Here is a 51,501-nt window from a genome sequence, read left to right as displayed (position 1 = left end):
ACATCGGTGCGGCACGCGCGGCGTTCTTCCCGAAGATCTCGCTGACGGCCGCGTTCGGCACCGCGAGCCCGACGCTCGGCGGCCTGTTCAAGGCCGGCACGGCGGCATGGTCGTTCGCGCCGAGCATTGCGTTGCCGATCTTCGAAGGCGGCTCGAACATCGCGAACCTCGATCTTGCGCACGTGCAGAAGCGCATCGAGATCGCGAACTACGAGAAGGCGATCCAGTCGGCGTTCCGCGACGTGGCGGACGGGTTGGCCGCACGCGGCACGTACGACCAGCAGATCGCGGCGCTGGAGCGCAACGAGCATGCGCAGCAGCGACGTTTCGACCTGTCGGACCTGCGTTACAAGAACGGTGTCGACAGCTACCTGTCGGTGCTGACCGCGCAGACGGACCTGTATTCGGCGCAGCAGTCGCTGATCAATGCGCGCCTGGCACGCTGGACCAACCTGGTCAACCTGTACCGTTCGCTGGGCGGCGGGTGGATCGAGCGGGCCGGCGAAACGCCGCGCGCGCCGGATGCACCGGTCGACTACGACAAGGCGGCCGCTCCGGCGCCTGCGTCGGCAACGGCGACGAACGGGTAAGCGCAAGGAGGGGCAGGCGCGGTTTCGATCGTGCTTGTCCTTCGAACCGGCTGGTTGCGGAATCGAAAACGCCACGGACGAAAGTCCGTGGCGTTTTCTTTTGCGTAGTCGATTCGTGCGGCGCGAAAACGGTTGGGGTGACGATGCGCGTATCGGATTCTGGTGCCGCTTATAGCGTCGGACCAGCCATCCTGCTTGGCGACTCGGCATCATCGCGCCGCGCCCGCGGGCGACCCGCTTTCACGCGCCACCGCCTGTTCCGCCGTTCGACCGTCCAGCTGTCCGCCTGTCCGAACGCCCAGCTGTCCGACCGATCACCGCGCAGCTTCCCGCACCCGCAAAACAAAACGCCACGGCATGCCGTGGCGTTTTTCGTTACCGCTTCTCCGCGCCGTCGTCCGGCGCGAGGCGATCAGTGGTGCACGTCGGCGGGACGGCCGTCGAAGTCGTGTCCGGCGCGACGGATGTCGCAGCGTGCGTCCTTCTCGCCTTTCACGCCGTTGAACACGATGTTCAGGATCACGGCCGTCGCCGAGGCGAGCAGGATGCCGCTGTGCAGGATCGGCGCGAGCGCGGGCGGCAGCTTCGAGAAGAAGTGCGGCGACACGACCGGCACGAGACCCATGCCGACGCTCACGGCGACGATGAACAGGTTGTGCGAGTTGTTCACGAAGTCGACCTTCGACAGCACCTTGATGCCGTTCGCCGCCACCATCCCGAACATCACGATGCCCGCACCGCCGAGCACGAACGGCGGCACCGAGGCGACGACCTGCGCCATCTTCGGGAACAGGCCGAGCAGCACGAGGATCACGCCGCCGGTGGCGCACACGAAACGGCTCTTCACGCCCGTCACGCCGATCAGGCCGACGTTCTGCGAGAACGACGTATGCGGGAACGAGTTGAAGATGCCGCCGATCAGCGTGCCGAGACCGTCGACACGCAAGCCGCGCACGAGGCGCTCCTGGTTGACCGGGCGATCGACCATGTCGCCGACCGCGAGGAACATGCCGGTCGATTCGATGAACGTGACGAACATCACCGTGACCATCGTCACGATCGACAGCGGGTCGAAGTGCGGCAGGCCGAAGTGGAACGGCATCACGAAGCCGACCCACGGTGCGTGCGCGACGCCATCGGTATTCACGCGGCCGATCGCGAAGGCGATCGCGAAGCCGGCGACGATGCCGAGCAGCACCGAGATGTTCGCGATGAAGCCGCGGCCGTACTTGTTGATCAGCAGGATCAGCGTGAGCACGAGCAGCGACAGGCCGAGATAGACGGGGCTGCCGTATTCGGGGTTGCCGACGCCGCCGGCCGCCCAGTTGATGCCCACCTCCATCAGCGACAGCCCGATCACCGCGATCACGGTGCCGACGACGACGGGCGGGAAGAACCGCAACAGCTTGCCGATCATCGGCGCGAGCACGATGCCGATGATGCCGGCCGCGATGGTCGAGCCGAAGATGTCGAGGATGCCGAGGCCGGGGTTGGTGCCGATCGCGATCATCGGGCCGACTGCCGCGAACGTGCAGCCCATGATGACGGGCAGGCGGATCCCGAAGATCCACAGGCCAAGCGTCTGGATCAGCGTGGCGACGCCGCACGAAAACAGATCGGCGCTGATCAGGAACGCGATCTGGTCTTTCGGCAGCTTGAGCGCGGCGCCGACGATAAGCGGCACGGCGACAGCGCCGGCGTACATGACGAGGACGTGCTGCAGGCCAAGCGTTACCAGCTTGCCGGTCGGCAGCACCTCATCGCACGGATGGACCGTGTTCGATTGCATCTGTCTCACTCCATGATCTTGTTTTCGGGGTGATACGAAATTATTCGGAATGAATCCATGCAACAAGAGTGCTGGGTTCTATTCCGTTCTTTGCTGGTTCGATATGCCATTTCGGCATGGAACAGGGTGTCGATCATCGGGAAACAGCCGCAGGAGTGAGGTTCCCCGGTTTTATAGCCCTTCAAAATAGCGCTGGCCCCCGTGTCAAATATAGGCCGCTTTATGGTGTGTATCGGGCGGCCGGCATAGTGGCAAAAAGTGCCTGGGAAAAATCGTGCCGGGTTAACCCGCGAACGGCCGCTTTTGCCCGCAAGGTGCAGCCGGGTGGAACCCGGCCGGCGACCGCGTGTTCGGCCTGCCGCGGTAGCGGCAAAAAACGGGGCGCGCATCACGATCCCGTTATCATCGACATCCGTTCATTCGAATTCGCCCTCACGTCATGCGCCTGCTCGGAATCGACCTCGGCACCGGCTCCGTCAAACTCGTCACGCTCGATGCCGACGGCGTCGAGCGGGCGGTCGCGAGCGAACCTTATGCGCTGTCGTCGCCGCAGCCCGGCTGGGCGGAGATCGCGCCGGATACGTGGTGGCAGGCGCTCGTGCGCGCGGCCGCGCGGCTGCCGGCCGACGAGCGTGCGCAGGTCGCGGCGATCGGGTTCTCGGGGCAGATGCACGGCGTCGTGCTGATCGACGCGGCCGGGCAGCCGGTGCGGCCCGCGCTGCTGTGGCCCGACACACGCGCGGTGCGCGAAGCGGAGGCGGGCGATTGGCACACGGACGGCTTGCCCGTCGCACCCAACCCCGTTGCACCGGGCATGGCCGGCCCGCTGTTGCGCTGGCTGGCCACGCATGAACCCGAAGCGCTGCGCGCCGCGCGCTGGGCCGTGCAGCCGAAAGACTGGTTGCGCATCGCGCTGGGCGGCGACGTCGCCGCCGACCCGAGCGACGCGTGCGCGACCGCGCTCGCGACACCCGACGGTGCATGGGATCTCGCGTTGATCGACGCGCTCGGCCTGCCTGCCGACCGGTTCGCACCGGTCCTTCCGTCGAGCGCGCGCTGCGGCACGCTCGGCGCGCAGGCTGCCGCAGCGCTTGGCCTGCCGGCCGGTGTGCCGCTGGCGACGGGTGCGGCCGACACCGCATGCGCGGCGCTCGGTAGCGGGCTTGCCGCCGCCGGCGACGCGCTGCTGACGACCGGCAGCGGCGGCCAGATCGTCGTGCTCGCGGATGCGCTGCCGCCCGCGCGACGCGGGCTGCATCGCTATCGTGCGGCGGCCGGCGGCTATTACACGATGGCCGCGATGCAGAACGTCGGGCTCGCGCTCGAAGCCGTGCGCGGCTGGCTCGGCTACGCGCAGTGGGCCGATGCGTATGACGACGCGTTCGCCCACGCGGCGTCGGAACGCCTGTGCTTCCTGCCGTACCTGACGGGCGAGCGTTCGCCGTGGATGAACCCCGATGCGCGCGGCGGCTGGCTCGGCCTCGGGCTCGGCGACACGCGCGGCGCGATGATGCGCGCTGCGTTCGAAGGCGTCGCGTTCGCGTTGCGCGCCGGGCTCGATGCGATCCGCGACGCCGAGCGCGGCGATCCGGTCGCGATGCTGCGTCTCGCGGGCGGCGGCTCGGTCGATCCGCGCTGGCGCCAACTGCTGGCCGATGCGCTGGGCGCGTCGCTCCACGCGATCGACTGCCCGAACGCCGCGACGCGCGGCGCCGCGCTGCTCGCGGGCGTCGCGATCGGGCACTGGCGGGAGGACGCGCTGCACGCGCTGGCGCCGTCCGCGTCGCCGGTTGCCGCGCCGCGCGGCGATCGCGCGCTGGCCGCGCGCCACGCACGCTTCGTCGATCTGTATGCGCGAACGGATGCATGGTTCACGACGGGCGTTTAAACTCGAACACTTGTTCTTTTGCGCCAGCGATGACGCATCGTGGCAAGCCGGCGACCGTTTCCCGCACGCGATGCGCGGCCGGACCGGCCATCATGACGAGCACGAGATTCTTTTGCCGTGCCGTGCGCGATGCCGCGCGGCACGGCTTCAACCGCTTTGCCTGGAACCCGGTGAAGCATGGAACCGGCGCCGGTGCTCATGCACCCACGCCGGCCGACATGAGCGCTGATGCGCCGACCCGGGCCGACCTCACACACAGACAGGAGTCACACGATGAAGACGAAAGCAGCGATTGCATGGAAGGCGGGCGCGCCGCTGACGATCGAGGAAGTCGATCTGGAAGGGCCGCGCGCCGGCGAAGTGCTGATCGAGGTGAAGGCGACGGGCATCTGTCACACCGACTACTACACGCTGTCGGGCGCCGATCCGGAAGGGATCTTCCCGGCGATCCTCGGCCATGAAGGCGCGGGTGTCGTGGTCGACGTCGGCCCCGGCGTCGGCACCCTGCGCAAGGGCGACCACGTGATCCCGCTCTACACGCCGGAATGCCGCGAGTGCAAGTTCTGCCTGTCGCGCAAGACCAACCTGTGCCAGAAGATCCGCGCGACGCAGGGCAAGGGGCTGATGCCCGACGCGACGTCGCGCTTCTCGCTCGACGGCAAGCCGCTGTTCCACTACATGGGCACGTCCACGTTCTCGAACTACATCGTCGTGCCGGAGATCGCGGTGGCGAAGGTGCGCGAGGACGCGCCGTTCGACAAGATCTGCTACATCGGCTGCGGCGTGACGACGGGCGTCGGCGCGGTCGTGTACTCGGCGAAGGTCGAGGCGGGCGCGAACGTCGTCGTGTTCGGCCTCGGCGGCATCGGCCTGAACGTGATCCAGGGCGCGAAGATGGTCGGCGCGGACAAGATCATCGGCGTCGACATCAACCCGAAGCGCGTCGAGCTCGCGAAGAAGTTCGGGATGACGCACTTCATCAACCCGAACGAAGTCGAGAACGTGGTCGACCACATCGTGCAGCTGACCGACGGCGGCGCGGACTACTCGTTCGAATGCGTGGGCAACGTGAAGCTGATGCGCCAGGCGCTCGAGTGCACGCACAAGGGCTGGGGCCAGTCGTTCATCATCGGCGTGGCGGCAGCCGGCGAGGAAATCAGCACGCGTCCGTTCCAGCTCGTGACCGGCCGCGAGTGGAAGGGTTCGGCGTTCGGCGGCGCGCGCGGCCGCACCGACGTGCCGAAGATCGTCGACTGGTACATGGAAGGCAAGATCAACATCGACGACCTCATCACGCACACGCTGCCGCTCGAGCGGATCAACGAAGGCTTCGACCTGATGAAGGCCGGCGAGTCGATCCGCTCGGTCGTGCTGTACTGACCGGGAGCGCACCGCGATGCTCGAACTCGTTTCCTCGCACGCATGCCACGGCGGCGAGCAGCGTTTCTACCGTCACGATTCGGCGGCCATCGGCCTGCCGATGAAGTTCTCGGTGTACCTGCCGCCGCAGGCCGCGCACGGCCGCGTGCCGGCGCTGTTCTATCTCGCGGGGCTCACGTGCACCGACGAGACGTTCGCGATCAAGGCCGGCGCGCAGCAATACGCGGCGCAGCACGGCCTCGCGCTCGTGATGCCCGACACGAGCCCGCGCGGCGCGGGCGTGCCGGGCGAGACCGATGCGTGGGACTTCGGCGTCGGCGCGGGCTTCTACGTCGATGCGACCGAGGCGCCGTGGTCCGCGCATTACCGGATGGAGTCGTACGTGACGGGCGAGCTGCGCGAGCTGGTCGCGGCCGAGCTGCCGATCGACGGCGCGCGGTTGGGGATCTTCGGCCACTCGATGGGCGGGCACGGTGCGCTGACGCTCGCGTTGCGCCATCCGGGCCTGTACCGGTCGGTGTCGGCGTTCGCGCCGATCGCCGCGCCGACGCGCTGCCCGTGGGGCGAGAAGGCGTTCTCGGGTTATCTGGGCGCCGATCGTGAAGCATGGAAGGCACACGACGCGAGCGAACTCGTCGCGCGCGCCGATGCGCCTAAGTTCGCGGACGGTATCCTCGTCGATCAGGGCCTCGCCGACCAGTTCCTCGCGAACCAGCTGAACCCCGACGTGTTCGAAGCCGCGTGCGCGAAGGCCGGCCAGCCGCTGACGCTGCGCCGCCATCCGGGCTACGACCACGGCTACTACTTCATCTCGACGTTCATCGCTGATCACCTCGCGCATCACGCGCGCGTGCTCGCACGATGAGCGGGAAGGGGGGCCGCTAACGCACACCGCGGCACACGCCGCACCGCGCGATCGCGGGCGCATGAAAAAAACGCCGGCGCTGCCCTCGGGCACGCCGGCGTTTTTTATTTCCTTCGGGCGGCGATCCGCCAGGCGGTGCTCAGTGGCGCCGCAACAGGCTCGCGCCGTACACGAGTGCCGACAGCGCGGTGATCCAGAAGCTCGTCGGCCAGTCGGTGTGATACGCGAGCACGATGCCGAGCCACGCTTCGAACAGCGCGAACAGCGCGGCGAGCAGCACGCCGGTCGACAGCCGCGTCGTCACGTTCTGCGCGGCGGCAGCCGGCCCGACCAGCAGCGTGAACACCAGCAGCACGCCGACGATCTGCGTCGCCGCGGCCACCGCGAGCGCGCACACCGCGAGGAACAGCATCGACACCGTGCGCAGCGACACGCCCTTGGCTTCGGCCAGTTCGGGCTGCAGCGACGCGAACAGCAGCGGCCGTGCGATCAGCGCGAGCGCGAGCAGGCTCACCGCGCCGATGCCGGCGAGCACCGCGAGCGTGTCGTGGCTCACCGCGAGCACGTTGCCGAACAGCAGCGCGGTGACCTGCGTCGCGAACGACGTATAGAAATGCAGGAACAGCAGGCCGAAGCCGAGTGCGCCGGACAGGATCACGCCGATCGCGACGTCGCGGCCCGCGAGCTTCTCGCCGAGCGCGCCCATCCCGATCCCGGCCGCGAGCGTGAAGCCGACCATCCCCCAGATCGGCGAGATGCCGAGCAGCACCGCGCCCGTCGCGCCGGTGAAGCCGACGTGCGACAGCGCATGGCCGGCGAAGGTCTGCCCGCGCAGCACCAGGAAATAGCCGACGATGCCCGCGAGCACCGCGACGATTCCCGACGCCGCGAAGGCGTTGATCATGAAGTCGTATTCAAACATCGTGCGAATGCCCGGGATGAGCGTGTCCGTGGTGGTGATGGCCGTGGCCGCCGCCACCGCCGTGCGAGTGACCGTCGTCGTCCTCGTGTTCGTGATCGTGCTTCTCGATCTCGACGTCGCCCGACATCACGAAGATCTTGCCGTTCACGCGCATCACGTCGATCGGCGAACCGTAGAGCCGTGACAGCACAGGCTTCGTGATCACCTCGTCGACGGTGCCGAGCGCGGCCACGCCGTTGCCGAGATACAGCACGCGGTCGAGTGCGTTCAGCAGCGGATTCAGTTCGTGCGCGGAGAACAGCACGGTGATGCCGAGCTCGCGCTGCACGTTGCGCACGAGTTCGACGACGCCGCGCTGGTGGTTCGGGTCGAGGCTGATCAGCGGCTCGTCGAGCAGCAGCAGCTTCGGGTTGCCGAGCAGGCATTGCGCGAGCAGCAGGCGCTGCCGCTCGCCGCCGGACAGTTCCGACAGCGGCCGGCGCGCGAGCGTCGGGCCGCCGACGAGGTCGAGCACGCGGTCGACGTCGCGGCGCGTCGCCGCGTTCGTGTGCGGCAGCCCCCAGCGGTGGCCGTCGGCGGCCATCGCGACGAAGTCGTAGCCGCGCATCCGGCGGTTCGCGAGGCCGCTTCGGATCTGCGGCATGTAGCCGATCGACGCGTTGCCGCGCACGACCGGCACGCCGCCGACGGACAGCGTGCCGGCCGACACGGGCACGAGGCCGAGCACCGCGCGCATCAGCGTCGTCTTGCCCGCGCCGTTCGGCCCGAGCACGCCGACGAATTCGCCGGGTTCGATCGAGAAGCTGACGTCGCGCAGGATCGTGCGTCCGCCCAGCTCGAGCGTGACGCGATCGACGGCGAGTGCGTGAGGAGTGACGGTCATTTCGTTACGGAGTGTTTATTTCTTGCCGGCGGCCAGCGCGGTCGAGAGCGCATCGAGCTGGCCGGCCATCCATTGCTGGAAGGTCTTGCCGGCCGGCTGCGTCTCGGTGACGCTGACGGTCGGCACGCCGCCGTCGCGCGCGATCTTCAGCATGCGCTTGGTCATCGGTTCTTCGGCCTGGCTGTTGTAGATCAGCACGCGCACCTGCTTCTTGCGCAGGTCGTTCTCGAACGCGGCGACGTCCTGTGCGCTCGCCTCGGTGTCGTTCATCGTCGCGAGCTGGAAGCGCTGGTTGCGCATGTCGAGGCCGATCGCGTCGGACATATAGCCGAACACGGGCTCGGTGGCCGTCACCGGCACGCCCTTGTACTGCGCGCGCAGCGCGGCGACCTTGTCGTCGACGGGCTTCAGCGACGCGACGAACTTCTGCAGGTTCGCGTCGTATTCGGCTTTGTTCGCCGGGTCGGCACGGCCGAGCTCGGCCGCGATCGCGCGCGCGGCGGCCGGCATCGTCGCCGGGTCGTACCACAGGTGCGGGTTGTCGCCGGCCTTCTTGCCGACCAGATCGGCGACGACGATCGTCGCGCGCTTCGCCTGCTTCGACGCGCCGAGCAGCTTGCTCATCCACGGATCGTAGTTGGCGCCGTTGTAGATCACCACCTGCGCGTGCTGGAGCGCGCGGGCCGTCTTCGGGCTCGCTTCGAACAGGTGCGGATCCTGGTCCGGATTGCTGAGGATGCTCGTCACCGCGACGTGGCTGCCGCCGATTTGCGACGCGACGTCGCCGTAGAAATTCTCGGCGGCCACGACGTTGACGGTCGCGGCCTGCGCGAACACGGGCGCCGCGAGCGACAGCGCGGCGACGGCGAGCCAGCGGACAGGCGACAGGGCGCGCCGCGGCGCGCGCTTCAGGGCAATGGACATGGAACTCCTCGTTGGAAGGGGCGGCGCGTGCGCCGCGCGAGATGCGTCAGCGTTGCACGGGCTTGTGCTTGCAGTGTCCGCACAGGCCGCTCAGCTCGACGACCTGGTGGTGGACTTCGAAACCGTGCGCGGGCTCGCTCGCGGACAATTGCTTCGCGAGGTCGCCGCCGGGAATCTCGACGGTGTCGCCGCACGAGTCGCAGATCAGGAACTGGCCTTCGTGCGGGACGCCGATCTCGCAGCACGCGAAGAACGCGTTCTTCGATTCGATCCGGTGGATGAAGCCGTGCTCGACGAGGAAATCCAGTGCGCGGTAGACGGTCGTGGGCGGCACGCGGCCGCGCTGCGGCTCGAGCTCGGCGAGCAGGTCGTACGCGCCGATCGGGCGCTGCGCGGCCAGCACGCGTTCGTAGACCTGGCGGCGCAGCGGCGTCCACGCGAGCCCGTGCTCGGCGGCGAATGCGTCGGCCCGGGACAGCCGGGCGTCAATGGACGATGAGGTAGCCATGGCGTGAAGCAGCGCGATGAAACAAAGTACGGCGATGATATAACGTATCGCCGCGCCGTGCAGCGCGAAATCCCGTTTCCGTCCTCGCTCCGTCCCCTTCATCGCCGATCCGGCTGCGCCGCACCGTGCGCGCTAGCCCTTGCCGGGCGTGCGCGGCGGGTCCCCGCGGTGCGCCGTTGTGCCGCAGCGCGTCATAGAAAGCCGTCACCTCGCCTTGACAGCGCGAATCGCGTATCCGATCATTCGATCACTAACAGAGCAATTGATCGGTTCGCGAGCGTTCGCTCACCTCGCAGCCGTCGACACGCAGAACGAACCGGAGACAGCCAGTGAGACTGGAAGACAAGGTCGCGATCCTGACGGGCGCCGCAAGCGGCATCGGCGAAGCGGTCGCGCAACGCTATCTGGACGAGGGCGCACGCTGCGTGCTCGTCGACCTGAAGCCGGCAGGCGGCTCGCTCGCGCGGCTCATCGAGGCGAACCCCGGCCGCGCGGTGGCCGTCACCGCGGACGTCACGCGCCGCGACGACATCGAGCGGATCGTCACCACGGCGGTCGAGCGCTTCGGCGGCGTCGACATCCTGTTCAACAACGCGGCGCTGTTCGACATGCGGCCGATCCTCGACGAATCGTGGGACGTGTTCGACCGGCTGTTCTCGGTCAACGTGAAAGGGCTGTTCTTCCTGATGCAGGCCGTCGCGCAGCGGATGGTCGAGCAGGGCCGTGGCGGCAAGATCGTCAACATGTCGTCGCAGGCCGGGCGTCGTGGCGAGGCGCTCGTTTCGCACTACTGCGCGACCAAGGCCGCGGTGATCAGCTACACGCAGTCGGCCGCGCTCGCGCTCGCGCCGCACCGGATCAACGTGAACGGCATCGCGCCGGGCGTCGTCGACACGCCGATGTGGGAGCAGGTCGATGCGCTGTTCGCGCGCTACGAGAACCGGCCGCTCGGCGAGAAGAAGCGGCTGGTGGGCGAAGCCGTGCCGCTCGGCCGCATGGGCGTGCCGGGCGACCTGACGGGCGCCGCGCTGTTCCTCGCGTCGTCCGACGCCGATTACATCACCGCCCAGACGCTGAACGTCGACGGCGGCAACTGGATGAGCTGAAGTGATGCCGCTCGCACGCGCCACCCGCCGGCCGGCCTGCGATGAGGCGGCCGCCCCGAACGTCGCGGCCGCCGTCGAACGAGGAGGGTTAGCCTGATGGCCGAGATCGTCGTCGCCGGCGAACTGCTCGCCGAATTCGTCGCCGCCGAGCGCGGCCAGGGTTTCGATACGCCGGGCCTGTTCGAGGGGCCGTTCCCGAGCGGCGCGCCGGCGATCTTCGCCGACCAGGCCGCGCGGCTCGGCGCGAGCGTCGCGTATGCGGGCTGCGTCGGTCGCGACGCATTCGGCGACGCGATCGTCGCGCGGCTCGAACGCGACGGTGTCGACGTCGCGCGCATCCGTCGCGTCGCGCGCCCGACCGGCACCGCGTTCGTCGCGTATCGCGACGATGGTTCGCGCAGCTTCGTGTTCACGCTGTCCACCAGTGCGGCCGCGTGCGTCGATGCGTCCGATGTCGATACCGCGATGTTCGACGGCTGCCGCTACTTCCACGTGATGGGTTCGTCGCTGACGAGCGAATCGGCGATCGCGGCCGTGCAGCGCGGCGTGATCGAGGCCGCGCGCGCCGGCGCCAAGGTGTCGTTCGATCCGAACGTGCGGCCCGAGATGCTGAGCTTTCGCCCGATGCGCGCGGCGCTCGACGAGATGCTCGCCGCGTGCCACCTGTTCCTGCCGAGCGAAGCCGACCTGCCGTTCTTCTGCGGGCCGCAGCCGGCCGAGCGCGCGATCGCGGGCCTGCTCGCGACCCATCCGCTGCTCGAGCGCGTCGTGCTGAAACGCGGCGCGCAAGGCAGCGTCGCGTTCGATCGCGCGCACCGTGCGCAAGCGCCGGCGTTCCAGGTTGACGAAGTCGATCCGACCGGCGCCGGCGACTGCTTCGGCGGCACGCTGGTCGCGAGCCTCGTCGCCGGCGTGCCGATCGAGGTTGCGCTGCGTCGCGCGAACGCGGCCGGGGCAATCGCGGTCACGCGGCGCGGCCCGATGGAGGGCAACAGCAGCGCGGCCGAAATCGACCGTTTCCTGACCGAACGAGGTATCGCATGTCCGGCCTGACGACCTTCGCCGAACGTTCGCGCACCGCGCACGCGGACGCCGTGCTGCGGATGATCTTCGACGCGAACCGCGCGGATGCGCAGCGCGGCATCTATTCGATCTGCAGCGCGCACCGGCTCGTGCTGGAGGCCGCGTGCGAAGCGGCGCGCGCGGACGGTTCGCCGCTGCTGATCGAGGCGACCTGCAACCAGGTCAACCATCTCGGTGGCTATACGGGCATGACGCCTGCCGATTTCCGCCGCGACGTCGACGCGATCGCGCAGCGTTGCGGGCTGCCGCCGTCGGCGCTCGTGCTCGGCGGAGACCATCTCGGCCCGAATCCGTGGCGGCATCGCCGCGCGGCCGACGCGATGCGCGAAGCGTGTGCGATGGTCGCCGCGTACGTCGAAGCCGGCTTCGAAAAGATCCACCTCGATGCGAGCATGGCGTGCGCGGACGATCCGGCGCGGCTCGACGATCGCACGATCGCCGCGCGCGCGGCCGAGCTGTGCCGCGCGGCGGAAGACGCGGCGGCGCGCGCCGGCCTCGCGCCCGTCTACGTGATCGGCACCGAGGTGCCGACGCCGGGCGGCGAGGTCAGCGGCAGCGGTGACGACGGCGACGCCGCGATCGCGCAGATCGCGGTCACGCGCAGCGACAGCATCGCGGCGACGCTCGACGCGCACCGCCACGCGTTCGCGGCGGCCGGGCTCGACGATGCGTGGACGCGCGTCGTCGCGATCGTCGCGCAGCCGGGGGTCGACTTCGACGATCGCCACGTGCTCGACTACGACAGTGCCAAGGCCGCGTCGCTCGGCGCGAGTATCCTGCAGACGCCGGGCCTCGTGTTCGAGGCGCATTCGACCGATTACCAGACCGAGGGGGCGCTCGCCGCGCTCGTGCGCGACCACTTCGCGGTGCTGAAGGTCGGCCCCGCGCTGACGTTCGCGCTGCGCGAGGCGCTGTTCGCGCTGACCTTCATCGAGGACGCATTGATCGACGACGTCGCGCAGCGCTCGCGGTTGCGCGACGTCGTCGACGCCGCGATGCGCGCGCAGCCCGAGCACTGGGCGCCGTATTACCGCGGCGACGAGACCGAGCAGCGGCTCGCGCGCCAGTTCAGCTACAGCGACCGGATCCGCTACTACTGGCTGCAGCCGGCCGTCGCGGCCGCGGTCGAGCAACTGTTCGACAACCTCGCGCGGCAGCCGGTGCCGGAAACGCTCGTCGCCCAGTGGTTGCCGGACGTGTACGCGGCCTGCCGCGCGGGCGGCCTCGCGAAAGAGCCGCGTGCGTGGGTGCGCCACCGGATACGCGACGTGATCGCGCACTATGCGCGCGCGTGCGGAATGCAGCGGCCGGCGTGACGGGCCGCGAAGGAAACGCAGTACCGACGACACTTCGAACAAACACAGGAGACATGCCATGCAACGAAAGATGCTCGACGCCGCCGCACGCTGCTTCGCCGGAGCCGCGCTCGCGACGGCGGCCTGCGCCGCGTCCGCCGGCACGCTGACGATCGCGACGCTGAACAATCCCGACATGATCGAGCTGAAGAAGCTGTCGCCGGCCTTCGAGAAGGCGAACCCGGACATCAAGCTGAACTGGGTGATCCTCGAGGAGAACGTGCTGCGCCAGCGCGCGACGACCGACATCACGACCGGCAGCGGCCAGTTCGACGTGATGGCGATCGGCACCTACGAGACGCCGCAGTGGGGCAAGCGCGGCTGGCTCGCGCCGATGACGGGCCTGCCCGCCGACTACGACCTGAACGACATCGTGAAGACCGCGCGCGACAGCTTGTCGTACAACGGCCAGCTGTACGCGCTGCCGTTCTACGTCGAGAGCTCGATGACGTTCTACCGCAAGGACCTGTTCGCGGCGAAGGGGCTGAAGATGCCCGACCAGCCGACCTACGACCAGATCGCGGAATTCGCGGACAAGCTCACCGACAAGGCGAAGGGCACCTACGGGATCTGCCTGCGCGGCAAGGCGGGGTGGGGCGAGAACATGGCGTACGTGTCGACGGTCGTGAACACGTACGGCGGGCGCTGGTTCGACGAGAACTGGAACGCGCAGCTGACGTCGCCCGAGTGGAAGAAGGCGATCAATTTCTACGTGAACCTGCTGAAGAAGAACGGCCCGCCGGGCGCGAGCTCGAACGGCTTCAACGAGAACCTGACCCTCACCGCATCGGGCAAGTGCGCGATGTGGATCGATGCGACGGTCGCGGCCGGCATGCTCTATAACAAGCAGCAGTCGCAGGTGGCCGACAAGATCGGCTTCGCGGCCGCGCCGGTTGCCGCGACGCCGAAGGGTTCGCACTGGCTGTGGGCCTGGGCGCTGGCTGTGCCGAAGACGTCGAAGCAGCAGGACGCCGCGCGCAAGTTCATCGCGTGGGCGACGTCGAAGCAGTACATCGAGATGGTTGGCAAGGATGAAGGCTGGGCGTCGGTGCCGCCGGGCACGCGCACGTCGACCTATCAGCGCCCCGAGTACAAGGCCGCCGCGCCGTTCTCGGACTTCGTGCTGAAGGCGATCGAGACGGCCGACCCGAACGATCCGTCGCTGAAGAAGGTGCCGTACACGGGCGTGCAGTACGTCGGGATTCCTGAATTCCAGTCGTTCGGCACGGTGGTCGGCCAGTCGATCGCGGGTGCGGTCGCGGGCCAGATGTCGGTCGACCAGGCGCTCGCCGCCGGGCAGGCCGCCGCCGACCGCGCGGTGCGGCAGGCCGGCTACAAGAAGTAACGCGGCCCGCACCGTGCGCGGTGGCGCACGGTGCGCGTCGTCGAAGCTGACAGGCGGGCAGGCCTTCGCGCCCGCGCATCAACCGGAGGGACTCCGATCATGCGTCACCTGCGTCTTCCCCTGAGCCACGCTCACGCGCCGTCGGTCGGCGACGCGTCGTCGCCGCCCGGCGCGCCGCGCCGCGCGCGCGGCGGCGCGAGCTGGCTCGTCTCGCCGTCCGTCGCGGTGCTGCTGCTGTGGATGTCGATTCCGCTCGCGATGACGATCTGGTATTCGTTCTCGCGCTACAACCTGCTGAACCCGGACGTGAAGGGCTTCGCCGGGCTCGACAACTACCGCTTCCTCGCGACCGATCCGTCGTTCCTGCCCGCGATCTGGCACACGCTCGTGCTGATCGGCGCGGTGCTCGCGATCACGGTGATCGGCGGCGTGCTGATGTCGGTGCTGTTCGACCGCAAGTTCTACGGGCAGGGCGTTGCACGCCTGCTCGCGATCGCGCCGTTCTTCGTGATGCCGACGGTGTCCGCGCTGATCTGGAAGAACATGATCCTGCACCCGGTGTACGGGCTCGTCGCGAACGCGATGCGCGCGCTCGGCATGACGCCGATCGACTGGTTCGCCGATTACCCGCTCACCGCCGTGATCATCATCGTCGCGTGGCAGTGGCTGCCGTTCGCGTTCCTGATCCTGTTCACCGCGATCCAGTCGCTCGACCAGGAGCAGAAGGAAGCGGCGCGCATCGACGGCGCGGGCCCGATCGCGATGTTCTTCTACATCACGCTGCCGCACCTGAAGCGCGCGATCGCCGTGGTCGTGATGATGGAGACGATCTTCCTGCTGTCGATCTTCGCGGAGATCTACACGACGACCGGCGGCGGCCCCGGCAATGCGACGACCAACCTGTCCTACCTGATCTACGCGCTCGGCCTGCAGCAGTTCGACGTCGGCCTCGCGTCCGCGGGCGGCATCATCGCCGTGGTGGTTGCGAACGTCGTGTCGTTCTTCCTCGTGCGGATGCTCGCGCGCAACCTGAAGGGGGAATACGAGAAATGAGCGACCTGACTTTGGAAAGCCGGCGCGTGCCGGCCGTGTTCGACCTCGTGCGGCGCGCGCTGCCCGGCACGCTCGCGTGGCTGATCGCGCTGCTGCTGTTCTTCCCGATCTTCTGGATGGCGATCACCGCGTTCAAGACCGAGCAGCAGGCGTATGCGTCGTCGCTGTTCTTCATCCCGACGCTCGACAGCTTCCGCGAGGTGTTCGCGCGCAGCAACTACTTCGCGTTCGCGTGGAACTCGGTGCTGATCTCGGCGGGCGTCACGGTGATCTCGCTGCTGTTCGCGGTGCCGGCCGCGTACGCGATGGCGTTCTTCCCGAACCATCGCACGCAGAAGGTGCTGCTGTGGATGCTGTCGACCAAGATGATGCCGTCGGTCGGCGTGCTCGTGCCGATCTACCTGCTGTGGAAGAACGCGGGGCTGCTCGATACCGTGTCGGGCCTCGTGATCGTCTACACGCTGATCAACCTGCCGATCGCGGTGTGGATGACCTTCACGTACTTCAACGAGATCCCGAAGGACATCCTCGAGGCCGGGCGCATCGACGGCGCGTCGACGTGGCAGGAGATCGTCTACCTGCTGATGCCGATGGCGCTGCCGGGGCTCGCGTCCACCGCGCTGCTGCTCGTGATCCTGTCGTGGAACGAGGCATTCTGGAGCATCAACCTGTCGAGCTCGAATGCGGCGCCGCTGACCGTGTTCATCGCGTCGTACTCGAGCCCCGAGGGGCTGTTCTGGGCGAAGCTGTCCGCGGCGTCGCTGCTCGCGGTCGCGCCGATCCTGATCGTCGGCTGGCTGTCGCAGAAGCAGCTCGTGCGCGGGCTCACGTTCGGAGCCGTCAAATGACCGCGATGAACGTCCTGATCTGCGATTGCGACGGTGTGCTGATCGACAGCGAGGCGGTGGCGGCCGACGTGCTCGTGCGCGAACTCGATGCCCGCTGGCCGGGCGCGGATGCGCGGCCGGCCGTGATGCCGCTGCTCGGGCTGCGCATCGAGCGCGTGCTGGCCGGCGCATGCGACGCGCTCGGCCGCACGCTGTCGAACGACGACGTCGTCGAGATCCGCGCCGCGGTCGAGGCGGCGGCCGTCAACGCGCCGATGGTCGACGGCATCGATGCGGCGCTGGCCGCGATCGAACTGACGACGGCCTGCGCGAGCAACAGCTACCGTGCGTACGTCGAGGCGGCGCTGACCCGCACGGGCCTCGCACGCTTCTTCGGCGACCGGCTGTTCTGCGCGGACGCCGTCGCGCGGCCGAAGCCGGCGCCCGACGTGTATCTCGCGGCGGCGCGCACGCTCGGCGTCGCGCCGGCCCGGTGCCTCGTGGTCGAGGACAGCGTGACCGGCATCACCGCGGCCGCCGCGGCCGGCATGACCGTGCTCGGCTTCGTCGGCGGCGGGCATGCGTCGGCCGCGCAGATCGACGCGCTGCGCGGCATCGGCGCGCGTCACGTCTTCGACGACATGCACGAGCTGCCCGGCTACGTCGCGCGCTGGCAGGCGACCGGCGCGGTGCTGCCGAACTAGCCACCCCGAATGATTGCGCGCCGCGTTCGACGCGGCGCATCACGAACGAACGGAGACAGATCATGGCAAGCGTGCTCCTGCGCAACATCGCGAAGCGCTACGACGACACCGAAGTGCTGCGCAACGTGAACCTCGACATCGCCGACGGCGAATTCGTCGTGTTCGTCGGCCCGAGCGGCTGCGGCAAATCCACGCTGATGCGGATGATCGCCGGCCTCGAGGATATTTCGAGCGGCGACCTGATGATCGACGGCGCGAAGGTCAACGACGTGCCGAGCGCGAAGCGCGGCATCGCGATGGTGTTCCAGTCGTATGCGCTGTACCCGCACATGACGCTGTACGACAACATGGCGTTCGGCCTGAAGCTCGCGGGCGCGAAGAAGCCGGAGATCGACCAGGCGGTGAAGCAGGCCGCGAAGATCCTGCACATCGACCATCTGCTCGACCGCAAGCCGAAGCAGCTGTCGGGCGGCCAGCGGCAGCGCGTCGCGATCGGCCGCGCGATCACGCGCAAGCCGAAGGTGTTCCTGTTCGACGAGCCGCTGTCGAACCTCGACGCGGCGCTGCGCGTGAAGATGCGGCTGGAGTTCGCGCGGCTGCACGACGAGCTGAAGACGACGATGATCTACGTGACGCACGACCAGGTCGAGGCGATGACGCTCGCCGACAAGATCGTCGTGCTGTCGGGCGGCGCGGTGCAGCAGGTCGGCACACCGAACGAGCTGTACCACGCGCCGGCGAACCAGTTCGTCGCGGGCTTCATCGGCTCGCCGAAGATGAACTTCCTGAAGGGCACCGTCGAAGCGGTCGATGCGGGCGGCGTGCTCGTGCGTTTCGACAGCGGCGAGGCGCAGCGCGTCGCGGTCGAAGCAGCGGGCTTGCAGCGCGGCGCGGCGGTGACGGTCGGCGTGCGGCCCGAGCATCTGAAAGTCGAAGCTTCGGCGACCGACGTTGCTGCCAGGGTGATGGCCGTCGAGTCGCTCGGCGATGCCGCGTATCTGTACGCGGAGTCGGCCGTCGCGCCGGACGGGCTGATCGCGCGGATTCCGCCGCTCGACACGTACCGCACCGGCGAGGCGCTGCATGTGCACGCGGACGCCGAGCACTGCCACCTGTTCGACGAGCACGGGCGGGCGTTCCGGCGGTTGAGCGTGCACGCGAAGGCCGCATGACGGCCGGCGCCTGCGCCGGTCAGACGCGCAGGGGTTCGGCCATCTAGTCTATGAACGCGCGCGGCCTGGGGGGCGGATGCCGGCCCCACGATCACGGTGTGGGGGGCGGCGCGTGGCGTGCGCGCCGGCATGCGTTTCCGGCGCCGCACGCGGCTTGAGCGTTCGACACAGCCGCGCGCGGTGCGCGGCTTCTGCGTCAGGTCGCTTTCGCGGCGAGCGCGGCGCGCGCGCACGCTTCGTCGGTGACGAGCCCCGACAGCCAGCCGCCGCGCAGCGCGGCAATCACCGCGTCGTGTTTCTTCGGGCCGCCGGCGAACGCGATCGTCGGCAGCTTCGGCGGCGTGGCGAGCGCGACGCTCGTTACGCGCGCGCTCGTCGATACGGCGATCTGCGTGCCCTGCGCGTCGATCGGCACGCCGAGCAGTTCGGCCACCGCGCCGAGCGCGGTCATCTCGTCGCGCTCCTGTTCGGTGATGAAGCCGTCTTCATAGAGCGGGCAGTGTGGGCCGATGTTGCCGATCCCGACGAACGCAACGTCGGCCTTGCCCGACAGCGCCTCGACGATCCGGTACAGCCGGTGATTGCACCACTGCGCGCGCTCGGCGTCGCTGTCGGCGAACAGCGGCGCGGGCAGCAGGAAGTGCTTGCTGCCGGTTTTCTCGGAGATGTACTGCGCGACGTCGTAGCGGTTCGACGAACCGTCGGCGGCGATCGCGCCGACCATCGACACGAGCCGGTGCTGCGGGCGGTCGATCTGCGCGATCTGCGCGACCGCGGCCTTCAGCGTCCGGCCGCTGCTGACCGCGATCACCATCGGCCGGGTTTCGTTCAGGTAGCGCTCCATCACCTGCGCGCCGGCGACCGCGAGCTTGCGGTCGATCGCGTCGGGCGCATCGGCATCGACGGGCACGACTTCGCACATCGCGAGGCCGTAGCGCTTCGACAGCTGCGCGCCGAGATCGAGACAGTCGGCGAGCTGGTGGTCGACGCGCACGCGGATCAGGTTCTTCTCGACTGCGAACGCGACGAGGCGCTGCGCGACCGGGCGCGATACCTGCAGCTTCTCCGCGATTTCGTTCTGCGTGTCGCCCGCGACGTAGTAGAGCCACGCGGCACGCGTGGCGAGATCGAGTTTTTCTGAGGACTTGGACACGATAGCGATTCGGTTCGGATCGGGGGGCGCCCCGCGGGCCGGCCGGCGGGCCGCATGGCGGCATCCACTGTACCGCATGTCGCGCGCACGGCCGACGGCCGCCGCGCGTGACGTGCGGCGCTTACGCGAGCCGTGCGCGCGACGGCTCGTACAGCGGCTGCACGTGACGGTACAGCGCGCGGAACGCATCGAGGCGTTCGCGCAGCAGCGCATGGCGGGCCGCATCCGGCGCGTATTCGGCGCGCACCGGCGGCTTGGTCAGCACCGCATGCGGATCGCCGCCGACGGCCAGCCAGCCGAGCCGTGCCGCGCCGAGTGCCGCGCCGGTTTCGCCGCCGCCGTGCTGGCGCGTGCGCACGTTCAGCGCATCGGCGATCAGCTGCGCCCAGAACGCGCTGCGCGCGCCGCCGCCGATCAGCGACAGCTGGTCGGTTTCGACGCCGGCCGCATGCAGCGCGTCGAGACCGTCGGCGAGGCCGAGCGTCACGCCTTCGAGTACCGCATAGCCGAGGTGCGCGCGTTCGGTCGCATGCGTCATCCCGAAGAACACGCCTTGCGCGTACGGGTCGTTGTGCGGGGTGCGCTCGCCGGACAGGTAGGGCAGGAACAGCGGGGCCGTTGCGAGCGCGTCGGCGTCGAGCGTTTCGATTTCCGCGAGCAGCGCGGGCTCGTCGGTGCCGGTCAGCTTGCAGACCCAGCGCAGGCAGCTCGCGGCCGACAGCACCACGCTCATCAATTGCCAGCGATCGGGAATCGCATGGCAGAACGCATGCACGGCCGATGCGGGGTTCGGCATGAAGCGATCGCCGACCACGCTCAGCACGCCGGACGTGCCGAGCGAGACGAAGCCGTCGCCCGCATGGATCGCGCCGATGCCGAGCGCACTCGTCGCGTTGTCGCCGCCGCCGCCGGCCACCACGACGGCCTCCGACAGCCCGAGTTCGCGTGCGATGTCGGCGCGCAGCGTGCCGGACGGCGCGTTGCCTTCGACGATGCGCGGCATCTGCTCACGCGTCATCCCGCACGCGGCGAGCAGCGCGTCCGACCAGTCGCGGCGCGCGACGTCGAGCCACAGTGTGCCGGCGGCGTCCGACGGATCGGACACCTTCGCGCCGGTCAGCCGGAACCGCAGGTAGTCCTTCGGCATCAGCACGCAGGCGGTCGCCGCGAACACGTCGGGTTCGTGCTTCGCGACCCACAGCAGTTTCGGCGCGGTGAAGCCCGGCATCGCGAGGTTGCCGGCCAGTGCGTGGAGATCGGGCGCGCGTTCGGTGAGCAGCGCGCATTGGTCGGCGCTGCGCATGTCGTTCCACAGGATCGCGGGGCGCAGCACGCGATCGTCGCGGCCGAGCAGCACGGCGCCGTGCATCTGGCCCGACAGGCCGATGCCGCGCACGGCCGCGAACGCGTCGCGGTGCCGTTCGCGCAGCGCCGCGAGCGCGGCGAGCGTGCCTTGCCACCAGTCGTCCGGATGCTGTTCGGCCCAGCGCGGATGCGGCCGCGACACGGTGAACGGCGAGCCGGCGGTGCCGACGACCGTGCCGTCCGGGGCGAGCAGCAGCACCTTCACTTCCGAGGTGCCGAGGTCGATGCCGAGATACATGAGCGATCCGTTCCGTCAGTGGGGAGTCGCTACTTTAGCCGCGCGGCCGCGCCCGTGCCAAGGCAGGTTCGCCCGGATGCGCGTCAGCGTGCCGCGAGCCATGCGTCGACACGCCGGAGTCCGCCGCGCAGGGCCTCGAACAGCGCGGCGTTGCCGGCGAGCGAGCCCCACAGCTGTCGGTTCGCGCCCAGCGCGACGACGGGGTCGTCGGCCTGGACGATCGCGCGCGCGGCGCTTTCGTCCATCACGCCGTCCTGGTACGCGTACGGCAGCGCGCCGCGCGCCCAGCGTTCGAGAAAGCGCAGGAACAGCGCGGGCAGCACGGCGGTGGCGACCGGCGCCGCCCCGCGTGCGAACGATTCGACGAGCGTCGGCGCGATGAAGCCGGGAATCTTCGAGAAACCGTCGGCCGCGACGCGCTGGTTCGTGTCGAGCACGTACGGGTTGCCGAAGCGTTCGAGCACGACGTCGCGGTAGCGCGCGAGATCGAGCGGGCTCGGCGTGAGGCACGGGATCACGTCCTGCGTCACGTAGTCGTGCGCGAAGCGGCGGATCGCCGCGTCGTGCGTGCCTTCGTGGATATACGTATGGCCCGCGAGCGTGCCGGCCCACGCGATGCAGCTGTGCGTCGCGTTGAGGATGCGGATCTTCGCTTCCTCGTACGGGTGCACGTCGTCGACGAGTTCGGCGCCGGCCACTTCCCACTTCGGCCGGCCGGCCGCGAAGCGATCCTCGATCACCCATTGGATGAACGATTCGCCCATCACCGGGCAGGCGTCGTCGAAGCCGGTGGCCGCCAGCACGCGCTCGCGCACGTCGGCGGTCGGGCGTGGCGTGATGCGGTCGACCATCGCGCTCGGTGTCGCGACGTTCGCATCGAACCACGCGAGCAGGTCGGCCTGGCCGCGCCGCTCGAGGAATTCGCGCATCCCCGCGCGAAAGCGCGCGCCGTTGTTGCGCAGGTTGTCGCAGCTCTGCAGCGTGAGCGGGCCCGCGCCGCGCTTCACGCGTTCGGCGAGCAGCGCCGCGAGCGCGCCGTACAGCGTCGTGCGCGCGCCCTGCAGGTCGGCCGCGAGATCGGGGTTCGCGAGGTCGAGGCGGTTGTGTTCGTCGAGGTAGTAGCCGCCTTCGGTCACGGTGAACGACACGATCCGGCAGGCCGGATCGGCGCCGGCGTCGATCAGTGCGGCGAGGTCGATCGACCACGGCAGCACGCGCGTGATCGCGCGGATCGTCTCGTACGCGCGCTCGCCTTGCGGCGTGACGGCTTCGAGCGTGTAGGCGCCGTGCTGCGCGGCGAGCGCGTCCATCGTCGCGTGCATGTCGTCGCGGATGTTGCCGACGGTCAGCGACCAGCGCTCGTCGGCCGGGACGGCCGCGTTCACGCGATGCAGATACCACGCCTGGTGCGCGCGGTGAAACGAGCCCGCGCCGATGTGCAGCAGCACGGGCGTGCGGGCGGAGGGCGATGCGCTCATCCGGTGTGTCTCCTGTTCGTGCCTGACAGTCCTGTCGAATACGATCATTTGCTCTTTGTGTGAGCGAATGATCGTATTCGGGCGAGCGAAAGTCAAGGCGGGGAAACGGCATTTCGATGGTGCGCTGCGGCGGTGGCGTGCGGGTGGGGCGGGAGGGCGCGAATGGGTGGCCGGTGCGGAAAGCGCCGTCAGCGACCTTCGCGCGTCAACGCGACGAGTTCCTCGAGCAGCTTGCCCGCTGGCCCCGGCAGGATGCCGTGGCGGCGCCGGAACGCGGTGAGCGTGCGCACCGCGACGACTTCGCGCACGGGCAACGTGTCGATCGTGCCGGCGCGCTGCTCGGCGCCGTACATCGGCTCGGCCATCCAGCTCAGGAAGCCCGCATGCGCGACGAGGCTCTTCAATGTAGTAACCGAGCGCGTCTCGACCGCGATGTCGGGCAGCGCGAGCCCGTGTGCGTCGAAGGTCGCGCGCATGTGGTCGAACGGCGCGGTGCCGCGCGGCGGAATCGCCCAGCGCGCGTGCAGCGTGTCGACGAGCGTCGGCGCGCGGCCGAGCGTGCGCAGCGGATGGTGCGGCGCCGCAACGATGTGGCTGCGATCCTCCCAGCGGCACTCGGGAATCGCGACGATCTCGTCGGTATCGGGCCCGTGCGCGGACAGCGCGAGATCGATCTCGTGCTTGTTCAGCCCTTCCGCGAGCCGGTCCCACACGCCTTCGATGATCTCGACGCGCAGGTTCGGCCAGCGGTCGAGCACACGGCCGACCGCAACCGGTAGCACGAGGCTCGCGATGCTGCCCACCGTGCCGACCTTGATCGTGCCCTTCGCAAACCCGCGCATCGCGTCGAGCTCCTCGCGTGCGTGCTCGGCCTCGTGCTGCAGCAGCGTCGCGTGCGGCAGCAGCGCCTCGCCGAACGCGGTGAGCTGCACGCCCTTCGAATGGCGCTCGAACAGGGGCGCGCCGACCTGGTTCTCGAGCCGCTTCAGGATCCGGCTCAGCGCCGGCTGCGTCACGTGCAGTGCGTCGGCCGCGCGGCCGAGGCTGCCGCACGCGACGATCGTCGTGAAGGCGCGCAATTGTCGGAGGTCGAAACTCATGTCGAAACGGTATGGCTTATCGCAAAAAATACAGTATCCGAGAATGACTCGCGCTTCGATACTGTGGAAACCGCCAAGCCATCGAGGAGACGCCCGAGCATGTCCGGCCATACGCCCCCTTCCGCCACACCGATCACCGTTCGCGATGCGGTGATCGACCTGCTTCGCCAGTTCGGCATCGACCGCGTGTTCGGCAATCCCGGCTCGACCGAGTTGCCGATGTTCCGCGACTTCCCGGACGATTTCCGCTACGTGCTCGGCTTGCATGAAGCCGTCGTGGTCGGGATGGCCGACGGCCACGCGCAGGCCACCGGCAATGCGGCGGTCGTCAACCTGCATTCGGCGGCGGGCGTCGGCAACGCGATGGGCAATCTCTTCACCGCCTTCAAGAACCGCACGCCGCTGATCGTCACCGCGGGCCAGCAGGCGCGCGCGATCCTGCCGTTCGACCCGTTCCTCGGCGCGACGCAGGCCGCCGAGCTGCCGAAGCCGTATGTGAAATGGAGCATCGAGCCCGCGCGCGCGCAGGACGTGCCGGCCGCGATCGCGCGTGCGTACCGCATTGCGATGCAGGAACCGCGTGGGCCCGTATTCGTGTCGATCCCGGTCGACGACTGGGACCAGCCGGCCGAGCTGCTGCCGCGCCGCGACGTCAGCAACGTCGTGCGGCCCGACCCGGACGCGCTCGCGCGGCTCGGCGATGCGCTCGACGCCGCGCGGCGGCCGGCGTTCGTGGTCGGGGCGGCCGTCGATCGCGCCGGCGCGTGGGACGACGTCGTGCGGCTCGCCGAGCGGCACCGTGCGCGCGTGTACGTCGCGCCGATGTCGGGGCGCTGCAGCTTCCCCGAGGACCATCCGCTGTTCGCCGGCTTCCTGCCCGCGATCCGCGAGAAGATCGTCGCGCGGCTCGACGGGCACGACCTCGTGTTCGCGTTCGGCGCACCCGCGTTCACCTATCACATCGAGGGCTTCGGCCCGCACGTGCCGCCGGGCGCGACGCTCGTGCAGCTCGTCGACGATCCGGGCATCGCCGCGTGGACGCCGTCGGGCGATGCGGTCGTCGGCAACCTGCGGCTCGCCGCGCGCGACCTGCTCGCGCGCCCGGCGCCGCCCGAGCGGCCGATGCCCGCGCCGCGGCCGCCGCGTGCGCGGGTCGAACCGCCGGCCGCCGGCGAGCGCATGCCGGTCGCGTTCGCGCTGCAGACGCTCGCCGACGTGCGCGCCGCGGACGACATCGTCGTCGAGGAAGCACCGAGCGCGCGGCCCGTGATGCAGGAACACCTGCCGTTCACGCACAGCGGCACGTTCTACACGATGGACAGCGGCGGGCTCGGCTACGGGATGCCGGCCGCCGTCGGCGTCGCGCTCGCGCAGCCGGGCCGGCGCGTGATCGGGCTGATCGGCGACGGGTCGAGCCTGTATTCGATCCAGGCCCTGTGGAGCGCCGCGCAGCTGAAGCTGCCGGTCACGTTCGTGATCCTCAATAACCGGCGCTACGCGGCGCTGCAGGATTTCGCGCCGGTGTTCGGCTTCGGCCCGGACGATCCCGTGCAGGGCACCGATCTGCCGAACCTGGATTTCGTCGCGCTCGCGCAAGGGATGGGCTGCCGGGGCGTGCGCGTGTCCGATGCGGCGCACCTGCGTGACGCGCTGACCGACGCGCTGCGTGCGGCGACGCCGGTCGTCGTCGAAGTCGAGATTGTCTGAATGACGTGATGCGCAGTGCGCGTCCTGCCGGAGATTCCATGCAAACCGTATCGATGCTGATCGGCGGCGAACGCCGTCACTCATCCAGCGGCGCGACCTTCGCGCGCCGCAACCCGCTTGACGGCGAAGTCGCGTCCGAAGCGCCCGCGTGCACCGTCGACGATGCGCGCGCGGCGGCCGACGCGGCCGCCCGCGCGTTTCCCGCATGGGCCGCGCTCGGCCCCGGCGCCCGCCGCGCATTGCTGCTGAAGGCGGCCGCCGCGCTCGAAGCGAAGCACGAGCAGTTCGTCGCCGCGATGGCGGCGGAGACGGGCGCGTCCGCGCTGTGGGCCGGCTTCAATGTGCATCTCGCCGCGAGCGGGCTCGTCGAGGCCGCGTCGCTGACCACGCAGGTCGGCGGCGAGCTGATCCCGTCCGACGTGCCCGGTTCGCTCGCGATGGGCGTGCGGCAGCCGGCCGGCGTCGTGCTCGGCATCGCACCGTGGAATGCGCCGGTGATCCTCGCGACGCGCGCGCTCGCGCTGCCGCTCGCGTGCGGCAACACCGTCGTGCTGAAGGGCTCGGAGCTGTGCCCCGTCACGCACGGGCTGATCGTCGAGGCGCTGCAGGAAGCCGGGCTGCCGCCGGGCGTCGTCAATTTCGTGACGAACGCGCCCGAGGATGCGGGCACCATCGTCGATGCATTGATCGCGCATCCGGCCGTGCGCCGCGTGAATTTCACGGGCTCGACGCGCGTCGGCAGGATCGTCGCCGAAGCCTGTGCGCGCCACCTGAAGCCGTCGGTGCTGGAGCTCGGCGGCAAGGCGCCGTTCGTCGTGCTCGACGATGCCGATCTCGATGCGGCGGTCGCGGCGGCCGCGTTCGGCGCGTTCGCGAATTCCGGGCAGATCTGCATGTCGACCGAACGCATCGTCGTCGACGCGTCGATTGCCGATGCGTTCGTCGCGAAGCTCGCCGACAAGGCCGCGTCGCTACCGCTCGGCGATCCGCGCCAGGGGCCCGTCGTGCTCGGTTCGCTGATCGACATGAAGGCCGTCGAGCGCTGCAACGCGCTGATCGACGATGCGCTCGCGCACGGCGCGACGCTCGTGTGCGGCGGCAAGGCCGACAGCACGCTGTTCCCGGCCACGCTGCTCGACCATGTGACGCCGGCGATGCGCATCTATGCGGAGGAGTCGTTCGGCCCGGTGAAGGGCATCGTGCGCGTCGATGGCGAGGACGCCGCGATCCGCTGCGCGAACGACAACGCGTTCGGGCTGTCGTCGGCCGTGTTCAGCCGCGACGTCGCGCGTGCGATGCGCGTCGCGGCCCGCATCGAGTCGGGCATCTGCCACGTGAACGGTCCGACCGTGCACGACGAGGCGCAGATGCCGTTCGGCGGCGTGAAGGACAGCGGCTTCGGCCACTTCGGCGGCAAGGCCGGCATCGCGGCGTTCACGGACCTGCGCTGGATCACGGTGCAGACCGCACCGCGCCACTATCCGTTCTGACGAGGCCGACGACGATGAGGATTGCGATTCTGGGCGCCGGCGCGATGGGCTCGCTGTTCGGCGGGCGGCTGGCCGAAAGCGGCGAGGCCGTCACGCTGATCGACGTGAACGATGCGCATCTCGATGCGATTCGCCGCGACGGATTGCGCATCGACGACGATCGGGGAGACCGACGCATCCGTACGTTGCAGGCCGTACGGCCGGAAGTGGCGAATGCGGCTGCGGCCGCATCGCCCGATGCATCGTTCGACCTGCTGATCGTTTTCACGAAGTCGCTGCATACGCGCGCCGCGCTCGACGGCGTGCGCGCGCTGCTCGAGCAGGACACGCACGTGCTGACGCTGCAGAACGGGCTCGGCAACGTCGAGACGCTGAATGCGTTCGTCCCGCTCGAACGCATCCTGGTCGGCGTGACGACGTGGCCGGCCGACGCGGCGGGGCCGGCGCACGTGCGCTCGCACGGCGCGGGCGCGATCCGCATGATGACGGCCGACGGCGCGGCGCGCCCGTTCGCGGCGACGGTGGCCGATGCGCTGTCGCGCGCCGGGCTCGCGTGCACGCTGGAAGCCGACGTGTGGGCCGCGATCTGGGAGAAGGTCGCGTTCAACGCGGCGCTCAACACGCTGTGCGCGGCGACGGGCTGCACGGTCGACCAGCTCGGCAATCATCACGACGGGCCGCGGCTTGCCCTCGCGATTGCAGCCGAGGTGGCCGCCGTCGCCCGCGCGAAGGGCATCGCGGTCGACGGCGAACGCATCTCGCACAGCGTCGAGCATGCGATCCGCGCGCATCGCGGCCATCGCCCGTCGATGCTGCAGGACGTGCTCGCGGGCCGCCGCACGGAAATCGAAGCGATCAGCGGCAAGGTCGTCGCGGCCGCGCGCGAAGCGGGCGTCGCGGTGCCGCATGCGGAAACGCTGCTCGCGCTGGTCCGGCTGATCGACGCGCGGGTGAACTGAGCATCAGGCGGGCGGCGCGGCTTGCGCCGCACGACGAGACGAGCGCGTCGCGCGCAGGCGACGGCGCCGGATCGGGACAGGTTGGACGAGACACCGGAGGCGGCGCCGATGCGTCGACGCCGGCCGCCTGCGCAGCACGAGATCCGGGCACGCGCCACCGCGCCAGCCCGGGCAACCGGAGACGCCATGAACGCCATCGAATGCCGTTGTCTTGCCGCGCGCTGCTTGCGCATGTTGCCGCCTGAGCGCGGCGCACGGGAGGTCGCATGAGCACGCGCGACGGATTGTTGCCGGCGTCCGTCGACATCGGCGCGACGCTCGACGACGGGCCGTTCACGACGATGCAGCGCTGCGTGGTGCTGCTCGCCGCGCTCGCGATCGTGCTCGACGGCTTTGACGGCCAGTTGATCGGCTTCGCGATCCCGGTGCTGATCCGCGAATGGGGCATCACACGTGGCGCGTTCGCGCCGGCGGTGGCGGCCGGGCTGATCGGGATGGGCATCGGCAGTGCGTGCGCGGGAATCGTCGCGGACCGCTTCGGCCGCCGCCAGGCCGTGATCGGCAGCGTGTTCCTGTTCGGCATCGCGACCTGCGCGATCGGCTTCGCACCGGACGTCACGGCGATCGCGGTGCTGCGCTTCGTCGCAGGCCTCGGAATCGGCGGCGCCTTGCCGACGGCCACGACGATGACGGCCGAATACACGCCCGCGCGGCGTCGCACGATGATGGTGACCGCGACGATCGTCTGCGTGCCGCTCGGCGGGATGCTGGCCGGCCTGTTCGCGCACGAGGTGCTGCCGCGCTACGGCTGGCGCGGGCTGTTCTTCGCGGGCGGCGCGTTGCCGCTCGTGCTCGGCTTCGTGCTCGTGCGTGCGTTGCCCGAATCGCCGCGCTATCTCGCGCGGCGCCCCGCGCGCTGGCCGGAACTCGGCGCGCTGCTCGCGCGGATGGAGCGGCCCGTCGCGCCGGGCACCGCCTTCACCGACCTGCGGGACGCCCGCGCGGCAGGCGGCCGCGGCGGCTTCGGCGCGCTGTTCGCGAGCGGCCAGGCGCGCGACACGATCGCGCTGTGGTGCGCGTTCTTCATGTGCCTGCTTGCCGTGTATGCGGCGTTCAGCTGGCTGCCGACGATGCTGGCGGCGAGCGGGTTGAGCGTGTCGGTCGCGGGGACGGGGCTCACCGCGTACAACCTCGGCGGCGTGATCGGCGCGCTGCTGTGCGCATGGACGATCGCGCATGCCGGGTCGCGCTGGCCGCTCGTGCTGTGCAGTATCGGCGGCGCGGCGAGTGCGGTGTGGCTGATGGGTGTCGATGCGAGCCGCCACACGGGCTGGCTGATCGTCGGGCTCGGCCTGCACGGGTTGTTCGTCAACGCGGTGCAGTCGACGATGTATGCGCTCTGCGCGTACATCTACCCGACGGCCGTGCGCGCGACCGGCACCGCCAGCGCGCTCGCGTTCGGCCGGCTCGGTGCGATCCTCAGCGCGTTCGCGGGCGCGGTCGTGATCACCACGGGCGGCGCCACGGCCTATCTGACGATGCTGGCGATTGCGATGGGCGTGGTCTGCGTCGCGCTGCTCGTCGTGCGACGGCATATCCCGCGACTGTCGCGCGCGGGCGTGCAGCCGCGCGAAGGGGAGGCGCTGGCCCGCACGTCGTCGTGACGGCGGGCGGGCCTGGGGGCGCGTCGCGCGTTACAGCGTGGTGCGCACGTGCCAGAGCTCGGGGAACAGCACGACGTCGAGCATCTTGCGCAGGTACGGCGCGCCGCTGGTGCCGCCCGTGCCCTGCTTGAAGCCGATGATGCGCTCGACGGTCGTCACGTGACGGAAGCGCCACTGGCGGAACGCATCCTCGAGATCGACGAGTTCCTCGGCCATCTCGTAGAGCTCCCAGTGCTGCTGCGGATGACGGTACACCTCGAGCCACGCGGCTTCGACCGTCTCGTCGTGCCGGGTCGGCTGCGTCCAGTCGCGCTCGAGCCGCTCCGCCGCGATCGGGAAGCCGCGCCGCGCGAGCAGGCGCACGACTTCATCGTAGAACGACGGCGCCTCGAGCGTCGCACGCACCTGTTCGAGGATGTCTGGCCGGTGCGCATGCGGCTGCAGCATCTGCACGTTCTTGTTGCCGAGCAGGAATTCGAGCTGCCGATACTGATAAGACTGGAAACCCGACGACTGCCCGAGATACGGCCGCATCGCCGAATACTCGGACGGCGTCATCGTCGACAGCACGTTCCACGCCTGCACCAGTTGCTCGAGGATGCGCGACACGCGTGCGAGCATCTTGAACGCGGGCGGCAGCGCGTCGGTGCGCACCGCGTCGAGGGCGCCGCGCAGCTCGAACAGCGCGAGCTTCATCCACAGCTCGCTCGTCTGATGCTGGATGATGAACAGCATCTCGTTGTGATCGGGCGACAGCGGATGCTGCGCGTCGAGGATCGAATTCAGCGACAGGTAGTCGCCGTAGCTCATCGACTTCGAGAAATCGAGCTGCGCGTTGTGCCAGCCGGCATCGCCGGGCACGTGCGACGCTTCGTGCGCGGCCGGGGCTGCTTGGGCCGAATGCGCGGCGCGCGCGCCCGAGAACGGGCAGCCCGCCGGCGCGTCGCCGCCGGGTGGCTGCATATGACCAGAATTCACGACTTTCTCCAGATTTGAATGACGGGGCGCGGCGCGCGGCTCGCGCGCGCCGGGCAAGGCCGATCAGGTCACCGCGCCGCGTTCGGCGAACTCGGGCGCCTTCCACGCGTCGGTGGCGAGGATGTCGCGCAGCGTCTCGACGGCATCCCACACGTCGGCGAAGCGCGTATAGAGCGGCGTGAAGCCGAAGCGCAGCACGTACGGCTCGCGATAGTCGCCGATCACGCCGCGCGCGATCAGCGCCTGCATCACTTCGTAGCCGTGCGGATGCTCGAAGCTCGCCTGCGAGCCGCGCTGGTGATGCGCGCGCGGCGTGACGAGCTTCAGCGACAGGCCCGCGCAGCGTGCCTCGACGAGCGCGATGAACGCATCGGTCAGTGCGAGCGACTTGCGGCGGATCGCGTGCATGTCGGTCTGCAGGAACACGTCGAGCCCGCATTCGACCATCGACATCGACACGATCGGCTGCGTGCCGCACAGGAAGCGCGCGATGCCCGGATCGGGCGCGAAGCCTGGCTGCATCGCGAACGGTGCGCGGTGGCCCCACCAGCCGGACAGCGGCTGCGAGAAGTGCGCGTGATGACGCTGCGGCACCCATACGAAGGCGGGCGAACCGGGGCCGCCGTTCAGGTACTTGTACGTGCAGCCGACCGCGCCGTCCGCGCGCGCGCCGTTCAGGTCGACCGGCACCGCGCCGGCCGAGTGCGCGAGATCCCACAGCATCAGCCCGTCGGCGTCGTGCACGAGCTGCGTGACGGCCGGCATGTCGTGCATGTAGCCGGTGCGGTAGTTCACGTGCGTGATCATCGCGACGGCCGTGTCCGCGCCGAGCGCGCCGGGCAGGTCGGCCGGGTCGTCGATCAGGCGCAGTTCGTAGTCGCCGCCGAGCTGCTCGATCAGCCCCTGCGCGATATACAGGTCGGTCGGGAAGTTCGAGCGTTCCGACACGATCACGCGGCGCTCGGGCGCGCGCTCGGCCTGATGGCGCACCATCGCCGACAGCAGCTTGAACAGGTTGATCGAGATCGTGTCGGTCACGACCGTCTCGCCGGGCGCGCCGCCGATCAGCGTCGCGAGCTTGTCGCCGAGACGGCGCGGCAGCGCGAACCAGCCGGCCGTGTTCCAGCTGCGGATCAGGCCTTCGCCCCATTCGGCGCCGATCACCTGCTGCGCACGGGTGGCCGATGCGCGCGGCTGCGCGCCGAGCGAGTTGCCGTCGAGGTAAATCACGCCGTCGGGCAGGGAGAACTGGTCGCGCAGCGGGGCGAGCGGATCGTCGCGGTCGAGCGCGAGCGCGTCTTCACGGGTCTTGATCATGATGTGGGGTCGTCAGTCGGGGTAATCAGGAAGCACGCGCGGGCAGCGCGCGCAGCACCGCGCGCACGGGGCTCGCGTCGAGCGTCGCGAATTTCAGCGGCAGTGCGATCAGTTCATAGTCGCCGGGCGGCACGTCGTCGAGCACGATGCCTTCGAGGATCGCCATCCGGTGCGCGCGCACGCGGTGATGCGCATCCATCGTCTTCGATTCCTGCGGGTCGAGCGACGGCGTGTCGATGCCGATCAGCTTCACGCCATGCGCGGCGAGCAGATCGACGGTCTCGGGCGCGACCGCGCAGAAGTGGCTGTCCCACTCATCGACGCTGGCGCGCGCACAGGTGCGCAGCAGTACGCGCGGCGGCACGCCGTCGAGCGCGGCCGCGACCTCGGCCGGCTGCACGACCGGCAATGCGCCGATGCAATGGATCACGCGGCACGGGCCGAGGTAGGTGTCGAGCGGCACGGCGCCGATCGGCGCGCCGTCGGCGTCGTAGTGCAGCGGCGCGTCGCAGTGCGCGCCCGTGTGCGGCGACAGCGTCAGGCGCGCGACGTTGACCGGCGAGCCGGCCTCCATCCGCCACACGCGTTCGACGGAAACCGGCGTATCGCCCGGCCACACGGGGGTGGCGGGGCTGACGGGCGGCGAGATGTCCCAGAGGGTGTCCATGGCATGACGATACGGTGAGTCGATCCTTCGAATGATAGGTGGACGCTCGCAGAAAGTGCTTGCGAAATAAACATGGACAATCCGCCGGATTGGCAGATAATTCGACTCAGAGGGAAAACGGGGACCAAAAATGCACGCGATCACGCTCGATGCCACCGACTGCCGGATTCTGGCGGTACTGCAGGAAGAGGGCAGAATCAGCAATCTCGACCTGGCGGAACGGATTTCGCTTTCGCCGTCCGCCTGTCTGCGCCGCATGCGCCTGCTCGAGGAGCAGGGCGTGATCGAGCACTATCGCGCATGCCTGAGCCGCGAGAAGCTCGGCTTCGAGCTCGAGGCGTTCGTTCAGGTGTCGATGCGCAACGAAGAGAATCAATGGCACGAGCGCTTCGCGGAAGCGCTGCGCGAATGGCCGGAGGTGGTCGGCGCGTTCGTCGTGACGGGCGAGAGCCACTACCTGCTGCGCGTGCTCGCGCACAACCTCAAGCACTATTCGGATTTCGTGCTGAACCGCCTCTACAAGGCGCCGGGCGTGATGGACATCCGGTCCAACATCGTGCTGCAGACGCTGAAGGATGAAGCCGGCGCGCCGGTCGGGCTGGCGCGCACGGGGGCGATCAAAGCGGTGTAAGGCCGTGGAAGCCGCCGCCGTGGAACACGAGCGGCGGTGCCGTGTCCGATTCCACGCGCACGCCGCAACGCTCCACTTCACCGACGAAGATCACGTGGTCGCCTTCATCGTAGCGGCTGCGGTTGTGGCATTCGAACCACGCGAGCGCGCCGTCGAGCACGGGCATCCCCGAGTTGCCGGCCGCATGCGCGATCCCTTCGAAGCGGTCGCCCTTGTAGGTCGAGAAGCGCTTGCACAGGTCGAGCTGCGAGGCCGCGAGCACGTTCACCACGTAATGGCTGTTGCCGCGGAACACGGGCGTCGACGCCGATTTGTGCGCGAGGCTCCACAGCACGAGCGGCGGATCGAGCGAGACCGAGTTGAACGAGCTGGCGGTGATGCCGATCAGCTGGCCGGACGGCGCGCGTGTCGTGATCACCGTCACGCCCGTGGCGAACTGCCCGAGGGCTTGCCGGAAGGCGGCCGAGTCGAAATCCGGAGGATTGGCCTGGTTCATCGGGTAGCCATCCGGAACGAGACGGGCGGGCGCGGCGCGACGCGGGCGGGGCGGGCACGGCGGACGAAAGGCGACAAGGCGGTCGAGAGGGAAGGGGTGCGCATGGCCCGATTTTAGCGGAATCGGGGCTGCCGGGCCCGGCCAGGCGGCGCATTGCGGGGGCAGGGTGACGTAGCGAACACTGCGGCGCGCCGACGGAGGCGCAAGGGCACGCTGCCGGCACGGCCGTTCTGTCGCGTTTTTTGTGCGGGTCCGCCGCTCCGCCCGGCACCCGTGCTCGACATCGGCCGCAGATCCCCTCGCACTATCGCGCCGCCGCCAGCCCGAGCGACAACGCGCCCGTCACGATCAGGCTCGACGCCCACACCGCGTCGAGATTGAACCAGCTCCGCGATACGAACTTCAGCCCGAGATAGCGGTACACGAGCCAGGCGAGCCCGCCGCCGGCGCCGATCATCGCGATGGCATGCACGGCCGCGACGACGAGCGCCATCCCGAGATGCGCATCGACGAGCGTGGCCGCCGCGCGATGGCCGGCATCCTGGTCGAGCCCGCACAGCCCGAGGTAGATCGGCACCAGCATCAGCCCCGCGCCATGCGCGATCGCGACCGCGAACGACCACAGGCCGAGCCGCGCGGGCGGAATCCGCGCAAGCGCCCGCGGATGCCGGCGCCGGATCAGCAGCACGGCGCCGAAGCCGATCACGAGCGCGCTCGCACCGATCCGGATCGCCGTTTGCCACGCGAGCAGCGCGGCGAGCAGCCCGAACGGCAGCATCACCGCGAACACGGCGAGTGCATGGCCGAGCGCGAGATAGCCGAGCGCCGCGACGAGCGCGCCGCCGCGGCGCGTCATCAGCGCGTTCGACACCGCGAGCGGCCAGCCCATCGCGGGGTTGAGCCCGTGATACACCCCGCTCGCGAGCACGGCCGCCCACAGTGCGAACGGGGCGTGAAAGCCGGCGTTCAACGCTTGACCGACGGATAGCAGAACGAGTCGGTCGAGCAGTCGCCGCCTTCGAGCCGGATCTGGTGCGCGCGATAGCCGTCGGGGAACTCGACCCAGTAATCGTCGGCGAGCGTCAGACCGCCTTCCGGCCCCACGTGCGCGAGCACCTGCGCGCCCGGCACGCCGTCCGGATAGAACTGGTCGTCCCATGTCGAATACAGCGAATTGGTCCAGTACACGCGTTTCCCGTCGCGGCTGATCTCGACCATCTGCGGGCCGCCCGCGAACGTGCGGCCGTTCGAGTGCGGCGCGCGGCGCGCGATGCCGCCGATGCGGACCGACCCCGCGAGCACCGGGTTGTGCGGATCCAACACGTCGTACTGGCGCATCTCGCCGGTGCCCCAGCACGACACGTAGAGGAAGCGGTCGTCGAGCGACAGGTCGATGTCGGTCACGAGCGGCGGCACCGCGCCGAATCCCTTGAGCAGCGGCGGCAGTTCGTCGGCCGCGGCCGGCTCGGCCGGGATCGTCGCGGTCTTCTTCACATGGAACTTGCCGCCTTCGCGCCACCAGGTCCAGATCGAGCCTTCGAGATTGGTCGTATCGACCACGACGCCGACGAACCCGTATTCGCGCGCCGGGTCGTGCGCGGGCCGCACTTCGAGCGCCATCTGGTGCTGCGCGCCGAGATCGATCGTCTGCACGTTGCGACGCGCGCGCAGGTCCCAGAAATGCAGCCGGTGCCCGTATTTGTTCGCGAGCAGGTCCTCCGGCACGATCCCGTTCTCGAATTGCGGCGGCAGCGCCCATTCGCTCGACACCATGTAGTCGCGCGGCAGGTTCCACCAGAAGTCGTAGTGCTTGTCCTGCGGGCCGCGATCGATCTCCCAGCGGCCGAGCACGTCGAAGGTTTCGCAATCCATGATGAAGATGCCGGGCGCGCCGTCGGTGCCGTCCTTGCCCGCGCCGCCGAGCGTGCTCACGTAGACGCCCTCGGGCCCGCAATGAACGGTGTGCGGCCGCGAATAACCGGTCTTCGAGAAGATCTCGTCGGGCTCGATGATCTTGTGGATGCGCGCCTGCGTCGGATGCGGTTTCGTGTCGATCACGTAGATGCGCGACGAGCGCAGGCCGGGGATGATCAGGAAGCGGCGCTCGAGGAATGCATGCCCGGTCAGCGGCGACAGCGACGACGAACACGCATTCCAGCCGAAGTGGTGAAACTCGTCGCCGGTGTTCGGCATCGTCACCGTGTGCACGATTTTTCCGTAGGTCGACGAGCCAGGCTTCACGTCGATCACGGCGAGCGCGTCGGGTCTGGAAAAATCGGGGCTCAGCAACAACGTATAGGCAAACTCCTCTGCCGGTGCCTGCATCGCAAGCTCGGGTGAAGCGTGAAACGTCGGGTCAGGCCGCATGCTCATGGTGATGCCCTCTCGATGGTGTCGGATCGGGGTCGCACGGCCGTTCGTTGCGGGCGTGCGAGTCGGGGTTGCCGCACGGCACGCATCACGCCGGCGGGAGCGATCGGCAGGCGGACGCACGCGTCGATGAGCGTGCGACGCCGTGCATCAGATCGTGAAAGCGGATAAAGGCGATGAGCCGGATCGCCGCGCGCGGAGCGAGACGGATGCATGGCAAGGAGGTGATGCAATCGAAGCCGCGGCCCGCGACGCGGCGACGGCCGGACGCGTGACGCGGGTGAGGTCTGTTAAGGCGTGCATAGCGATGTTCCGGCAGATGATGTTTGCATCAGGGTCGGGCATGCATCGGGCGCGTTGCGCCAGACGGCGGGTTTGCCGCCGCGCTCGCGCGTGCCTAAGTGTAGTCGAGAAAACGGGCGGCCGGTCGCGCGCGGCACCCGTGCAATCTGTCAGGTTCGCGCGCGAGTGAGATACTTGCCGGAGTGCCGTTGCAGCCCGCACGCGGGTGGGCAGCGGCGAGACGGAACGGTGGCGCCGGCGCATGCGTGCCGGCTGCCGACATCAACGAGGGACTGATTTCATGGTGAACGAGATGCTTGAAACCGCGACATTGGGCGGTGGGTGTTTCTGGTGCACGGAGGCGGTGTTTCTCGACGTCGACGGCGTGACGGCCGTCCAGTCGGGCTACGCGGGCGGCCATACGCGCAATCCCGGCTATCGCGACATCTGCGAGGGCGATACGGGCCACGCGGAAGTCGTCAACGTGACGTTCGATCCGGCGCGCATCGGCTATCGCGAGATCCTCGAGATCTTCTTCGCAACGCACGATCCGACCCAGCTGAACCGGCAGGGCAACGACGTCGGCACGCAGTACCGTTCGGTCGTGTTCACCCATTCGGACGCGCAGCGCGACACGGCGCTCGACGTGATCCGCGAACTGGAGCGCGAGCAGGTGTTCGGGCAGCCGATCGTCACGCAGGTCGTGCCGCTCGACGGCAACTACTGGCCGGCCGAGGATTATCACCAGAACTATTACGCGCGTAACCCGGGGCAGGGCTATTGCTCGGTCGTGATCGGGCCGAAGCTCGCGAAATTCCGGCAGAAGTTCTCGCACCGGCTGAAGTCGCTGCGCGGCGCGTAAGCGTCGTGACCGCGGCCGGCGCAAGCCGGTATCCAATCGGTATCAAGCCGCCTCGTTGCGCCACTGCGCGCACGCGGCGGCGATCTCGCGCGCAAGCGCGATGCACGACAGCGGCGCGGAGCCTTCCGCCTTGTTGTTGATCGTGATGATCACCGGCTGCCCGGCCAGCGCATAGCGCGCAGCCAGTTCGGCGAGCGCCGAGCGCGTGGCCGGATCCTCGTCGACGAGCTTGTCGAACGGCTCGTACTTCGCTTTCGCCTGTTCATACTTGAAGCCGCCGTGCAGGCTCCAGCGCACGATCAGCGGGCCCGGCGCGTCGCCGTCGAGCAGCGCGAGCGCGGCTGCCTGGCGCAGCGGATCGGGCATCCGCGCGTGCAGGCCGACGCAGTAGCGCACGCCGAGCGCGGCGAGCGCGCGGATGAAGCGCGGCGTGAGCAGGCTCGCGTCGCGAATCTCGATCGCGTAGCGGGTGCCGTCGGCGTCCGCCGGCAGCGGCGGCAGCGCCGCGAAGAACGCGGCCAGCCGGTCGATCAGTTCGGCCGGCCGGGCAAGCAGCGTGTCGGGCAACGGCGAGAACTGGAATACGAGCACGCCGGCTTTCCGGCCGAGCCCTTCGACGCACGGCTGCACGAATTCGCGGGTCGCGAGATCCGCGTCGAGGAAGGTCGGGTTCGGTCCCGACGGTTCGCCGCGCCCGCCCCGAATCACCGCGTCGGTCACGGAGGCCGGCGCCTTCACGACGAAGCGGAAATCGTCGGGCACCTGCTGCGCGTAGCGCAGGTAGTCGGCCACCGACAGCGGGCCGTAGAACGACCGGTCGAGGCTCACGCTCTTCAGAAGCGGATGCGCGCTATACGCTTCGAGCCCTTCGCGCGAGAGTTTCGTCTGAGCAAAATCGCCGTCGTAGACGATGCCGTCCCAGCCCGGGAAGGTCCACGACGATGTGCCGAGCCGGACGTTCGGCGGCAGGCCGGCTGCTGCGTCGGCCACATCCGGTGCGATCGGCGCGGGCAGCACGCCGCGCCGGCGCCGGCCCTTCTTCGGCGGCTCGGCTGGCAGGGACGGTTCGTCCCACAGCAGGCCGGAAGCGGCGGGCGGCGTTTCGTCTGACGAACGGGGAGGAGTGCGAAGGCGCGGTGCCGGCTGCGCGTCGTCAGGCGCGCCCGGGTTCACATGTTCGTCGGCGTCGGCAGGCGGGCCATCGTTCCCGGGCGACGCGCGTGCAGCATCGACCGGCACGCCGAACAGGTCGAATTGCCCGTCGGCGTGCGGCGTGTTCGCGTCGTCGTGCTGCTGTCGTTCCGGCGGCGCCTTGCGCCGCGTCCTGCCGTCACCCATGCATGCCCAGCGTGAAGCGCCGCCTAGCGCGGCAGCGCGTGTTCGTACATATAGCGCCGCGACCACGGCAGCGTCTTCGCGCTCTGCCCGGCCTTGCGGCACACGATCTGGAAGATCGACACGTCGTCGTGCTCGAACGCATACGCGCAGCCGGCGAGATACACGCGCCAGATGCGGAATTTTTCGTCGTCGACGAGTTGTCGCGCGGCGTCGGCCTTCGCCTCGAAGTTTTCCGTCCAGATATCGAGCGTGCGGGCATAGTGCCGGCGCAGGCTTTCGACGTCAATCGCTTCGAGCCCGCCGCGCTGCGCGGCTTCCAGCGCCAGGCTGATGTGCGGCAACTCGCCGTCCGGGAACACGTAGCGATCGATGAACTCGCCGCCGCCGAGCGCCGTCTCGCCGCTTTCCGCGTCGGTCGACGTGATCCCGTGGTTCATCGCGATGCCGTCGTCGGCGAGCAGGTCGTGGATCCGCGAGAAATAGAGCGGCAGGTTCTTGCGCCCGACGTGCTCGAACATCCCGACGCTCGTGATGCGGTCGAATTGCCCGTCGATCTCGCGGTAGTCCTGCAGCCGGATCTCGATTTTGTCTTCCAGCCCGGCGGCTTTCACGCGCGCGGTCGCGAGGTCGAACTGGTTCTGCGACAGCGTGACGCCGAGGCACTGCGCGCCGAACTTCTGCGCGGCGCGCAGCACGAGCGCCCCCCAGCCGCAGCCGATGTCGAGCAGGCGCTGGCCGGGCTGGAGCCGGATCTTCGTCAGGATGTGGTCGATCTTCTTGATCTGCGCGGTGGCGAGATCTTCGTCGCCGTTCTCGAAGTACGCGCACGAGTACACCATGTTCTCGTCGAGCCACAGTTTGTAGAACTCGTTCGAGACGTCGTAGTGATACTGGATCGCCTTCTTGTCGGTGCTCTTCGAGTGATTGAAGTAGCGCTTCACGCGTGCCAGCTTGCTCGCGCTCGTCACCGTGCTGCGCGCGAGCGAGTAGCCGATGTTGATGATGTCCGACAGCTTGCCTTCGATGTCGATCTTGCCCTTTACATACGCCTCGCCGAGATTGTCGAGGCTCGGTTCGAGCAGCAGCGGCAACGCCGACGCACTGTTGACCTTCAGCGTGACCTGCGGCGCGCTGAAGGTGCCGAAATCGAGTTGATCGCCGTTCCACAGCACGAGGCGCGCCGGTATGTTCGCTTTCGCCCGTACTTCGTCCGCCCACTGTGCCAGCTTCTTTTCCCAGAACATTTGGATTCTCCGTTTGTTCGTTGAATCGAATACAGCCAAGTATCTTGACCGGCGCCCGCCGCTTGCGAGGCGGGCGCCCGAATGCAACACGAGACACGACCGGCATGCGCCGGCGCCGGGCTTAAGGCGACAGGCGCGAAATCGACCAGCCCGTCGACGTGCCGGCGTCGCGCGTGTAGAGCAGGCGGTCGTGCAGCCGCGACGGGCGGCCCTGCCAGAACTCGATCGAGTCGGGCACGAGGCGGTAGCCGCCCCAGTGCGGCGGGCGCGGCGGGTTGTCGCCGTAGCGTTCGCTGATGGCCTGTTCCTGCGCTTCGAGCGTCGCGCGGCTGTCGATCACCGCGCTCTGTTCCGACGCCCATGCGCCGATGCGCGAGCCGAGCGGGCGCGACGCGAAATAGCGGTCGCTTTCTTCTGCGCTGGTTTTCTCGATCCGGCCTTCGATGCGCACCTGGCGCTCCAGCTCGATCCAGTAGAACAGCAGCGCGGCCTGCGGGTGCGCGGCAAGATCGCGCCCCTTGCGGCTTTCGTAATTGGTGAAGAAGACGAACCCGCGTTCGTCGACGCCCTTGATGAGCACGATGCGTGCCGACGGCCGGCCGTCGGCGCCGACGGTCGCGAGCGTCATCGTGTTCGGCTCGGGCAGCTTGGCGGCGAGCGCCTCCTTGAACCAGCGGTCGAACTGGGCGAACGGGTCGTGGGCGACGTCGGCCTCGTCGAGCGAAGCACGTGAGTAATTGATGCGGAGATCGGCGAGAGTCGTCATGTTATGCAAACGCTTCAATCTGGAACCATTGTAGCCAACGCGCAAGAAACGTGCGTGCACAGTGGCGCGTGCGAGCGGGGAGTTCAGGCAAAATAGAGGGCTGCACGACTTACGTTTTCCTTGCTGCCATGTCCGTCGCCGACGCTGCCCCGCCCAGTTCCTCTGATCTTACCCCGACCCCGGAAATCCAGCTTGACGTGGATCGCGCGCGGCGTTTCGGCGGCGTGGCGCGCCTGTACGGCGCGCCGGCCGCCGCCGCGTTCGAGCGCGCGCACGTCGCGGTGATCGGGATCGGCGGCGTCGGCTCGTGGGTGGCCGAGGCGCTCGCGCGCAACGCGGTCGGCACGCTGACGCTGATCGATCTCGACAACGTCGCCGAAAGCAATACGAACCGGCAGATCCATGCGCTCGACGGCAATTACGGCAAGCCGAAGGTCGACGCGATGGCCGAGCGGATCGCGCTGATCGATCCTGCATGCCGCGTGAACCGGATCGAGGATTTCGTCGAGCCCGACAACTTCGACGCGCTGCTCGGCGGCGGCTTCGACTACGTGATCGACGCGATCGACAGCGTGCGCACGAAGGTCGCGCTGATCGCATGGTGCGTCGCGAAGCGTCAGCCGCTCGTCGTGGTCGGCGGCGCGGGCGGCCAGCTCGACCCGACGCGCATCCGGATCGACGATCTCGCGCTGACGATCCAGGATCCGCTGCTGTCGAAAGTGCGCGCGCAATTGCGCAAGCAGCACGGCTTTCCGCGCGGGCCGAAGGCGCGTTTCAAGGTCAGCGCCGTGTATTCGGACGAGCCGCTGATCTATCCGGAAGCTGCCGCCTGCGACCTCGAGGACGGCACGGAGCCGTCCGCGGCCGCGCACGTCGCGGGGCTCAACTGCGCGGGGTTCGGTTCGAGCGTGTGCGTGACCGCGAGCTTTGGCTTCGCAGCCGCCGCGCATGCGCTGCGCGCGATCGCGGCGCAGGCTGCCGGCTGAGCCGCTGCGAATCGCGGTCGTTGTGCAATGCGGCGGCGCGTGACACGCGCCGTGCTTGACGTGGTGATCCGGCAGCCGGGCCGTTGCAGCCCGGCCGGTTCCACGTCAGTTCAGTTGAGCGCCATGCTCAGCCTGCGCCGCCACCCGGCGACGAGATCCGGGCGATCGCCGGCCAGCTCGAACACCGAGATCAGCGTGCGGCGGCCGAGATCGTCGCCGTACGCGCGGTCGCGCGTGACGATTTCCAGCAACTGCTCCACCGCGCCTTCGTACGCCCGCCGCGCGATCAGGCTCTGCGCGAGGTCGAAGCGCGCGTCGAGGTCGGCCGGGTTCGCCGCGATGCGCGCTTCGAGCGCGTCGGTCGGCGGCAGGTCGGCCGTCGCGTCGAGCGCGTCGAAACGGGTCTTGATCGCCTGGTAGCGCGGATCGCCGTTCTGCACGGTCTGAGGCGACAGGCGTTCGGTCTCGGCGCGTGCGGCGTCGACCTGGTTGTTCGCGAGCAGTAGTTCGATCAGATCGAGGCGGGCGTCGTCGAAGCCCGGGTTCAGCGCGAGCGCCGCTTCGAGGTGCGTGAGCGCGTCGTCGTAGCGCGACTCGGCCATCGCGTCCTGTGCGGCACGCCGTTCGGCTTCCTCCGGCGCCGGCAGCAGCCGGTCGAGGAAGGCCCGCAGCTGGCCTTCGGGCAGCACACCGACGAACTGGTCGACGGGGCGCCCGTCGGCGAACGCGATCACGTGCGGGATGCTGCGCGTCTGGAAGTGCGCGGCGAGTTCCTGGTTCTCGTCGACGTTGACCTTCACGAGCTTCCAGCGGCCTTCATAGGCGCCTTCGAGCTTTTCCAGCAGCGGGCCGAGCGTCTTGCAGGGGCCGCACCACGGCGCCCAGAAGTCCACCAGCACGGGTGCGTCCAGCGACGCCTCGATGACGTCTTTCTCGAATGTGGCAAGCGTGGTGTCCATGTCGTTCTCTTCCGTTCGAATGTCGTCAGGATGGGGGCGGCGCGCCCCTTTTTCAACGCGGCTTCGACTCGGGCAGCGGAATCCATTCCGTCTCGCCCGGCACCTTGCCCATTTCCTGGCGCGTCCAGGCGTCTTTCGCGCGCTCGATCGCCTCGCGGCTGCTGGCGACGAAATTCCATTCGATGAAGCGCTCGCCGTCGATCCTGTCGCCGCCGAGCAGCATCGCACGTGCGCCGCTGCCGCTCGTCAGCGTGACCGCGGCGCCGGGCGTGAGCACGGCCATCTGCTCGGCCGGCACCGGCGTGCCGTCGATCGCGAGCTCGCCGTCGACCACGTAGACCGCGCGCTCCTCGTGCGACGCGTCGAGTGCGAGGCGGCCGCCGGCTGCGAATTCAGCCGCGACGTACAGCGTGCGCGAGAACGTCGTGACCGGCGAGCGCAGCCCGAACGCATCGCCGGCGATCACGGTCAGCGCGACGCTGTCCTCGTTGCGCTTCGGCAGCGTGCCGGCCGCATGGTGCTCGAACGACGGCTCGGTCGTCTCGTGCGCGCGCGGCAGCGCGACCCAGGTCTGGATCCCGTGCACGGTGTGGCCGTGTTCGCGCTGCGCGTCGGGCGTGCGTTCGGAGTGGACGATCCCGCGGCCGGCCGTCATCCAGTTGACGTCGCCCGGCACGATCTCCTGCAGCGAGCCGAGGCTGTCGCGGTGCAGGATCGCGCCGTCGAACAGGTAGGTGACGGTGGCGAGGCCGATATGCGGATGCGGGCGCACGTCGAGCCCCGTGCCGGGCGGCAGCGCGGCGGGCCCCATGTGATCGAAGAAGATGAACGGGCCGACAAGGCGGGCGGCGAGTGCGGGCAGCGTGCGGCGCACCTGCAGGTTGCCGATGTCGCGCACGTGCGGCTTCAGCAGGGCTTTGATCGGAGCGGTCATGGCGGATCCTGTGGGGCGGCGGGGGATGCCGGTCATTGTACTGGCCGTCCGCCGCCGATTCCATGTGCGCCGCGCGGGTATCGGGCCGGGGGCTGAAACCCGGTAGACTGACCGGCTTCCCAGAGGAAAACACCGGGCCGCCGCGGGTTTTCCGCCTCGAAGGCAGTCCTCTCGGGGCGCCCGGCGCAACGCGAGAGGGCCTGAGCGCACTTTGCACGACCATTCGACAATCGAGGAGACGCCGATGATGGCCCCGAAGGACTTGCTGCTTGCGCTGGTCGTGATCCTGGCGTGGGGCGTGAACTTCGTCGTGATCAAGGTCGGCCTGCACGGCATGCCGCCGATGCTGCTCGGCGCGCTGCGCTTCACGCTCGCGGCCGTCCCCGCGGTGTTCTTCGTGCGCCGGCCGCAGATTCCATGGCGCCTGCTGGTGCTGTACGGCGCGACGATTCAGCTCGGCCAGTTCGTGTTCCTGTTCACCGGCATGTACGTCGGCATGCCGGCCGGCCTCGCGTCGCTCGTGCTGCAGTCGCAGGCGTTCTTCACGCTCGTGTTCGCGATGCTGTTCCTCGGCGAGCGGCTGCGCGTGCAGAACCTGCTGGGGCTCGCGATCGCCGCGGGCGGGCTCGTCGTGATCGCGGCGCAGGGCGGGCGCGCGATGACGCTCGCGGGCTTCCTGCTGACGATCTGCTCGGCCGCGATGTGGGCGTTCGGCAACATCGTCACGAAGAAGGTCGGCCGTGCGAACCTCGTGTCGCTCGTCGTGTGGGCCAGCCTCGTGCCGCCCGTGCCGTTCTTCCTGCTGTCGCTGTGGTTCGAAGGGCCGCAGCGGATCGCGACCGCGCTTGCCGGGCTGAACGGCGCGTCGATCTTCGCGGTCGTGTATCTCGCGTTCGTCGCGACGCTGCTCGGCTACGGGCTGTGGAGCCGCCTGCTGTCGCGCTATCCGGCCGCGCAGGTCGCGCAGTTCTCGCTGCTGGTGCCGATCGTGGGCCTCGCGTCGTCGGCGCTGCTGCTCGACGAGCACCTGACGCGCACGCAGCTGATCGGCACGGCGCTCGTGATGGGCGGGCTCGCGGTGAACGTGTTCGGCGGGAAACTGATGCGCCGCTTCGCGGCGTCGTGACGCGCCGGCATGCACTGCGTGCCGGCGGCGGGGCGGGGTGGCCGGGTACGGCCGTCAGGCCATCCGGCTCTTCGCGAGCGGCGGATTCGCGGCGAAATAGCGCTTGATGCCGCGGAAGATCGCGTCGGCCATCTGGTCGCGATAGCCGTCGTCGTTCAGCCGGCTCTCTTCTTCGGGGTTGCTGATGAAGGCCGTCTCGACGAGGATCGACGGAATGTCGGGCGCCTTCAGCACCGCGAACCCGGCCTGCTCGACCGAGCCCTTGTGCAGCTTGTTGATGCCGCCGACTTCCTTCAGCACGTAGTTGCCGTAGCGCAGCGAATCGCGGATCTGCGCGGTCGTCGACATGTCGAACAACGCGCGGTTCACGGCCGCGTCCGCCGTCTTGATGTTGATGCCGCCGATCAGGTCGGACGAGTTCTCCTTGTTCGCCATCCAGCGCGCCGCGGCGCTCGTCGCGCCGTGGTCGGACAGCGCGAACACCGACGAGCCGCGCGCGGACGGCGTCGTGAATGCATCGGCGTGGATCGACACGAACAGGTCGGCGCCCACGCGGCGCGCTTTCTGCACGCGCACGTTCAGCGGCACGAAGAAGTCGGCGTCGCGCGTCATCATCGCGCGCATGTTCGGCGCGCCGTCGATCTTCGCGCGCAGCTTCTTCGCGATGTCGAGCGCGATGTGCTTCTCGTACGTGCCGCCGCCGCCGATCGCGCCCGGATCCTCGCCGCCATGGCCCGGATCGATCGCCACCGTCAGCAGGCGGACGGTGCTGCCCTTGCCGGATTTCGGCGCGGTGAACTTGTAGGTGTCGCCATCGTCGTCGCTGTCGTCGCGGCGTGCGATGACGGGCGGCGGCTTGACGGCTGGCTTCGCGGGCGTCGAAGGGGGGGCGGGCGGCGTGTGAGGCGTGGCCGGCGTGTTCTGCGCGAAGCGCTGGAAGAATGCGTCGCTGTTGTCGCCAGCGGCGGGCGGCGGGGTACCGGGGCCGGCCAGCGTGGTCGGCGGCTGCATCTGCTGCGCACGTGCCGTGTCGTTGAGCGCCTGCTCCTTGCGTTCCGTCTGCGCGATCAGGTCGGACAGCGGATCGGGCGCGACGGCCGGATACAGGTCGAACACGAGCCGGTACTTGTAGGTGCCGACCGGCGGCAGCGTGAACACCTGCGGCTTCACCGAACCTTTCAGGTCGAACACCATCCGCACGACGTGCGGCTGATACTGGCCGACACGCACCGACTGGATCTGCGGATCGTTCGGCGCGATCTTCGACACGAGGTCGCGCAGCGCCTGGTCGAGGTCGAGACCGGTCAGGTCGACGACGAGACGGTCGGGACCCTGCAGCAGCTGTTGGCTATTCTGCAGCGGCTGGTCGGATTCGATCGTGACGCGCGTGTAATCGCGTGCGGGCCACACGCGCACGCCGAGCACCGACGACGCGCGCGCGAGCCGCGGTGCGACGAGACCGAGCACCAGCGTCGACGCGCCCGCGCACAGGATCTGGCGGCGCCGCCAGTTGTGCGTCGCGGTGGCCGCCGATTCGATCGAGCGGAACGGTTTGATCAACATCTTTCGAGACATGCCTTTCCTGAAGCGCTGTACGCCCGGACGGTGAGGGCGCGGCCGTCGCCATCCACGTCGAGCGAGAAAACCAGATCGGGTACGCCGAGCAGCGTGCCTGCCTGTTGTGGCCATTCGACGAGGCAGATCGCGCTGGAATTGAAATATTCGCGAAAGCCTGCGTCGGACCATTCGGCCGGATCGTTGAAACGATACAGATCGAAGTGATAGACCTCGAGTTCCCCATCGTCGCGTTCGAGCGCGTACGGCTCGACGAGCGTATAGGTCGGGCTGCGCACGCGCCCCGTGTGGCCGAGGCCACGCAGGATCGCGCGCACGAGGGACGTCTTGCCCGCGCCGAGATCGCCGACCAGCTGGATCTGCAGCCCGTCGAACGCATGCGCGCGGGCGAGTTCGGTGCGCGCCGCGTCGAGCGCGTGCGCGAAGCGGGTGCCGAAGGCCTCGGTCGCCGCTTCGTCGGCGAGCGCGATCACGCGCTCCGCGAGCGGGGCGGGCAGCATGGCGTCGTGAGGCGGATGGCTGGGCGTGGCTGGCATTCTCGTAAAATAGTGCGATGAACCGATTACCGGAACTCGCCGCATCCGACAGACCTTCGACTCGTGCCGAAGGTGCGGCACCGTGCGCGCTCGACGATGCGGCGTTGACTGCGCTCGCCGCGCGCATCAGGGCGTGGGGGCGCGAATTGGGTTTCGGGGCGATCGGCATCAGCGATACCGATCTCTCGGATGCCGAAGCAGGCCTCGCCGCCTGGCTGGAAGCCGGATACCACGGCGAAATGGATTATATGGCGAAACATGGGATGAAACGCGCGCGTCCGGCCGAACTTGTGGCCGGTACGCGACGTGTGATTTCCGTGCGGCTCGCCTATCTGCCGGCCGAAACGCTCGCCGCCGACGCGCCTGAAAGCGAGCCGGGCGCGCTCGCACTGCACGACTGGCGCGCACGCGAACGGGCCCGGCTCGACGATCCGCAGGCGGCCGTCGTGTCGATCTATGCGCGCGGCCGCGACTATCACAAGGTGCTGCGCAACCGCCTGCAGACGCTCGCCGAGCGCATCGAGCAGGAGATCGGCGCGTTCGGCTACCGCGTGTTCACCGATTCGGCGCCCGTGCTCGAGGTCGAGCTCGCGCAGAAGGCCGGCGTCGGCTGGCGCGGCAAGCACACGCTGCTGTTGCAGCGCGATGCGGGCTCGCTGTTCTTCCTCGGCGAGATCTACGTCGACGTTCCGCTGCCGACCGATGCGCACACGTCCCCCGACACCGCGCCCGAGACGCCCGGCGCGCACTGCGGCAGCTGCACGCGCTGCATCGACGCGTGCCCGACCGGCGCGATCGTCGAGCCGTACCGCGTCGACGCGCGCCGCTGCATCTCGTATCTGACGATCGAACTGAAAGGCAGCATCCCCGAGCCGCTGCGGCCGATGATCGGCAATCGCGTGTACGGCTGCGACGACTGCCAGCTCGTGTGCCCGTGGAACAAGTTCGCGCAGGCCGCGCCCGTCGCCGATTTCGACGTGCGGCACGGACTCGATCGCGCGACGCTCGTCGAGCTGTTTGCGTGGGATGCGGACGCGTTCGAGACGCGGATGCAGGGCAGTGCGATCCGGCGCATCGGCTACGAAAGCTGGCTGCGCAATCTGGCGGTCGGGCTCGGCAATGCGCTGCGCGCGGACGCGGGACGGCTCACGCCGCAGGCGCGCGACGCGATCGTCGCCGCGTTGCGCGCGCGGGCCGACGATCCGTCGCCGGTCGTGCGCGAGCATGTCGAATGGGCGCTGCGTGCTGCGTGAAGGCGGCGTAAAGTGTCGTCGGCGCGCGGGGGGGCCGCGCGCATCCATCGGTCAGGAGAGGGCCATGTTCAATGCAGTCATCGACGCGCCGTTCGGCAAGGTCGGCATCCGCACGGATGCCGCGGTGGTGCGCGAGATCGTCTATCTGCCCGAATCGGTGAAGTCGGTCGATCCGGATTCGCCGCTCGCGCAGCGCGCGGTCAAGCAGATCGAACGTTATTTCGAGCGTGCGTCGGCGCGCTTCGATCTGCCGCTCGCCGAAGTCGGCAGCGCGTTCCAGCACCGCGTGTGGGACGTGATCAGCGATATTCCGCCCGGCACGGTGCTGACCTACGGCCAGGTCGCGAAGCGGATCGGCAGCGCGCCGCGCGCGGTGGGCCAGGCATGCGGCGCGAACTACTTCCCGCTCGTGATCCCGTGCCATCGCGTCGTCGCGGCGGGCGGACTCGGCGGCTTCGCGAACCACGACGACAACGGTTATTACCAGAAAGTGAAGCGCTGGCTGCTGGCGCACGAAGGCGTGCCGTACTGATGAGTGAATCGCTGATGTCCCCCGAAGTCGACGGCGATGCCGTCGAGGTGTCCCCCGCGCTGCTCGCGAGCCGCGCGTCGATCGACGTGTTTTGCGATGCGCTGTGGCTCGAGCACGGGCTGGCGCGCAACACGCTCGATGCGTACCGGCGCGATCTGGTGCTGTTTTCACAATGGCTGGCAGAGACGCACGACGCGTCGCTCGATTCCGCCGACGAAGCGATGGTGACGGGCTACATCGCCGCGCGCAGCGACGGCAAGGCGACGTCGTCGAACCGGCGGCTGTCCGTGTTCCGGCGCTATTACGGCTGGGCCGTGCGCGAGCATCGCGCGAGCGCCGACCCGACGCTGCGGATCACGTCCGCGAAACAGGCGGCCCGGTTTCCGTCGACGTTGTCGGAAGCGCAGGTCGAGGCGCTGCTCGGTGCGCCCGACATCGGCACGCCGCTCGGCCTGCGCGATCGTACGATGCTCGAGCTGATGTATGCGAGCGGGCTGCGCGTGAGCGAGCTCGTGACGCTGAAGACCGTCGAGGTCGGGCTCAACGAGGGCGTCGTGCGCGTGATGGGCAAGGGCTCGAAAGAGCGGCTCGTGCCGTTCGGCGAAGTCGCGCAAGGGTGGATCGAGCGCTACCTGCGCGAGGCGCGGCCGGCGCTGCTCGGCGCGCGCGCGGCCGACGCACTGTTCGTGACCGCGCGCGGCGACGGGATGACGCGCCAGCAGTTCTGGAACATCATCAAGCGCCACGCGCAGCATGCGGACGTGCGCGCGCACCTGTCGCCGCATACGCTGCGGCACGCGTTCGCGACGCACCTGCTGAACCATGGCGCCGACCTGCGCGTCGTGCAGCTGCTGCTCGGTCACAGCGACATCTCGACCACGCAGATCTATACGCACGTTGCGCGCGAGCGGTTGAAGTCGCTGCACGCGCAACACCATCCGCGCGGTTAGCGCATCCGGCGCGGCGCGCGCCGTGTCACGTGCAACGGCCGGCCCGAGTCAGACCAACTCGCGCAACTTGTGCTTCAGCACCTTGCCCGTCGATGCGGCCGGCAGCGCGTCGAGTACGCGGATGTGTGCGGGGCGTTTGTAAGGCGCGAGCCGCTCCGCACACCACGCGTGCAACGCCGCTTCGTCGGCCGTCGCGCCGGGCACCAGCTCGACGAACGCGAGCACTTCCTCGTTGCCTTCGACCGCGCGGCCGATCACGGCCGCCTGCACGACGTCCGGATGCGCGTTCAGCACCTGCTCGACTTCGACCGGATAGACGTTGAAGCCCGACCGGATGATCAGCTCCTTGCTGCGGCCCGCGATCGTTACCGCACCGTCCGCCTCCTGCCGCGCGAGATCGCCGGTGCTCAGCCAGCCGTCCGGCGATACGGCCGCGTGCGTGGCGTCCGCGTTGCGGTAGTAGCCGAGCATCACGTTCGGCCCGCGCACGTGGATCTCGCCGACTTCACCCGGCGGCACGTCGGTGCCGTCCGGCGCGACGATCCGCATCTCCACGCCGGGAATCGGCACGCCGACCGAGCTGTCGGTGCGCGGCGCATCGAGCGGCGTCTGCGTGATCGTCGGGCTGCTTTCGGTCATCCCGTAGCCGTTGTGCAGCGGCACGCCGTACAGGCGCTCGACGCGCGCCTTCAGGTTCGCGTCGAGCGGCGAGCCGCCCGAATACGCGAAGCGCAGGCGCGGTGCGCGCCACGCGTGGCCGTGCGTGTGCAGGTGTTCGAGCAGCTTCGCGTGCATCGCGGGCACGCCCTGGAAGATCGTGACGCCTTCGTCGGCGAGCGCGACGCGCACGGCTTCGGGCGAGAAGCGCGGCGCGAGCCGCAGCGTCGCGCCCGCATACAGGCTGCCGAGGCAGACCGACGCGAGCCCGTACACGTGCGACACGGGCAGCACCGTGTAGACGACGTCGTCGGGCGACACGCGGCGCAGCGTGCTCGACGTCGCCGCGATGAACAGCAGGTTGCGATGCGACAGCATCACGCCTTTCGGCGTGCCGGTCGTGCCGGTCGTGTAGATCAGCGCCGCGCATTGCGCGGCACCGTCGGCGGCGACCGGTTCGCCCGGCGCGCTCGCGTCGACGTGGTATGACCATGCACCGATGTCGACCGGCAGCGTGCCGGCGGGTGTCGCACCGTGCCGTTCGGCATGCGTGCGCGCGTCGGGCGAGGCGTCGGTGGTGAACGCGATCAGTTTCGGCCGTGCGTGCGCGGCGATCGCGTCGAGCTCGCTGGCGGACAACCGCGCGTTCGACACGAGCGCCCACGCGTCGAGGCGGGCGGCCGCGAACAGCAGCACGATCTGCGCGATGCAGTTTTCGGCGACGATCATCACGCGGTCGCCGCCGTGCACGCCGAGGTCGGCGAGCTGCGCGGCGGCTGCATCGACGGCCTGCGACAGGTCGCCATACGACAGGCGGCGCGCGTCCTCGATCAGCGCCGGATGCGCGGGCGCCTGCGCGGCCCAGCGTGCGGGCACGTCGGCGATGCGGCGAGGCAGCGCGGCGAGCAGTGCGTCGACGTCGAGCGGCTCGGATGAACGGAGGGACGAGGACATGGCGTCTCCAGAAGAAGGGCGGCGGCTGACGAGGTTGGCGAACGATCGTGCCATGACGGCGCGCGCGCCACAATCGGCCATTCGGGCAATAGCGCTTCGCGATGTCCGCAATGATGATGGACGGAATCGTTGCGGCGACGCAGCAGGCCGCCCGGCGAAAAACGGGCCGCGAGTATACCGCCGGTGCGAGCGCACGATTGCGCGCGCGCCGGTCGTTCACCCTTAAAATGCCGCCATGAGCAAATCCAGGCATGTGTCCGAAACCCCCGCGACCCAGTTGCTGCGCCGCCACGGCGTTGCGTTCGGCGAGCATCCGTACGACTACGTCGAGCACGGCGGCACCGGCGAATCGGCGCGCCAGCTCGGCGTCGTCGAGCACTGCGTCGTGAAGACGCTCGTGATGGAAGATGAACACGCGAAGCCGCTGATCGTGCTGATGCACGGCGACCGCACCGTATCGACGAAGAACCTCGCGCGGCAGATCGGCGCGAAGCGCGTCGAGCCGTGCAAGCCCGAGGTCGCGAACCGCCATTCGGGCTA

Annotated in this window: 47 protein-coding genes (1 of these 47 cut by a window edge); 24 read left to right on the top strand and 23 right to left on the bottom strand. The window is 69.2% G+C overall.

Annotated features, from left to right (window positions below; all coding sequences use genetic code 11):
* The coding region (locus LGM56_RS26855; RefSeq protein ID WP_226207183.1) for a TolC family protein at window positions 1-590 on the top strand (590 nt) is incomplete at its 5' end.
* Between the two features lie 412 nt (window positions 591-1,002).
* Here LGM56_RS26855 and LGM56_RS26850 read toward each other — a convergent pair.
* Window positions 1,003-2,379: a nucleobase:cation symporter-2 family protein gene (locus LGM56_RS26850; RefSeq protein WP_226207182.1), complete on the bottom strand. Its 1,377-nt coding sequence runs from the start codon at window positions 2,377-2,379 to the stop codon at window positions 1,003-1,005.
* 439 nt (window positions 2,380-2,818) lie between these two features.
* On the opposite strand from LGM56_RS26850, the gene LGM56_RS26845 reads away from it, so the two are divergent.
* From LGM56_RS26845 to fghA, 3 genes are all read left to right on the top strand, one after another.
* On the top strand, window positions 2,819-4,267 hold the full coding sequence (locus LGM56_RS26845) for a xylulokinase (RefSeq protein ID WP_226207181.1): 1,449 nt from the start codon (window positions 2,819-2,821) through the stop codon (window positions 4,265-4,267).
* Window positions 4,268-4,540: 273 nt separating this feature from the next.
* Window positions 4,541-5,647, top strand: a complete 1,107-nt coding sequence (locus LGM56_RS26840) for an S-(hydroxymethyl)glutathione dehydrogenase/class III alcohol dehydrogenase (RefSeq protein WP_011353045.1) — start codon at window positions 4,541-4,543, stop codon at window positions 5,645-5,647.
* 16 nt (window positions 5,648-5,663) lie between these two features.
* Entirely contained in the window at window positions 5,664-6,512 is an 849-nt protein-coding gene (fghA, locus tag LGM56_RS26835; RefSeq protein ID WP_089495534.1) for an S-formylglutathione hydrolase, read from the top strand.
* A gap of 139 nt (window positions 6,513-6,651) precedes the next feature.
* Here fghA and LGM56_RS26830 read toward each other — a convergent pair whose 3' ends face one another.
* Genes LGM56_RS26830 through LGM56_RS26815 form a run of 4 tightly spaced genes read right to left on the bottom strand, consistent with a single transcriptional unit; the run spans window position 6,652 to window position 9,749 of the window.
* Window positions 6,652-7,434, bottom strand: coding sequence for a metal ABC transporter permease (locus LGM56_RS26830; protein WP_027789245.1), 783 nt, complete (start codon window positions 7,432-7,434; stop codon window positions 6,652-6,654).
* Window positions 7,427-8,317 (bottom strand): ABC transporter ATP-binding protein, encoded by an 891-nt coding sequence (locus tag LGM56_RS26825; RefSeq protein WP_089426213.1) that lies wholly within the window; start codon window positions 8,315-8,317, stop codon window positions 7,427-7,429. Before LGM56_RS26825 ends, LGM56_RS26830 begins: the two co-directional genes overlap by 8 nt.
* 15 nt (window positions 8,318-8,332) lie before the next feature.
* Window positions 8,333-9,241, bottom strand: coding sequence for a metal ABC transporter solute-binding protein, Zn/Mn family (locus tag LGM56_RS26820; RefSeq protein ID WP_089495533.1), 909 nt, complete (start codon window positions 9,239-9,241; stop codon window positions 8,333-8,335).
* Window positions 9,242-9,287: 46 nt separating this feature from the next.
* A complete protein-coding gene (locus LGM56_RS26815) occupies window positions 9,288-9,749 on the bottom strand; it encodes a Fur family transcriptional regulator (protein ID WP_011353040.1) in 462 nt (153 codons plus the stop codon).
* Between the two features lie 329 nt (window positions 9,750-10,078).
* Here LGM56_RS26815 and LGM56_RS26810 point away from each other — a divergent pair, with 329 nt between their 5' ends.
* The 8 genes from LGM56_RS26810 to LGM56_RS26775 all read left to right on the top strand — a co-directional run bounded on the left by LGM56_RS26810 (window position 10,079) and on the right by LGM56_RS26775 (window position 18,394).
* A complete protein-coding gene (locus LGM56_RS26810) occupies window positions 10,079-10,855 on the top strand; it encodes an L-iditol 2-dehydrogenase (protein WP_089426211.1) in 777 nt (258 codons plus the stop codon).
* Window positions 10,856-10,951: 96 nt separating this feature from the next.
* The gene (locus LGM56_RS26805; RefSeq protein ID WP_226207180.1) at window positions 10,952-11,908 is read left to right on the top strand and encodes a sugar kinase; all 957 of its coding nucleotides are present in this window, start codon (window positions 10,952-10,954) and stop codon (window positions 11,906-11,908) included.
* Complete coding sequence (locus LGM56_RS26800; protein WP_226207179.1) at window positions 11,896-13,254, top strand: D-tagatose-bisphosphate aldolase, class II, non-catalytic subunit; 1,359 nt, start codon at window positions 11,896-11,898, stop codon at window positions 13,252-13,254. Before LGM56_RS26805 ends, LGM56_RS26800 begins: the two co-directional genes overlap by 13 nt.
* A 58-nt stretch (window positions 13,255-13,312) precedes the next feature.
* Entirely contained in the window at window positions 13,313-14,638 is a 1,326-nt protein-coding gene (locus LGM56_RS26795; RefSeq protein ID WP_089446309.1) for an ABC transporter substrate-binding protein, read from the top strand.
* A gap of 99 nt (window positions 14,639-14,737) precedes the next feature.
* The gene (locus tag LGM56_RS26790; protein ID WP_046544533.1) at window positions 14,738-15,691 is read left to right on the top strand and encodes a carbohydrate ABC transporter permease; all 954 of its coding nucleotides are present in this window, start codon (window positions 14,738-14,740) and stop codon (window positions 15,689-15,691) included.
* On the top strand, window positions 15,688-16,539 hold the full coding sequence (locus LGM56_RS26785) for a carbohydrate ABC transporter permease (protein WP_089495529.1): 852 nt from the start codon (window positions 15,688-15,690) through the stop codon (window positions 16,537-16,539). Before LGM56_RS26790 ends, LGM56_RS26785 begins: the two co-directional genes overlap by 4 nt.
* Window positions 16,536-17,222 carry an HAD family hydrolase gene (locus tag LGM56_RS26780; RefSeq protein ID WP_089495528.1) on the top strand — a complete coding sequence of 229 codons (687 nt, stop codon included), beginning with the start codon at window positions 16,536-16,538 and terminating at the stop codon, window positions 17,220-17,222. The genes LGM56_RS26785 and LGM56_RS26780 overlap by 4 nt, the downstream gene beginning before the upstream one ends.
* Window positions 17,223-17,284: 62 nt before the next feature.
* Entirely contained in the window at window positions 17,285-18,394 is a 1,110-nt protein-coding gene (locus LGM56_RS26775) for an ABC transporter ATP-binding protein (protein WP_226207178.1), read from the top strand.
* A gap of 196 nt (window positions 18,395-18,590) precedes the next feature.
* Here LGM56_RS26775 and LGM56_RS26770 read toward each other — a convergent pair whose 3' ends face one another.
* The 4 genes from LGM56_RS26770 to LGM56_RS26755 all read right to left on the bottom strand — a co-directional run bounded on the left by LGM56_RS26770 (window position 18,591) and on the right by LGM56_RS26755 (window position 23,728).
* A complete protein-coding gene (locus tag LGM56_RS26770; protein ID WP_226207177.1) occupies window positions 18,591-19,547 on the bottom strand; it encodes a sugar-binding transcriptional regulator in 957 nt (318 codons plus the stop codon).
* Window positions 19,548-19,668: 121 nt separating this feature from the next.
* On the bottom strand, window positions 19,669-21,150 hold the full coding sequence (gene xylB, locus LGM56_RS26765; protein WP_226207176.1) for a xylulokinase: 1,482 nt from the start codon (window positions 21,148-21,150) through the stop codon (window positions 19,669-19,671).
* An 83-nt stretch (window positions 21,151-21,233) separates the two neighbouring features.
* Complete coding sequence (gene dalD, locus LGM56_RS26760) at window positions 21,234-22,628, bottom strand: D-arabinitol 4-dehydrogenase (protein WP_226207175.1); 1,395 nt, start codon at window positions 22,626-22,628, stop codon at window positions 21,234-21,236.
* Between the two features lie 188 nt (window positions 22,629-22,816).
* A complete protein-coding gene (locus LGM56_RS26755) occupies window positions 22,817-23,728 on the bottom strand; it encodes a LysR family transcriptional regulator (RefSeq protein WP_226207174.1) in 912 nt (303 codons plus the stop codon).
* A gap of 99 nt (window positions 23,729-23,827) precedes the next feature.
* On the opposite strand from LGM56_RS26755, the gene mdlC reads away from it, so the two are divergent.
* The 4 genes from mdlC to LGM56_RS26735 all read left to right on the top strand — a co-directional run bounded on the left by mdlC (window position 23,828) and on the right by LGM56_RS26735 (window position 29,548).
* On the top strand, window positions 23,828-25,435 hold the full coding sequence (gene mdlC / locus LGM56_RS26750) for a benzoylformate decarboxylase (RefSeq protein WP_226207173.1): 1,608 nt from the start codon (window positions 23,828-23,830) through the stop codon (window positions 25,433-25,435).
* A 38-nt stretch (window positions 25,436-25,473) separates the two neighbouring features.
* Entirely contained in the window at window positions 25,474-26,925 is a 1,452-nt protein-coding gene (locus LGM56_RS26745; protein WP_226207172.1) for an aldehyde dehydrogenase, read from the top strand.
* A 14-nt stretch (window positions 26,926-26,939) separates the two neighbouring features.
* Window positions 26,940-27,884 (top strand): ketopantoate reductase family protein, encoded by a 945-nt coding sequence (locus LGM56_RS26740; RefSeq protein WP_226207171.1) that lies wholly within the window; start codon window positions 26,940-26,942, stop codon window positions 27,882-27,884.
* Window positions 27,885-28,150: 266 nt separating this feature from the next.
* Window positions 28,151-29,548 (top strand): MFS transporter, encoded by a 1,398-nt coding sequence (locus LGM56_RS26735; protein ID WP_226207170.1) that lies wholly within the window; start codon window positions 28,151-28,153, stop codon window positions 29,546-29,548.
* A gap of 30 nt (window positions 29,549-29,578) precedes the next feature.
* Here LGM56_RS26735 and kynA read toward each other — a convergent pair whose 3' ends face one another.
* From kynA to kynB, 3 genes are all read right to left on the bottom strand, one after another.
* A complete protein-coding gene (gene kynA, locus LGM56_RS26730) occupies window positions 29,579-30,511 on the bottom strand; it encodes a tryptophan 2,3-dioxygenase (protein WP_039368343.1) in 933 nt (310 codons plus the stop codon).
* A gap of 78 nt (window positions 30,512-30,589) precedes the next feature.
* The gene (kynU, locus tag LGM56_RS26725) at window positions 30,590-31,843 is read right to left on the bottom strand and encodes a kynureninase (RefSeq protein ID WP_264171001.1); all 1,254 of its coding nucleotides are present in this window, start codon (window positions 31,841-31,843) and stop codon (window positions 30,590-30,592) included.
* A gap of 25 nt (window positions 31,844-31,868) precedes the next feature.
* The gene (gene kynB, locus LGM56_RS26720; RefSeq protein ID WP_226207169.1) at window positions 31,869-32,510 is read right to left on the bottom strand and encodes an arylformamidase; all 642 of its coding nucleotides are present in this window, start codon (window positions 32,508-32,510) and stop codon (window positions 31,869-31,871) included.
* Between the two features lie 130 nt (window positions 32,511-32,640).
* Between kynB and LGM56_RS26715 the strand changes: the two genes are divergently transcribed.
* On the top strand, window positions 32,641-33,141 hold the full coding sequence (locus LGM56_RS26715) for an Lrp/AsnC family transcriptional regulator (RefSeq protein ID WP_006477992.1): 501 nt from the start codon (window positions 32,641-32,643) through the stop codon (window positions 33,139-33,141).
* On the opposite strand, the gene LGM56_RS26710 is transcribed toward LGM56_RS26715, so the two are convergent.
* The 3 genes from LGM56_RS26710 to LGM56_RS26700 form a co-directional block, all read right to left on the bottom strand.
* Window positions 33,128-33,637 (bottom strand): flavin reductase family protein, encoded by a 510-nt coding sequence (locus tag LGM56_RS26710; protein WP_226207168.1) that lies wholly within the window; start codon window positions 33,635-33,637, stop codon window positions 33,128-33,130. The two genes, LGM56_RS26715 and LGM56_RS26710, sit on opposite strands and share 14 nt — an antisense overlap.
* 304 nt (window positions 33,638-33,941) lie before the next feature.
* Window positions 33,942-34,607, bottom strand: a complete 666-nt coding sequence (locus tag LGM56_RS26705; RefSeq protein WP_226207167.1) for a hypothetical protein — start codon at window positions 34,605-34,607, stop codon at window positions 33,942-33,944.
* On the bottom strand, window positions 34,604-36,010 hold the full coding sequence (locus LGM56_RS26700; RefSeq protein WP_226207165.1) for a selenium-binding family protein: 1,407 nt from the start codon (window positions 36,008-36,010) through the stop codon (window positions 34,604-34,606). Before LGM56_RS26700 ends, LGM56_RS26705 begins: the two co-directional genes overlap by 4 nt.
* A gap of 580 nt (window positions 36,011-36,590) precedes the next feature.
* Between LGM56_RS26700 and msrA the strand changes: the two genes are divergently transcribed.
* Complete coding sequence (msrA, locus tag LGM56_RS26695) at window positions 36,591-37,151, top strand: peptide-methionine (S)-S-oxide reductase MsrA (RefSeq protein ID WP_041492935.1); 561 nt, start codon at window positions 36,591-36,593, stop codon at window positions 37,149-37,151.
* A 42-nt stretch (window positions 37,152-37,193) separates the two neighbouring features.
* Here msrA and LGM56_RS26690 read toward each other — a convergent pair whose 3' ends face one another.
* The 3 genes from LGM56_RS26690 to pdxH all read right to left on the bottom strand — a co-directional run bounded on the left by LGM56_RS26690 (window position 37,194) and on the right by pdxH (window position 40,499).
* Window positions 37,194-38,489: a DUF72 domain-containing protein gene (locus tag LGM56_RS26690; RefSeq protein ID WP_226207164.1), complete on the bottom strand. Its 1,296-nt coding sequence runs from the start codon at window positions 38,487-38,489 to the stop codon at window positions 37,194-37,196.
* 23 nt (window positions 38,490-38,512) lie between these two features.
* Window positions 38,513-39,733, bottom strand: coding sequence for an SAM-dependent methyltransferase (locus LGM56_RS26685; protein ID WP_226117493.1), 1,221 nt, complete (start codon window positions 39,731-39,733; stop codon window positions 38,513-38,515).
* A 121-nt stretch (window positions 39,734-39,854) separates the two neighbouring features.
* Window positions 39,855-40,499, bottom strand: a complete 645-nt coding sequence (pdxH, locus tag LGM56_RS26680; RefSeq protein ID WP_226207163.1) for a pyridoxamine 5'-phosphate oxidase — start codon at window positions 40,497-40,499, stop codon at window positions 39,855-39,857.
* Between the two features lie 128 nt (window positions 40,500-40,627).
* On the opposite strand from pdxH, the gene LGM56_RS26675 reads away from it, so the two are divergent.
* Window positions 40,628-41,485, top strand: a complete 858-nt coding sequence (locus tag LGM56_RS26675) for a ThiF family adenylyltransferase (protein WP_069248702.1) — start codon at window positions 40,628-40,630, stop codon at window positions 41,483-41,485.
* 110 nt (window positions 41,486-41,595) lie between these two features.
* Here LGM56_RS26675 and trxA read toward each other — a convergent pair whose 3' ends face one another.
* Complete coding sequence (trxA, locus tag LGM56_RS26670; RefSeq protein WP_089495515.1) at window positions 41,596-42,444, bottom strand: thioredoxin; 849 nt, start codon at window positions 42,442-42,444, stop codon at window positions 41,596-41,598.
* Between the two features lie 52 nt (window positions 42,445-42,496).
* The gene (locus tag LGM56_RS26665) at window positions 42,497-43,378 is read right to left on the bottom strand and encodes a pirin family protein (protein ID WP_226207162.1); all 882 of its coding nucleotides are present in this window, start codon (window positions 43,376-43,378) and stop codon (window positions 42,497-42,499) included.
* A 247-nt stretch (window positions 43,379-43,625) separates the two neighbouring features.
* On the opposite strand from LGM56_RS26665, the gene LGM56_RS26660 reads away from it, so the two are divergent.
* Window positions 43,626-44,504: an EamA family transporter gene (locus LGM56_RS26660; RefSeq protein WP_179254846.1), complete on the top strand. Its 879-nt coding sequence runs from the start codon at window positions 43,626-43,628 to the stop codon at window positions 44,502-44,504.
* Window positions 44,505-44,558: 54 nt separating this feature from the next.
* Here LGM56_RS26660 and LGM56_RS26655 read toward each other — a convergent pair whose 3' ends face one another.
* Together LGM56_RS26655 and tsaE are read right to left on the bottom strand one after the other, a co-directional pair.
* A complete protein-coding gene (locus LGM56_RS26655; protein ID WP_226207161.1) occupies window positions 44,559-46,079 on the bottom strand; it encodes an N-acetylmuramoyl-L-alanine amidase in 1,521 nt (506 codons plus the stop codon).
* Complete coding sequence (tsaE, locus tag LGM56_RS26650) at window positions 46,061-46,615, bottom strand: tRNA (adenosine(37)-N6)-threonylcarbamoyltransferase complex ATPase subunit type 1 TsaE (RefSeq protein ID WP_089426181.1); 555 nt, start codon at window positions 46,613-46,615, stop codon at window positions 46,061-46,063. Before tsaE ends, LGM56_RS26655 begins: the two co-directional genes overlap by 19 nt.
* 17 nt (window positions 46,616-46,632) lie before the next feature.
* Between tsaE and queG the strand changes: the two genes are divergently transcribed.
* The 3 genes from queG to xerD all read left to right on the top strand — a co-directional run bounded on the left by queG (window position 46,633) and on the right by xerD (window position 49,350).
* The gene (queG, locus tag LGM56_RS26645) at window positions 46,633-47,868 is read left to right on the top strand and encodes a tRNA epoxyqueuosine(34) reductase QueG (protein ID WP_226207160.1); all 1,236 of its coding nucleotides are present in this window, start codon (window positions 46,633-46,635) and stop codon (window positions 47,866-47,868) included.
* A gap of 64 nt (window positions 47,869-47,932) precedes the next feature.
* On the top strand, window positions 47,933-48,400 hold the full coding sequence (locus tag LGM56_RS26640) for a methylated-DNA--[protein]-cysteine S-methyltransferase (RefSeq protein WP_089426179.1): 468 nt from the start codon (window positions 47,933-47,935) through the stop codon (window positions 48,398-48,400).
* A complete protein-coding gene (gene xerD / locus LGM56_RS26635) occupies window positions 48,400-49,350 on the top strand; it encodes a site-specific tyrosine recombinase XerD (protein ID WP_226207159.1) in 951 nt (316 codons plus the stop codon). Before LGM56_RS26640 ends, xerD begins: the two co-directional genes overlap by 1 nt.
* Window positions 49,351-49,398: 48 nt before the next feature.
* Here xerD and LGM56_RS26630 read toward each other — a convergent pair whose 3' ends face one another.
* Window positions 49,399-50,961, bottom strand: coding sequence for a class I adenylate-forming enzyme family protein (locus tag LGM56_RS26630; protein ID WP_226207157.1), 1,563 nt, complete (start codon window positions 50,959-50,961; stop codon window positions 49,399-49,401).
* 235 nt (window positions 50,962-51,196) lie between these two features.
* Here LGM56_RS26630 and LGM56_RS26625 point away from each other — a divergent pair, with 235 nt between their 5' ends.
* Window positions 51,197-51,501 carry the 5' portion of an aminoacyl-tRNA deacylase gene (locus LGM56_RS26625; protein WP_089495507.1) on the top strand. 187 nt of this gene lie beyond the right edge of the window, so the window shows 305 of its 492 coding nt (coding positions 1-305); its start codon is at window positions 51,197-51,199; the stop codon falls past the right edge of the window.

The organism is Burkholderia sp. AU38729 (assembly GCF_020419725.1).
Lineage (GTDB): Bacteria > Pseudomonadota > Gammaproteobacteria > Burkholderiales > Burkholderiaceae > Burkholderia.
This window is presented reverse-complemented; position numbering and strand designations above follow the sequence as displayed.

Excerpts from the sequence above, each read along its gene's own strand:
- pdxH (WP_226207163.1), bottom strand. The coding sequence starts at position 40,499 with ATGACGACTCTCGCCGATCTCCGCATCAATTACTCACGTGCTTCGCTC.
- LGM56_RS26655 (WP_226207161.1), bottom strand. The coding sequence starts at position 46,079 with ATGTCTCGAAAGATGTTGATCAAACCGTTCCGCTCGATCGAATCGGCG.
- LGM56_RS26710 (WP_226207168.1), bottom strand. The coding sequence starts at position 33,637 with ATGAACCAGGCCAATCCTCCGGATTTCGACTCGGCCGCCTTCCGGCAA.
- trxA (WP_089495515.1), bottom strand. The coding sequence starts at position 42,444 with ATGGACACCACGCTTGCCACATTCGAGAAAGACGTCATCGAGGCGTCG.
- queG (WP_226207160.1), top strand. The coding sequence starts at position 46,633 with ATGAACCGATTACCGGAACTCGCCGCATCCGACAGACCTTCGACTCGT.
- LGM56_RS26640 (WP_089426179.1), top strand. The coding sequence starts at position 47,933 with ATGTTCAATGCAGTCATCGACGCGCCGTTCGGCAAGGTCGGCATCCGC.
- kynB (WP_226207169.1), bottom strand. The coding sequence starts at position 32,510 with ATGGACACCCTCTGGGACATCTCGCCGCCCGTCAGCCCCGCCACCCCC.
- mdlC (WP_226207173.1), top strand. The coding sequence starts at position 23,828 with ATGTCCGGCCATACGCCCCCTTCCGCCACACCGATCACCGTTCGCGAT.
- LGM56_RS26735 (WP_226207170.1), top strand. The coding sequence starts at position 28,151 with ATGAGCACGCGCGACGGATTGTTGCCGGCGTCCGTCGACATCGGCGCG.
- LGM56_RS26830 (WP_027789245.1), bottom strand. The coding sequence starts at position 7,434 with ATGTTTGAATACGACTTCATGATCAACGCCTTCGCGGCGTCGGGAATC.
- LGM56_RS26840 (WP_011353045.1), top strand. The coding sequence starts at position 4,541 with ATGAAGACGAAAGCAGCGATTGCATGGAAGGCGGGCGCGCCGCTGACG.
- LGM56_RS26790 (WP_046544533.1), top strand. The coding sequence starts at position 14,738 with ATGCGTCACCTGCGTCTTCCCCTGAGCCACGCTCACGCGCCGTCGGTC.
- LGM56_RS26850 (WP_226207182.1), bottom strand. The coding sequence starts at position 2,379 with ATGCAATCGAACACGGTCCATCCGTGCGATGAGGTGCTGCCGACCGGC.
- LGM56_RS26825 (WP_089426213.1), bottom strand. The coding sequence starts at position 8,317 with ATGACCGTCACTCCTCACGCACTCGCCGTCGATCGCGTCACGCTCGAG.
- LGM56_RS26775 (WP_226207178.1), top strand. The coding sequence starts at position 17,285 with ATGGCAAGCGTGCTCCTGCGCAACATCGCGAAGCGCTACGACGACACC.
- LGM56_RS26820 (WP_089495533.1), bottom strand. The coding sequence starts at position 9,241 with ATGTCCATTGCCCTGAAGCGCGCGCCGCGGCGCGCCCTGTCGCCTGTC.
- LGM56_RS26690 (WP_226207164.1), bottom strand. The coding sequence starts at position 38,489 with ATGGGTGACGGCAGGACGCGGCGCAAGGCGCCGCCGGAACGACAGCAG.
- tsaE (WP_089426181.1), bottom strand. The coding sequence starts at position 46,615 with ATGCCAGCCACGCCCAGCCATCCGCCTCACGACGCCATGCTGCCCGCC.
- LGM56_RS26745 (WP_226207172.1), top strand. The coding sequence starts at position 25,474 with ATGCAAACCGTATCGATGCTGATCGGCGGCGAACGCCGTCACTCATCC.
- xerD (WP_226207159.1), top strand. The coding sequence starts at position 48,400 with ATGAGTGAATCGCTGATGTCCCCCGAAGTCGACGGCGATGCCGTCGAG.
- LGM56_RS26815 (WP_011353040.1), bottom strand. The coding sequence starts at position 9,749 with ATGGCTACCTCATCGTCCATTGACGCCCGGCTGTCCCGGGCCGACGCA.
- LGM56_RS26740 (WP_226207171.1), top strand. The coding sequence starts at position 26,940 with ATGAGGATTGCGATTCTGGGCGCCGGCGCGATGGGCTCGCTGTTCGGC.
- fghA (WP_089495534.1), top strand. The coding sequence starts at position 5,664 with ATGCTCGAACTCGTTTCCTCGCACGCATGCCACGGCGGCGAGCAGCGT.
- LGM56_RS26755 (WP_226207174.1), bottom strand. The coding sequence starts at position 23,728 with ATGAGTTTCGACCTCCGACAATTGCGCGCCTTCACGACGATCGTCGCG.
- kynU (WP_264171001.1), bottom strand. The coding sequence starts at position 31,843 with ATGATCAAGACCCGTGAAGACGCGCTCGCGCTCGACCGCGACGATCCG.
- LGM56_RS26715 (WP_006477992.1), top strand. The coding sequence starts at position 32,641 with ATGCACGCGATCACGCTCGATGCCACCGACTGCCGGATTCTGGCGGTA.
- LGM56_RS26800 (WP_226207179.1), top strand. The coding sequence starts at position 11,896 with ATGTCCGGCCTGACGACCTTCGCCGAACGTTCGCGCACCGCGCACGCG.
- LGM56_RS26845 (WP_226207181.1), top strand. The coding sequence starts at position 2,819 with ATGCGCCTGCTCGGAATCGACCTCGGCACCGGCTCCGTCAAACTCGTC.
- LGM56_RS26660 (WP_179254846.1), top strand. The coding sequence starts at position 43,626 with ATGGCCCCGAAGGACTTGCTGCTTGCGCTGGTCGTGATCCTGGCGTGG.
- LGM56_RS26675 (WP_069248702.1), top strand. The coding sequence starts at position 40,628 with ATGTCCGTCGCCGACGCTGCCCCGCCCAGTTCCTCTGATCTTACCCCG.
- LGM56_RS26700 (WP_226207165.1), bottom strand. The coding sequence starts at position 36,010 with ATGAGCATGCGGCCTGACCCGACGTTTCACGCTTCACCCGAGCTTGCG.
- LGM56_RS26665 (WP_226207162.1), bottom strand. The coding sequence starts at position 43,378 with ATGACCGCTCCGATCAAAGCCCTGCTGAAGCCGCACGTGCGCGACATC.
- LGM56_RS26630 (WP_226207157.1), bottom strand. The coding sequence starts at position 50,961 with ATGTCCTCGTCCCTCCGTTCATCCGAGCCGCTCGACGTCGACGCACTG.
- LGM56_RS26780 (WP_089495528.1), top strand. The coding sequence starts at position 16,536 with ATGACCGCGATGAACGTCCTGATCTGCGATTGCGACGGTGTGCTGATC.
- LGM56_RS26785 (WP_089495529.1), top strand. The coding sequence starts at position 15,688 with ATGAGCGACCTGACTTTGGAAAGCCGGCGCGTGCCGGCCGTGTTCGAC.
- LGM56_RS26795 (WP_089446309.1), top strand. The coding sequence starts at position 13,313 with ATGCAACGAAAGATGCTCGACGCCGCCGCACGCTGCTTCGCCGGAGCC.
- msrA (WP_041492935.1), top strand. The coding sequence starts at position 36,591 with ATGGTGAACGAGATGCTTGAAACCGCGACATTGGGCGGTGGGTGTTTC.
- dalD (WP_226207175.1), bottom strand. The coding sequence starts at position 22,628 with ATGAGCGCATCGCCCTCCGCCCGCACGCCCGTGCTGCTGCACATCGGC.
- kynA (WP_039368343.1), bottom strand. The coding sequence starts at position 30,511 with ATGCAGCCACCCGGCGGCGACGCGCCGGCGGGCTGCCCGTTCTCGGGC.
- xylB (WP_226207176.1), bottom strand. The coding sequence starts at position 21,150 with ATGTATCTCGGCATCGACCTCGGCACCTCGGAAGTGAAGGTGCTGCTG.
- LGM56_RS26685 (WP_226117493.1), bottom strand. The coding sequence starts at position 39,733 with ATGTTCTGGGAAAAGAAGCTGGCACAGTGGGCGGACGAAGTACGGGCG.
- LGM56_RS26805 (WP_226207180.1), top strand. The coding sequence starts at position 10,952 with ATGGCCGAGATCGTCGTCGCCGGCGAACTGCTCGCCGAATTCGTCGCC.